Origin of the sequence: Caryophanon latum (assembly GCF_001700325.1) — a bacterium.
In the GTDB taxonomy this organism is placed as follows: Bacteria; Bacillota; Bacilli; order Bacillales_A; family Planococcaceae; genus Caryophanon; species Caryophanon latum.
In genome coordinates this window covers 1-57,671 of record NZ_MATO01000030.1, presented here as the reverse complement: position 1 = coordinate 57,671, position 57,671 = coordinate 1, and the positions used below count along the sequence as shown (strand labels likewise).

At 43.6% G+C, this 57,671-nt stretch carries 54 protein-coding genes (1 of these 54 running past the window's edge); 18 read left to right on the top strand and 36 right to left on the bottom strand.

What is annotated here, in order from left to right:
• On the bottom strand, window positions 1–430 hold the beginning of the coding sequence (locus tag A6K76_RS07420) for a nitric oxide synthase oxygenase (RefSeq protein ID WP_066463627.1). 641 nt of this gene lie to the left of the window's left edge; only the first 430 of its 1,071 coding nucleotides appear in the window; it begins with the start codon at window positions 428–430; the stop codon falls past the left edge of the window.
• Between the two features lie 405 nt (window positions 431–835).
• Here A6K76_RS07420 and A6K76_RS07415 point away from each other — a divergent pair, with 405 nt between their 5' ends.
• From A6K76_RS07415 to A6K76_RS07400, 4 genes are all read left to right on the top strand, one after another.
• On the top strand, window positions 836–2,314 hold the full coding sequence (locus A6K76_RS07415) for a catalase (RefSeq protein WP_139108662.1): 1,479 nt from the start codon (window positions 836–838) through the stop codon (window positions 2,312–2,314).
• A 692-nt stretch (window positions 2,315–3,006) separates the two neighbouring features.
• A complete protein-coding gene (locus A6K76_RS07410) occupies window positions 3,007–3,225 on the top strand; it encodes a hypothetical protein (RefSeq protein WP_066463623.1) in 219 nt (72 codons plus the stop codon).
• Window positions 3,226–3,229: 4 nt separating this feature from the next.
• Window positions 3,230–3,649: a hotdog fold thioesterase gene (locus A6K76_RS07405; RefSeq protein WP_281181430.1), complete on the top strand. Its 420-nt coding sequence runs from the start codon at window positions 3,230–3,232 to the stop codon at window positions 3,647–3,649.
• 80 nt (window positions 3,650–3,729) lie between these two features.
• A complete protein-coding gene (locus tag A6K76_RS07400) occupies window positions 3,730–4,053 on the top strand; it encodes a hypothetical protein (RefSeq protein WP_066463621.1) in 324 nt (107 codons plus the stop codon).
• 49 nt (window positions 4,054–4,102) lie between these two features.
• Here A6K76_RS07400 and A6K76_RS07395 read toward each other — a convergent pair whose 3' ends face one another.
• Together A6K76_RS07395 and A6K76_RS07390 are read right to left on the bottom strand one after the other, a co-directional pair.
• Window positions 4,103–5,035: an AEC family transporter gene (locus tag A6K76_RS07395; protein ID WP_066463620.1), complete on the bottom strand. Its 933-nt coding sequence runs from the start codon at window positions 5,033–5,035 to the stop codon at window positions 4,103–4,105.
• Between the two features lie 87 nt (window positions 5,036–5,122).
• Window positions 5,123–9,247, bottom strand: a complete 4,125-nt coding sequence (locus A6K76_RS07390; protein WP_066463619.1) for an S-layer homology domain-containing protein — start codon at window positions 9,245–9,247, stop codon at window positions 5,123–5,125.
• Window positions 9,248–9,698: 451 nt separating this feature from the next.
• On the opposite strand from A6K76_RS07390, the gene A6K76_RS07385 reads away from it, so the two are divergent.
• A complete protein-coding gene (locus A6K76_RS07385; protein WP_066463618.1) occupies window positions 9,699–10,277 on the top strand; it encodes a hypothetical protein in 579 nt (192 codons plus the stop codon).
• Between the two features lie 48 nt (window positions 10,278–10,325).
• Here A6K76_RS07385 and A6K76_RS07380 read toward each other — a convergent pair whose 3' ends face one another.
• Together A6K76_RS07380 and A6K76_RS07375 are read right to left on the bottom strand one after the other, a co-directional pair.
• On the bottom strand, window positions 10,326–10,862 hold the full coding sequence (locus tag A6K76_RS07380) for an SEC-C metal-binding domain-containing protein (protein ID WP_066463611.1): 537 nt from the start codon (window positions 10,860–10,862) through the stop codon (window positions 10,326–10,328).
• Window positions 10,863–11,067: 205 nt separating this feature from the next.
• The gene (locus A6K76_RS07375; protein WP_066463610.1) at window positions 11,068–11,958 is read right to left on the bottom strand and encodes a LysR family transcriptional regulator; all 891 of its coding nucleotides are present in this window, start codon (window positions 11,956–11,958) and stop codon (window positions 11,068–11,070) included.
• A gap of 137 nt (window positions 11,959–12,095) precedes the next feature.
• Here A6K76_RS07375 and A6K76_RS07370 point away from each other — a divergent pair, with 137 nt between their 5' ends.
• A complete protein-coding gene (locus A6K76_RS07370; protein WP_066463608.1) occupies window positions 12,096–13,286 on the top strand; it encodes a coenzyme F420-0:L-glutamate ligase in 1,191 nt (396 codons plus the stop codon).
• A 48-nt stretch (window positions 13,287–13,334) separates the two neighbouring features.
• Here A6K76_RS07370 and A6K76_RS07365 read toward each other — a convergent pair whose 3' ends face one another.
• From A6K76_RS07365 to A6K76_RS07350, 4 genes are all read right to left on the bottom strand, one after another.
• Complete coding sequence (locus tag A6K76_RS07365; protein WP_066463606.1) at window positions 13,335–14,456, bottom strand: S-layer homology domain-containing protein; 1,122 nt, start codon at window positions 14,454–14,456, stop codon at window positions 13,335–13,337.
• A gap of 306 nt (window positions 14,457–14,762) precedes the next feature.
• Entirely contained in the window at window positions 14,763–15,845 is a 1,083-nt protein-coding gene (locus A6K76_RS07360) for an S-layer homology domain-containing protein (RefSeq protein ID WP_066463600.1), read from the bottom strand.
• 579 nt (window positions 15,846–16,424) lie between these two features.
• Window positions 16,425–17,852 (bottom strand): DEAD/DEAH box helicase, encoded by a 1,428-nt coding sequence (locus tag A6K76_RS07355; protein ID WP_211271748.1) that lies wholly within the window; start codon window positions 17,850–17,852, stop codon window positions 16,425–16,427.
• A 30-nt stretch (window positions 17,853–17,882) separates the two neighbouring features.
• The gene (locus A6K76_RS07350) at window positions 17,883–18,425 is read right to left on the bottom strand and encodes a sigma-70 family RNA polymerase sigma factor (protein WP_066463598.1); all 543 of its coding nucleotides are present in this window, start codon (window positions 18,423–18,425) and stop codon (window positions 17,883–17,885) included.
• 311 nt (window positions 18,426–18,736) lie between these two features.
• Between A6K76_RS07350 and A6K76_RS07345 the strand changes: the two genes are divergently transcribed.
• Together A6K76_RS07345 and A6K76_RS07340 are read left to right on the top strand one after the other, a co-directional pair.
• Window positions 18,737–19,228: a hypothetical protein gene (locus A6K76_RS07345; RefSeq protein ID WP_139108660.1), complete on the top strand. Its 492-nt coding sequence runs from the start codon at window positions 18,737–18,739 to the stop codon at window positions 19,226–19,228.
• Window positions 19,229–19,309: 81 nt separating this feature from the next.
• Entirely contained in the window at window positions 19,310–19,897 is a 588-nt protein-coding gene (locus tag A6K76_RS07340) for a TetR/AcrR family transcriptional regulator (RefSeq protein WP_066463596.1), read from the top strand.
• Window positions 19,898–19,938: 41 nt separating this feature from the next.
• On the opposite strand, the gene A6K76_RS07335 is transcribed toward A6K76_RS07340, so the two are convergent.
• On the bottom strand, window positions 19,939–20,553 hold the full coding sequence (locus tag A6K76_RS07335; protein WP_066463595.1) for a PH domain-containing protein: 615 nt from the start codon (window positions 20,551–20,553) through the stop codon (window positions 19,939–19,941).
• 74 nt (window positions 20,554–20,627) lie between these two features.
• Between A6K76_RS07335 and A6K76_RS07330 the strand changes: the two genes are divergently transcribed.
• Window positions 20,628–21,332: a response regulator transcription factor gene (locus A6K76_RS07330; RefSeq protein ID WP_066463593.1), complete on the top strand. Its 705-nt coding sequence runs from the start codon at window positions 20,628–20,630 to the stop codon at window positions 21,330–21,332.
• Between the two features lie 9 nt (window positions 21,333–21,341).
• The gene (locus A6K76_RS07325) at window positions 21,342–22,715 is read left to right on the top strand and encodes a sensor histidine kinase (RefSeq protein ID WP_066463591.1); all 1,374 of its coding nucleotides are present in this window, start codon (window positions 21,342–21,344) and stop codon (window positions 22,713–22,715) included.
• Between the two features lie 45 nt (window positions 22,716–22,760).
• Here A6K76_RS07325 and A6K76_RS07320 read toward each other — a convergent pair whose 3' ends face one another.
• The 8 genes from A6K76_RS07320 to A6K76_RS07285 all read right to left on the bottom strand — a co-directional run bounded on the left by A6K76_RS07320 (window position 22,761) and on the right by A6K76_RS07285 (window position 30,199).
• Window positions 22,761–23,123: a YxeA family protein gene (locus A6K76_RS07320; protein WP_066463590.1), complete on the bottom strand. Its 363-nt coding sequence runs from the start codon at window positions 23,121–23,123 to the stop codon at window positions 22,761–22,763.
• The gene (locus tag A6K76_RS07315) at window positions 23,120–24,970 is read right to left on the bottom strand and encodes an FtsX-like permease family protein (protein WP_066463589.1); all 1,851 of its coding nucleotides are present in this window, start codon (window positions 24,968–24,970) and stop codon (window positions 23,120–23,122) included. The genes A6K76_RS07320 and A6K76_RS07315 overlap by 4 nt, the downstream gene beginning before the upstream one ends.
• On the bottom strand, window positions 24,957–25,724 hold the full coding sequence (locus A6K76_RS07310; RefSeq protein ID WP_066463587.1) for an ABC transporter ATP-binding protein: 768 nt from the start codon (window positions 25,722–25,724) through the stop codon (window positions 24,957–24,959). The genes A6K76_RS07315 and A6K76_RS07310 overlap by 14 nt, the downstream gene beginning before the upstream one ends.
• Before the next feature lie 519 nt (window positions 25,725–26,243).
• The gene (locus A6K76_RS07305) at window positions 26,244–27,572 is read right to left on the bottom strand and encodes an FAD-dependent oxidoreductase (RefSeq protein ID WP_066463586.1); all 1,329 of its coding nucleotides are present in this window, start codon (window positions 27,570–27,572) and stop codon (window positions 26,244–26,246) included.
• 97 nt (window positions 27,573–27,669) lie between these two features.
• Window positions 27,670–28,821 (bottom strand): VanZ family protein, encoded by a 1,152-nt coding sequence (locus tag A6K76_RS07300; RefSeq protein ID WP_066463585.1) that lies wholly within the window; start codon window positions 28,819–28,821, stop codon window positions 27,670–27,672.
• 124 nt (window positions 28,822–28,945) lie between these two features.
• Window positions 28,946–29,233: a hypothetical protein gene (locus tag A6K76_RS07295; RefSeq protein ID WP_066463584.1), complete on the bottom strand. Its 288-nt coding sequence runs from the start codon at window positions 29,231–29,233 to the stop codon at window positions 28,946–28,948.
• Window positions 29,233–29,532 carry a DUF2089 family protein gene (locus A6K76_RS07290; protein WP_066463583.1) on the bottom strand — a complete coding sequence of 100 codons (300 nt, stop codon included), beginning with the start codon at window positions 29,530–29,532 and terminating at the stop codon, window positions 29,233–29,235. The genes A6K76_RS07295 and A6K76_RS07290 overlap by 1 nt, the downstream gene beginning before the upstream one ends.
• A 361-nt stretch (window positions 29,533–29,893) precedes the next feature.
• Window positions 29,894–30,199: a DUF6509 family protein gene (locus A6K76_RS07285; RefSeq protein WP_066463582.1), complete on the bottom strand. Its 306-nt coding sequence runs from the start codon at window positions 30,197–30,199 to the stop codon at window positions 29,894–29,896.
• Window positions 30,200–30,577: 378 nt separating this feature from the next.
• On the opposite strand from A6K76_RS07285, the gene A6K76_RS07280 reads away from it, so the two are divergent.
• The gene (locus tag A6K76_RS07280; protein WP_066463580.1) at window positions 30,578–31,738 is read left to right on the top strand and encodes an alanyl-tRNA editing protein; all 1,161 of its coding nucleotides are present in this window, start codon (window positions 30,578–30,580) and stop codon (window positions 31,736–31,738) included.
• A gap of 73 nt (window positions 31,739–31,811) precedes the next feature.
• Here A6K76_RS07280 and A6K76_RS07275 read toward each other — a convergent pair whose 3' ends face one another.
• From A6K76_RS07275 to A6K76_RS07235, 8 genes are all read right to left on the bottom strand, one after another.
• A complete protein-coding gene (locus A6K76_RS07275; RefSeq protein ID WP_342669492.1) occupies window positions 31,812–32,492 on the bottom strand; it encodes a metallophosphoesterase in 681 nt (226 codons plus the stop codon).
• Window positions 32,493–32,896: 404 nt separating this feature from the next.
• Entirely contained in the window at window positions 32,897–33,256 is a 360-nt protein-coding gene (locus A6K76_RS07265) for a Na+/H+ antiporter subunit G (RefSeq protein ID WP_066463575.1), read from the bottom strand.
• Complete coding sequence (locus tag A6K76_RS07260; RefSeq protein WP_066463574.1) at window positions 33,234–33,518, bottom strand: Na(+)/H(+) antiporter subunit F1; 285 nt, start codon at window positions 33,516–33,518, stop codon at window positions 33,234–33,236. Before A6K76_RS07260 ends, A6K76_RS07265 begins: the two co-directional genes overlap by 23 nt.
• Complete coding sequence (locus A6K76_RS07255) at window positions 33,518–33,997, bottom strand: Na+/H+ antiporter subunit E (protein WP_066463573.1); 480 nt, start codon at window positions 33,995–33,997, stop codon at window positions 33,518–33,520. Before A6K76_RS07255 ends, A6K76_RS07260 begins: the two co-directional genes overlap by 1 nt.
• Before the next feature lie 12 nt (window positions 33,998–34,009).
• The gene (locus A6K76_RS07250; RefSeq protein ID WP_066463571.1) at window positions 34,010–35,494 is read right to left on the bottom strand and encodes a Na+/H+ antiporter subunit D; all 1,485 of its coding nucleotides are present in this window, start codon (window positions 35,492–35,494) and stop codon (window positions 34,010–34,012) included.
• Window positions 35,487–35,825, bottom strand: a complete 339-nt coding sequence (locus A6K76_RS07245) for a Na(+)/H(+) antiporter subunit C (protein WP_066463570.1) — start codon at window positions 35,823–35,825, stop codon at window positions 35,487–35,489. Before A6K76_RS07245 ends, A6K76_RS07250 begins: the two co-directional genes overlap by 8 nt.
• On the bottom strand, window positions 35,825–36,256 hold the full coding sequence (locus A6K76_RS07240) for a Na(+)/H(+) antiporter subunit B (RefSeq protein ID WP_066463568.1): 432 nt from the start codon (window positions 36,254–36,256) through the stop codon (window positions 35,825–35,827). The genes A6K76_RS07245 and A6K76_RS07240 overlap by 1 nt, the downstream gene beginning before the upstream one ends.
• Complete coding sequence (locus tag A6K76_RS07235) at window positions 36,243–38,651, bottom strand: Na+/H+ antiporter subunit A (RefSeq protein ID WP_066463566.1); 2,409 nt, start codon at window positions 38,649–38,651, stop codon at window positions 36,243–36,245. The genes A6K76_RS07240 and A6K76_RS07235 overlap by 14 nt, the downstream gene beginning before the upstream one ends.
• A gap of 730 nt (window positions 38,652–39,381) precedes the next feature.
• Between A6K76_RS07235 and A6K76_RS07230 the strand changes: the two genes are divergently transcribed.
• Window positions 39,382–40,068: a universal stress protein gene (locus A6K76_RS07230; RefSeq protein WP_066463564.1), complete on the top strand. Its 687-nt coding sequence runs from the start codon at window positions 39,382–39,384 to the stop codon at window positions 40,066–40,068.
• Between the two features lie 42 nt (window positions 40,069–40,110).
• Here A6K76_RS07230 and A6K76_RS07225 read toward each other — a convergent pair whose 3' ends face one another.
• The 4 genes from A6K76_RS07225 to A6K76_RS07210 form a co-directional block, all read right to left on the bottom strand.
• On the bottom strand, window positions 40,111–40,893 hold the full coding sequence (locus A6K76_RS07225; RefSeq protein WP_066463562.1) for an ABC transporter permease subunit: 783 nt from the start codon (window positions 40,891–40,893) through the stop codon (window positions 40,111–40,113).
• Complete coding sequence (locus A6K76_RS07220) at window positions 40,886–41,776, bottom strand: ABC transporter ATP-binding protein (protein ID WP_066463559.1); 891 nt, start codon at window positions 41,774–41,776, stop codon at window positions 40,886–40,888. The genes A6K76_RS07225 and A6K76_RS07220 overlap by 8 nt, the downstream gene beginning before the upstream one ends.
• A complete protein-coding gene (locus A6K76_RS07215; protein ID WP_066463557.1) occupies window positions 41,776–41,973 on the bottom strand; it encodes a PLD nuclease N-terminal domain-containing protein in 198 nt (65 codons plus the stop codon). The genes A6K76_RS07220 and A6K76_RS07215 overlap by 1 nt, the downstream gene beginning before the upstream one ends.
• 621 nt (window positions 41,974–42,594) lie before the next feature.
• A complete protein-coding gene (locus tag A6K76_RS07210; RefSeq protein WP_066463556.1) occupies window positions 42,595–43,539 on the bottom strand; it encodes a carbohydrate kinase family protein in 945 nt (314 codons plus the stop codon).
• A 212-nt stretch (window positions 43,540–43,751) separates the two neighbouring features.
• Between A6K76_RS07210 and A6K76_RS07205 the strand changes: the two genes are divergently transcribed.
• From A6K76_RS07205 to A6K76_RS07195, 3 genes are all read left to right on the top strand, one after another.
• Window positions 43,752–44,309 (top strand): GNAT family N-acetyltransferase, encoded by a 558-nt coding sequence (locus A6K76_RS07205; RefSeq protein ID WP_066463554.1) that lies wholly within the window; start codon window positions 43,752–43,754, stop codon window positions 44,307–44,309.
• A 16-nt stretch (window positions 44,310–44,325) separates the two neighbouring features.
• A complete protein-coding gene (locus A6K76_RS07200; RefSeq protein ID WP_066463553.1) occupies window positions 44,326–45,222 on the top strand; it encodes an EamA family transporter in 897 nt (298 codons plus the stop codon).
• Between the two features lie 96 nt (window positions 45,223–45,318).
• Window positions 45,319–46,158, top strand: coding sequence for a SinI family restriction endonuclease (locus A6K76_RS07195; protein WP_066463551.1), 840 nt, complete (start codon window positions 45,319–45,321; stop codon window positions 46,156–46,158).
• Between the two features lie 44 nt (window positions 46,159–46,202).
• Here the strand turns inward: A6K76_RS07195 and A6K76_RS07190 are convergent, their stop codons facing one another.
• The 5 genes from A6K76_RS07190 to ade form a co-directional block, all read right to left on the bottom strand.
• A complete protein-coding gene (locus A6K76_RS07190; protein WP_066463549.1) occupies window positions 46,203–47,366 on the bottom strand; it encodes a DNA cytosine methyltransferase in 1,164 nt (387 codons plus the stop codon).
• A gap of 150 nt (window positions 47,367–47,516) precedes the next feature.
• A complete protein-coding gene (locus A6K76_RS07185) occupies window positions 47,517–48,410 on the bottom strand; it encodes a transglutaminase domain-containing protein (RefSeq protein WP_066463547.1) in 894 nt (297 codons plus the stop codon).
• A 13-nt stretch (window positions 48,411–48,423) separates the two neighbouring features.
• Entirely contained in the window at window positions 48,424–48,852 is a 429-nt protein-coding gene (locus A6K76_RS07180; protein WP_066463540.1) for a YkvA family protein, read from the bottom strand.
• 325 nt (window positions 48,853–49,177) lie between these two features.
• Window positions 49,178–49,876, bottom strand: a complete 699-nt coding sequence (locus tag A6K76_RS07175; protein ID WP_066463538.1) for a glycosyltransferase — start codon at window positions 49,874–49,876, stop codon at window positions 49,178–49,180.
• Window positions 49,877–49,927: 51 nt separating this feature from the next.
• The gene (gene ade / locus A6K76_RS07170) at window positions 49,928–51,670 is read right to left on the bottom strand and encodes an adenine deaminase (RefSeq protein ID WP_066463536.1); all 1,743 of its coding nucleotides are present in this window, start codon (window positions 51,668–51,670) and stop codon (window positions 49,928–49,930) included.
• 170 nt (window positions 51,671–51,840) lie between these two features.
• On the opposite strand from ade, the gene A6K76_RS07165 reads away from it, so the two are divergent.
• Complete coding sequence (locus A6K76_RS07165; RefSeq protein WP_066463534.1) at window positions 51,841–53,748, top strand: SEL1-like repeat protein; 1,908 nt, start codon at window positions 51,841–51,843, stop codon at window positions 53,746–53,748.
• A gap of 297 nt (window positions 53,749–54,045) precedes the next feature.
• On the opposite strand, the gene aceA is transcribed toward A6K76_RS07165, so the two are convergent.
• Window positions 54,046–55,326: an isocitrate lyase gene (aceA, locus tag A6K76_RS07160; RefSeq protein ID WP_066463533.1), complete on the bottom strand. Its 1,281-nt coding sequence runs from the start codon at window positions 55,324–55,326 to the stop codon at window positions 54,046–54,048.
• 220 nt (window positions 55,327–55,546) lie between these two features.
• Here aceA and A6K76_RS07155 point away from each other — a divergent pair, with 220 nt between their 5' ends.
• Together A6K76_RS07155 and A6K76_RS07150 are read left to right on the top strand one after the other, a co-directional pair.
• Window positions 55,547–56,218: a LytTR family DNA-binding domain-containing protein gene (locus A6K76_RS07155; protein ID WP_066463531.1), complete on the top strand. Its 672-nt coding sequence runs from the start codon at window positions 55,547–55,549 to the stop codon at window positions 56,216–56,218.
• A gap of 311 nt (window positions 56,219–56,529) precedes the next feature.
• On the top strand, window positions 56,530–57,600 hold the full coding sequence (locus A6K76_RS07150) for a CapA family protein (RefSeq protein ID WP_066463529.1): 1,071 nt from the start codon (window positions 56,530–56,532) through the stop codon (window positions 57,598–57,600).
• The last annotated feature ends 71 nt before the right edge of the window (window positions 57,601–57,671 follow it).

The following is a 57,671-nucleotide window of genomic DNA, read 5'->3' as shown; positions in this document are numbered from 1 at the left end:
AACCGAGCGCGATACATTGCTTCGTAAACTGCACCGAGCTCGGATCACCGATTATTCCGCCGTCCTGCTCATACCCTGCATAACGAATAAGCTGATGATTCCAAATACGCACACGCTTATCATTAAATACGGTGACGGTCGGGCGAATTTTGCCATCGTTCGTCGCGTACGCAATATGGTGCAGCAGCTGCTCAAATATAGTATGCTCATCGACACAATGCCGTGCATCGACGACGTGGAGCGATTGCCAAAACAACCTGCCGATACATTTATTACTATTGCGCCATGCAACTTTTGCGGCGAACGTTAACTCCTCCGTCGTCGCTACAAAGCCGTGCTGTGCTATTTGTTGTTTTCGCTGCTCGAACCATTGCGGTGATTTTGCCGTCTCCTTTACGAACAGCTGCAAAAAATCGATCGTTTTATTCATCGCCGTTCCTCCTTACATATGTTCATCGTAGCGCTTTTTTTACGCATTCTCGAACATCACCTCTTTTAACAAACATGTATTTTACATACATTGACACAACTTTGACGAAAAATTAATTATTCTCATTTAATGTTAACATTCTCAATTAAACTGTCATATTTCACCTAGTTATTACTATAAGGATAGTGGAAAACATGTATAAAAAGTTAGCGTACATACGTTTCAACATATTACTGAACGGGTAAATGTTATAATTGAGCTAGTGAAAAACTTCTCTTTATTCTTATTTTGCTATAATACGAATTCCTTAAAAAGAATTATTATAATCTGCTAGCAATTCTTATTTGGATTTGTTATAGTAGTTGGTGAAGAGAATTTTAATTATGGGGGGCAATAACTATGGCAATGGATAAAAGTCGTAAACTAACAACTACTGCTGGTGCTCCAGTAGTGTCACACGATGACGTATTAACAGCTGGTCGTCGTGGTCCAATTTTATTACAAGACGTTTTCTTAATTGAAAAATTAGCAAACTTTAACCGTGAAGTTATTCCTGAGCGTCGCATGCACGCAAAAGGTTCTGGTGCATTCGGTAAATTTACTGTAACGCACGATATTACAAAATATACAAAAGCAAAAATCTTCTCTGAAATCGGTAAAGAAACTGAATTATTTTTACGTTTCTCTACAGTAGCAGGTGAGCGTGGTGCGGCTGACGCAGAACGTGACATCCGCGGTTTCGCTGTGAAGTTTTACACTGAAGAAGGTAACTGGGATATGGTTGGTAACAACACGCCTGTATTCTTCTTCCGTGACCCATTACACTTCCCAGACTTAAACCACGTTGTTAAGCGTGATCCAAAAACGAACATGCATAACGGCAACTCAAACTGGGATTTCTGGACTTCATTACCTGAAGCATTACACCAAGTAACAATCGTAATGTCTGACCGTGGTATTCCAGCAAACTACCGTCAAATGCACGGTTTCGGTTCACATACTTACTCAATGATTAACGAAGCTGGCGAGCGCGTATATGTGAAGTTCCACTTCCGTACACAACAAGGCATTAAAAACTTCACTGGCGCAGAAGCTGCTGAAGTAATCGGGAAAGACCGTGAATCTTCACAACGCGACTTATTCGAATCAATCGAAAAAGGCGATTTCCCAAAATGGACTATGTACATTCAAGTAATGACAGAAGAGCAAGCGCGTAACTCTAAAGACAACCCATTCGACTTAACAAAAGTTTGGTACAAATCAGAGTACCCATTAATCGAAGTTGGTGAGTTAGAGTTAAACCGCAACCCAGAAAACTACTTTGCAGACGTTGAGCAAGCAGCATTCGCTCCATCAAACATCGTACCTGGTATCGGCTTCTCTCCTGACCGTATGTTACAAGCTCGTTTATTCGCATACCAAGATGCAACTCGTTACCGTTTAGGCGTAAACTTACACCAAATTCCGGTAAACAAACCACGTTGCCCATTCATGGTATACCACCGCGATGGCGCAATGCGTGCTGACGGCAACAACGGTTCAGACTTAACGTACTACCCAAATAGCTACAATGCATTACAAGCTCAACCAGAATACAAAGAGCCTGCATTAGCATTAGACGGAGCAGCTGACATCTACGACTTCCGCGAAGATGACAACAACTACTTCGAGCAACCAGGTAAATTATTCCGTCTTCAAACACCAGAACAGCAACAACGTTTATTCGAAACGACTGCTGCTGAAATGAACGGTGTAGAAGAGTTCATTAAGCGTCGCCACATTTTACACTGCTACTTAGCTGATCCAGCGTACGGTGAAGGTGTTGCAAAAGCAATGGGTCTTTCATTAGACGGTATGGATTTATCAAACCCGTACACGAAATAATCCGTAACACTTATTTTGATATCCAATCCATTAGAGCCTGCCTCGCGATTTGCGAAGCAGGCTCTTTTTTTATGCAGCGTATCGCTTATCATTGTAAAATATGGGAATATGGAAAGGACAAGTATGTGTTGACTAGCCTCTTGACTGTCGGCTTCTCGCCGCGGCGCTTCCAGCCAGCTGTTGCGTTCAGATGAAATAAAAACTCGCACTCTACAAAGCTATATATAATGAACTTAATCTATTAACCCAAACGTGTTGATTAGCCATTCAACTGGCATTTCGCGTATTGCGGCTCGCTTTGTCTCTGCGATTACTCGAGGCAGAAAAGATTTTGCTCCTGCGATTACTCGTCGCAAAAGAACTTTTGCTTGTCCTGCAGAAGTCGCCGCCTACACGTCAGAACGATTCTTTCCTGATGTTCTATTCAAACGTTCAATCTATATACAAGGTGATTGAAATTTAGAATGTGAACGAGGCTCGAAACAAGAGGCGGACTCCTGCGGGAAAAGCGTGAGCGAGAGACTACAGGCTCGAGCCACGCCCGCGGAAAGCCTGCCTCGATGTGGAGAGCCGACGAACAAAATGCTAAAATACATTCACCGTCTATATATATAGCTAATCTACTCATTGAGCGGTCACATCGTTTGCTGCTCTAGAATACATGCTAAACAAATGAAAGGAGCTACTACCCAATGACCGACCAACTACCGCACGAACATTTCGAGAAACAACAAAAGAAAGCGAAAAAAATTCAAAAAGCACTCGAGGACGCCGCACGCACGTTAATGGCGTCAAAGGAAAGCATTGTGACGACGCTACTAAATGAAAACGTCGATATCGACATTATTATGCATGCGACGAAGCTAACAGAGGCGCAAATACTTGAAATTAAACAAAAATATGGAGGTTGATGATATGATGACGAACGAACAGCTATTACAATATTTACCCGTACCACTAGAGGAAACGTTAATTGGCACGCTCGGCATGGAGTTTATCGAAATTACGAAAGAGCGCGTCGTTTGTACAATGCCGGTGGACGGTCGCACGCGTCAGCCGTTCGGGTTATTGCACGGCGGGGCTTCAGTCGCACTAGCCGAAACAGCAGCGAGCATCGGTTCGTTTTTACATATCGATCCGAACACACAATTCGCTGCAGGACTTGAAATTAACGCTAATCACGTACGTGGGAAAAAAGACGGTATTGTTACAGCGACGGCAATCCCGCTTCATATCGGCCGTACAACGATTATATGGGACATTCAACTTACGGATGAAACAGGCAAGCTTCTATGCGTATCGCGTTGTACTGTCGCGATTGGCAATCAACGCTAAAATTTGTTACACGAATGTAATATAGTTGCAATGTGCCACTAACATAGATGTTTTATTATATGCAGTAGGAGGGATGGTCAATGCAAGCATTATTTCATAAATTACGGTCCACATTTCATAAGCAAAAACAGCCAACAGCACGTCATACAACTACGCTATGCGCATCACGTCGCACTAGCACTTTGAATACACAACTGACCTCCTACTATGAGCGTTTAGACGCAAATGATTTATCAGGAGTGGAATTATATACACTCGGTGAATTAGTCGAACGCTACATGCATGAACGTGCGGCACTGGAATCTCGTGAAATCATTACATATTTCAAAAAGAAACTGTACATGACGACGGGACCTACAATTTTACAAACAAAACTACAAGCGGTTCGTCCGTATATTCAATAGAAAAAAGGCGATGCTTCTGTCGAGTTGACAGGTGCATCGCCTTTTGTCGTTAAATTGGGAATAACATCGTCGCCGCGTAAATGACGAACGTTACCGTAATACAGCTCACGACCGTCGAGAATAATACGGTTTGTGCCGCTGTGTCCGATTCAATATCGTACTCTAGCGCTAAGCTTGAGCTATTGCGCGACGTCGGGAACGCACTTGCAATGAGTAGCGACTGTGCGACAACGCCATCAAGCCCAAGCATATAAATAATGCCAAGCGCTACAGCTGGTCCTAGCACAAGACGCGTAAAGCAGCTGACGATAATTAAACGGTTGAACATTGTGCGCACTTGAATTTGCGACAGCTGCATCCCTAAAATGAGCAGCGCCACCGCAACGAAGCCACCTGCAATGTAATCAAGTGGTATGCGAATCATTTGTGGAATCGGCACATTGAGCATATTCAACATCGCACCTAAAATAAGCGCATGTACAATCGGCATCTTGAGGAAATCTCGCACAATTGCCATGCCAGACTTCGTTGACGAAATTAAATTGTATAGCCCGTACGTATACGTCGTCATGTTTTGGAAAATGACGAGAATGACTTGAATCGCAACCCCGATCGGCTGCGTGACGAAAATCATTTGCGCAACCGGAATACCGTAGTTGCCTGAGTTAATGAGGACGACACTATTTTTAAATACCGCTCCCTCTAATCGATTCAGCCCCATTACTTTCGCAAGCAGCGAGCTAAGCAGCATTTGACTGCCGATAAACAGCACGATAAATATCGTAATTTGTCCGAGCACCTCTTTGTTGACGGACGTTTCGTAAATGCTAACGAACACCGCAGCAGGCATGAAGCAATACGTAATGAGCTGCGACATCGTTTTTAAATTAAATGTAAACTTTCGCTGTAAAAACACACCGACTGCCATTAAGACGAGAATCGGCGCGACGATTTGAAAGAATATCATCGATAAGTACATCATGTTGCGTAACCTTCTTTTTTTGTTTTACATTATACCACCGAAAAAAAAGCACGATGCAAAAAGTTGCACCGCGCTTTTTTATTCATATTATTGTCTACCTACATTACGTGGGTCGATACCTAAAATGCGGTTTACAATAACGTTCGACGTGTTACCGTATTGGTCTTGTAATACTAAGTATATAGTACCTTCGTTCATGAATACGGCTGTCGGATCTTGGCTCTTAACCGGCATGTTAATCGAGCTACTTGTACTTGGTGAATCGCCTGAACCGTAAACTGTGTAGTTCGGGTTCGTTTCACCTAACATTACGTCAAGCTTCGTCGGTGGTGTAATGTTACCTTCTTGACCACGCGCAATACCAACGAAGTAGTACTTCACGTTGTAAGCGTTGTAGTTCGCTGTGTAGTTAACTTTAATCGTTTTACTTTGTTCTAAGTACAGACCATTTGCATCTGGGTTAGACGATACTTCGTAATGCGTATCGCGAACAAGCTCGACAAGTTCGATATTCGGGCGGAAGTCTTGGAATTTGTAATCCCCTTTTTGTACCGCTTCTTCGAATACATGATTTACTTTCACGGAATCGACTACTGATTCGTTCATCGTTACTGTGAAGTCTTGTGAGAACTGCTCAGCGAACGTTAACTTTACTTCGTACGGATTGTATGTCGGCGTCGTCGGTGAAGTTTGTGTTTCGACCGTCGTCGGCACAACGATACGTCCGTCGTTTAATCGTACGATGAAATCATCCGTCGTTAACGGAATAATGTCGTCCGCTGTGTCACGCTTAATCGCCTCGTTAAACGTTAATACGTAGCTAATATCATCGAGCTGACGTACTAAAATTGGATTTAATTCTGGCTTAATACCATCCGTGTATAGCTCTGCTTTGTGTAAGTTCGGCGTCGTATTTTGTGACGTATCACGCGCGATGAAATACACTGTGTAATCTGTATGCGGCTGTAACCCTTCAATCAGTATGCGGTTATCCGTACGAATCATACCGGCTGAACCTGTTACCATGCCTGAAATATTTGTCATCGCTTTCACTGCCTCAAATTGCTCGCGCGTTGTTAGCACACCGCTGTTCGGTAAACCTGTTGCGTTTGTCGGGAAGGCGATATACTCGATAACCCCTAGCTCGTCTGATGCGAAGTTCAGTCGTCCGGCTGTGTTACTTCCTGGTTCCGCATTTGCATTCACAGCTGTAATGCTCGGTGGTAGCTTATCCATAATCATCGGAATTTCAATGACGTTTGCTGATAAATTACCAGAACGGTCTACCATGAACGCGTACATCGACCAGCTAATTAACTCTGATAATGTTGTCGGAATGGCAATATCTAATTGTTGCTCACCTAAATCAAGTGGTGGATTGTCCCCTGGATAAATTGGTGTACGCGTAATATCTTGCGCATCCTTCACTTCAAACGGCACACGGTCCATAATGTCGCGCTTATGGTCGTTTAACATTTGCACGTCCAGTCCTTCAGGTAAAATAACGTAGTAGAACGTTCCGGCTTCTGTCGTATTTAACATAAGCTTCGCATGCGTTTCAGATTCTAGCTTTTCGAAACTTGTCACCGTTAATGACGGAATGACAACATCTTCGTGACGGTACGATGCGTAGTTACGAGGGTTGTCCTCATCCTTATCCGTTACGACTGGGTTGTCGGCTAAATCGGTTACGCCTGGCAATGCACGCGCGATAATTGTATCGTTTTGTACTAAGCCGGTTAATGCCGGTAACGTAATTAATACGCGTGATGTTCCGCTTGAGTGACGTGAATATTCCGCTTTAATCGGATTAATTTTTTCTTGCCCTGTAATGTTAATAATCCCCGAACCTGTTAACTCGTAGTTCAGTACATTTTCAGCTGTTTCTTGGTTAAGCTCCTCGCTGAAATATAAGTAAAACTGCGTGCGCGCTGAGTTCGTGAACACAATTTTGCTATCCATTACGTATGGCTTCACATCATCTAGCGCTAATGTCGTAAACGGTGTTTCTGTTACAGATGAACGGTTTTCTGCTGTATCGACACCGACAAGCGCTACGGAATAATCCGTTAATGGGTCTAAGCCTTCCATTTCAATTGTATTTTCGCCTTCTACCATTTCTTTATATTTCGTCGTATCGTTCATCGAAATGTTAATGATCGTCTGTGCTTCGTAGCCTTTATTCCCATGCCCCTCCGTCACGACGATGTAGAACATACCCGCTTCCGTTGCAGTAAACGTTAATCGCGCCTTTTGACCGCTTTGGTGCGGCACAACTTGGACGTTCGATATACGCGGCGGAATTGTATCTGGTGCATCTTTCATGTCAAATGTGAACGATTCAACACGCGTTGACGTATTCCCCGCATTATCCTCAATGACCATGTAAATTGTATATTCTTTCGCTGAGTGTAAACCCGTCATATTAAACGAGTTCGCACCTTCCATCATACCGCCCGTACCTTGGAAATCCCCGACACTTTGCGATAAAATTTGGCGCTTCGTCGGTGGTGATTGCGACGATTCTAACAATACGTAGTAATACTTCCCTGCCTCATTTGAGTTGAAGTCTACTTTCGCTGAGTGGCTATCTGTCGGAATAACGCGTAAGCCTGTTAATAACGGTGCGATACGGTCTGGTACTAACGTATTTTCATCAACCGTCTTATCGATTTCATTGCCATCTTTATCGACAATTAATGAAATGTTCGCACTGTCGTTACGATAATCGTTAAAGATGATGTTTGGATTTTCGTTATTCGTTAACACCGCTGTATCAATCCATAAATCAAAGCCTTGTGCTGCTTTACCGTTTGAATCCACCATCGTCGCTAAGTTCGTGCCACCTTCGTCTTTGTTGACGATGTAGCGATTGACAATGCCTGTAAAGTAAAGCATTAAGTTACCGAAGTTTTCCTTCGTTAACGTACGTACTTGGCTTTTACCGTAAATTGCTGTTGAGCCATTCGTATATACATAAACGTCACGTACGTTTGCGTGAATTTCGATTTGCTCTACATCGTCAATAAGCTCTAGTCGACGAATTTCACTATCCGATTCAAACTTTAAGCGATTTTGTGCAACGACCATTTTGTTGCTCGTCACGTTTTCAAACTTAATGTTGCGTGATACGTTCGTTAAAATTGTCGACGTCGTACGAATACCGTAATCGTTTGCGACACTCGCACTTGTATAACGTGTTAATTGATTTTCGACGATGCTTGACGTTAAACGACGCAAATCTGTAGATGGAACTGAAATCGTGCCGTTTACATGCAAATTGCGCACAATAATATGATTGCTTTGAATTTCTAAATCCGCATCAAGCGTTAACGACTTTGCATCTAATACGACGTTTGTGCGCGCATTGCCACTCGCTTTTAACACAAGCTTCGTAATGTCTTGCACTTTGCCATTTGATACGCGCCCTTCAATTACTGCACCTTTTAATGCTGCGGCATTCGCCGTTGAAAACAGCATATTAAATTTCGGATCTACTGTATATGAATTGCCGTTAATAATGACTGTACCTGTTGATGGCACGCTCGTAATTGTATGTTGCACCGAAATCGTCTTTGCAACTTCCTCTGTGCGCACAATAAATGTCGCCATTTGTCCGCGCGTTAAGTTTTTCGTCGGACCAAATGTCGTCGGTGAATTTCCTTTTGTAATGTCATAATCCCAAAGTGTTTGAATGTAATATGACGATTCTGTATTGTTTGATACGTCCGTAAAATGGTGGTTTAGCTTCGTTGACTTATCTAAGCCGTAACCGAGCGTTAAAATTTTCGCCATTTGCTGACGTAAAATTTGAGCGCCTGGGCGGAATGTGCCGTCTTGATAACCGCTAATGACACCTGCATTCGCTAATGCCGCAATGTACGGATAATACACATGCGTTGTTGGTACGTCTGAAAATCCTGGGTTGCGTAAATTTTCCGGCTGCGTATTTAAGCCGATTGCGTTTGCGAGCATTTTTGCCGCATGTGCACGCGTTAACGAATCATTCGGTTTAAATTGCTTCGTGCCGTTTTGCTGCGGATAGCCTGAAATAACCCCGCGTTCATATAATTCAATAATGCTTTTATAATGTGAATTTGTTTCACTCACATCCGTAAAAACAGAGGCGTACGTAGCAGGTGCTACCATCGCTACACTACCGACTGCCAATGTAGATGCAGCGAAAGCTTTCGTAATTTTTTGTCGATCCATAGTTGTGCTTCCTTTCTCCGTAAAAGTTCCATGTATACAAGTATATTGCACGCTGCAACACACAATCATCGCTTCATAAAAAAACGATACAATGATCGCTTTCGTACGTTTTATATCGGTCATTTCACATAGAATCGTAGAACAAAGGACAACAAAAAAACCAAGTGACGAAAAATAGTCACTTGGTTGTACAATACCTATACTTCCTAAACGATGAGAGCGTCGGAAGAAAAGGGGGAAACTTCGCGCCCATTGCATCGTCTACTTTCTGAAGTATAGAAGTACATATGTTGTGCTTACATTTATATTACCCTGAAGTATTTTTTATAATCTTCTTTTTGTATCTTTTTTTAAAAAGCGATAATTATCGTGACATATACTGTCTTAATGACGATATCGCTACATTTTCACAAATAAACGCTTTATACTATTTGTTAAAGGGGGTCATTTTATGAAAAAAGTATTCATAATCGCATGCTTCATTAGTTTATTTTCGATTACGCCTGCTACATTCGCGATGAACAGCGAATTTCAAAAGCCTGACGATGCACTGGAGGAGGATGTATACGCAACGCCTGCTCAAGAAGATACAGGCGAAATAATTGAATCAGATCCAGCTGCACCACCGGAAATTTTGCCGCCGCTTGTCACAACAGAAGAGCAGCCTGCTGCACAGATCGAAACACCAGCAGCACAAGCTGAACAAGAAAATGCGAATGCGTCGACAACGAACAACGAAAATGTAACGACACCGCAAGTGCAGCCTGAACTAACAGAGCAAGTAGATCAAGTAGAGGAAGCACCTCAAGTAGATGCTACAGAAGATGTACAATCAATTGTGGAAGAAACACCGCAAACAGATGCTACAAGCAACGACACGACAACGTCTGCTGACGGCGACGAGCAAGACATCGTTATCGAGCAATCGAACAATTTTTGGCTGTTTGTCATTGCCGGTGGTACAATTTTATTCATTATCTTGCTGCTTTTATTCCAGCGTCTACGCAACAACAATCCATATGACCGATAAATAAAAAAATCATTCGAGAAAATAGTCTCGAATGATTTTTTCTTTTCATTAGCTAAATACGTATAACTTTTCATCGTACGGCGCGCCGCAGCACTTTTTGAACTTTTTGCCGCTGCCGCAAATGCATTTTTCATTGCGTCCTGGCTTTAAGCGCAAAATAAGCTCTTGTCGTGCATTTTCACGCTCAATCGCCGCTGCATCTTCCTGCTCCTCAAACTGATCGCGCCACTCTTCTAGCTTCGGATGCTTCACATCGTAGTAACGGTAAGCATTGTAGTAATAGCACGTCATATCTAAAAACACTGGGTCATGCCCTGATTGTTCATATTGTTGTAATAATGGCACTGCTTCTTCGGCAAGCATGAACGTCAATGCTTCTAATGCCATCGCCTGCTCGTCTTTTGAAAGCTCGTCATACGCTTCAACGATCGCCTCAATCGCCTTATCTGTTGCGATGCCTTGTAGCACTTTAAGCGCGAATGCAAACGACTCCTCTTCAAGTAAATACGGCTTTACTTCTTTCACCGCTTTTTTCGAACCAATTGCAATATAATAATTGCTCTCTTGATGTAATCGGTGTCGCATAAAGAAATGATTCCGCATAAATGGGCTTCGCAACTTTTAAATTTGCAATCATATTTAATGATATTTCATTCATTTTCACCGCTTCACACCTCATCTACACTTTCTTTCATTATGCCATGTATTCATAGACATTATACGTCCTTTTATACACTGTATTATGGACTTCCAACCGTTCGTTCCCTTATTATAAATGATGCGCATACATTTAAGCAAAACGCGCATCAATAATTTTAATAAACTTCTTTGTGGCGCGTGACATCGGAATGTTTTTAAACGTGCAAATTCCTAAGCTGCGCGGTGGGATTGGCTCTTCTAACGGTATTTCGTGCAAAATGCCGCGCGACAAATAATCTTTTGCAAATTCCTTCGTCACACATGCAATACCTAAATTAATGCGCGCAAACTCTAACAATAAATCGTGTGAACCTAAATCAAATTCCGGTGCTAGTTCGTATCCTTGCTGCTGCAAATATTCCTCGACGTATTGACGAGAATTCGAGCCCTTCTCTAAAAAAATGAGCGGCATGCGTAGCAACGTCCGCAGTGCAATTGGCTGAATCGTCAAGTTTTTATATTTATCGCCACAAACGAATATATCTTGAATTTCTCCACATGGCAGCAAATGTAGCTGTGGGTCTTCAATCGGTAAATTGCAAATGCCAACGTCTACCTCACCTGCCTTTAACGCTGTCACGATTTCGTGCGTCGTCCCATTTTTAATTGTCAGCTTAATGCCTGGATAACGCATATGGAACTTTTCTAAATACGTTAATAAATAATAGCGCGCAATCGTATCTCCTACACCGATGCGCAGCTCCCCCGTCATTAAATTTTGAAACTCGTCCATTTTCAGCTCAGCTGTTTCGAGCAAGCTTAGTGCAGACGTGACGTATTCGTGTAATAACTGCCCTTCATTCGTCAGTTGAACCCCTTTTGACGTGCGCGTAAATAAATACGTTTTTAAATCTTTTTCTAAGTTCGCAATCGACTGACTCACTGCTGGTTGCGTCATGTACAGCTCCTTTGCCGCCTTTGAAAAGCTTTCGTGCCTACTTACTGTATGAAAAATACGATACAAATCTAATTTACTAACCATATAAGCCCACCTTATATCCATTATCAATTTTATTAATTTCACTTATAACATATTTTTTAGTATAGTAAAACTATATTGAGTAAATGAACGAAATTAACATGAATATGTCGATTTTACATACAGAGGAGAGAATCATTTTGACACGTGTAGTAGGTACAGTAGTTCGCGGTCTTCGCGGTCCAATCATTAACGAAGGTGACGACATCGAGCAAATCGTTGTTGAAACAGTTTTAAACGCTGCAAAAGTAGAAGGCTATGAAATTCAAGATAAAGATATCATTACAATTACAGAGTCAGTTGTAGCTCGTGCACAAGGTAACTACGCATCAATCGATCACATCGCACAAGACGTAGCGGCAAAATTCGGTGATGAGCCAATCGGTGTCATTTTCCCAATTCTTTCTCGTAACCGCTTCGCAAACGTATTACGCGGTATTGCACGCGGCGCGAAAAAAGTCATTTTAATGTTAAGCTATCCTTCTGATGAAGTTGGGAACCATTTAGTAGATATCGATGAGTTAGACGTAAAAGGTGTAAACCCTTGGACAGATACGTTAACAGAAGCTGAATTCCGTGCACACTTTGGCTACAAAAAACATACGTTCACAGGCGTTGACTACATCGAGTATTACAAAGAATTAATTACTGCTGAAAACGCTGAAGTAGAAGTAATTTTCTCGAACAATGCAAAAACGATCGTTGACTATACAAAATCAGTGTTAGCTTGTGACATTCACTCTCGCTTCCGTACACAGCGTTTAGTAAAAGCTGCTGGTGCGACGACAGTGTATTCATTAGACAACATTTTATCTGAATCAATTAACGGCTCTGGCTTCAACGAGCAATACGGCTTATTAGGCTCTAACAAAGCGACAGAGGAATCAGTAAAACTATTCCCTCATACTTGCCAACCAATCGTTGACGGCATCGCTGAAAAATTAAAAGCAGCTACTGGTAAAGATATCGAAGTGATGATTTACGGTGACGGCGCATTTAAAGATCCAGTGGGCAAAATTTGGGAGCTTGCTGACCCAGTTGTATCTCCAGCGTTCACAGCTGGCTTAGGTGGTACGCCAAACGAAGTGAAATTAAAATATTTAGCAGACAACAACTTCTCTCACTTACGCGGGGAAGATTTAAAATCAGCTATTCAAGACCATATTAAAAACAAAAACGAAGACTTAGTTGGTGCGATGGAAGCACAAGGTACAACACCTCGCCAATTAACAGACTTAATCGGTTCATTATCTGATTTAACGTCTGGTTCTGGTGACAAAGGTACGCCGATGATCTACATCCAAGGGTACTTCGATAACTATACGCATTAATAACGAAAGAGTTAGATAGGTTCGCCCTATCTAACTCTTTTTTTGCGTTTATCGTGCCACGCGCTTTGATAGCCACGTCGTCCAGTAACCGCGCGTATCCTTCACACCAATAACGCCGTAATCTTTTGCGACATATAATGTTGACGTATCGATTTTCACAAATTGTCCGCGGTCGTTATGCACTGGCCACGCCTCCTCGATGACGACAACTTCACTATAGTTCACACCACCTACACGCACTTCCTCGTTCGTATTTAATACACGTGTACGCTGCGCAATGCCTTCTTCATCATTTAATGAATTGTGCTTCGTGCCAACTGTAAATGGATACGGTGAAAATGTCGCAACGTCTGAGCTTTGTACACCTTGCACCCAAGAGCCTGACTCCATAATGTACAAGTCCTTTGATGCAAGCTCGCCTGTATCAGCGTTATACAAATTCCAATAGTCCGTTACACCATTTGCATTAACGTCGCTGTAATCATACGTCATCATATAATTTTCATCATCGACCGTTTTGTAATAATACGAGTAGTTCGTATCGGGCTTATAATTACCGCCTTTTAATGACATCGCACGCGCTAAAAACGCTGAAAAATGCGCGCGTGTTAATAGCGTATTCGGCTTGAAATCTGGGAGTTGCCCTTCTACATCTCGATAGCCTTGTGCGACATTGTTCATCGTCACGAGCTGAATCGGTGTGTAAAATTCGTACGTTTTCGCTACGTCGCGGTACGTCACCGCATTTTGAGCAATCGATTTCAAATTAAAGCTCGTCGATAAAATTTTCGCCATAAACGCGCGTGAAATGCTTGATTCCGGTTTGAAATGTGTCGCCTTACCAAAAATGCCTGCCGTGTACACCGCCGCAATTTCTTTATAATATTGATGCGTCGTCGGTACGTCCGCATAGCCTGGATTTTGCACATTCGTCGTCGGTAACTCAAGCACCTTGACAAGCATCGCGGCAATATGCTTTTTTGCAATCGGTGCGTTCGGCTTAAACGTGCCGTCGCTATAGCCGTTAATAATACCTTCGTTCGCTAAATATTCAATTTCAACTTGTAACGAGTGCTGTTCGCTTACATCTTTAAACTTCGCAGCGCTTGCTGGCATTGTAAGTGAAACGGTCAATGCGAAAGCCAATGCTGTTGTTACGATTTTTTTCATGCAAATCGCTCCTTTTCTACTATTTTAACTAAATATTCAGAACATTTATAGCAAAATAGCGGATTTTCAAGGAAATGCGCTTTTTATACTATATACAAGGTGATTGAAATGTAGAATGTGAACGAGGCTCGAAACAAGAGGCGGACTCCTGCGGGAAAAGCGTGAGCGAGAGACTACAGGCTCGAGCCACGCCCGCGGAAAGCCTGCCTCGATGTGGAGAGCCGACGAACAAAACGCTAAAATACATTCACCGTCTATATAGATAAAAAAACAGAAGTGCGTAATATTTACACACTTCTGTTTCGTTTATTGAGCAGCTACGCGATCTGTTAACCAATATGTGAAGTAGCCGTCTGTATTTTTGTATGCGATAATGCCATGCCCTTTAGCGTAATATGTCGTAATTTTTTCGGTACCGCCACCTCCATTAGGCATCGTTTCTTCAACGATTACAACATCGTCATATGTCTTGCCTGCAATTTCAATCGTCACTTTCGTATTTAACACGTTGCGCGATAAATAGCCCGGTGATTCACCTTTACGACCAATCGTGAACGGAAACTCAATCGTCGTTCCTACGTCCGATTGTGGCACACCTTCGTAATAATGGCTTGGACTTGTAACATACATTAAGTAATCCATTTTCTCATTCGATGCGTTATCAAACAAGTTCCAATATTTATACGTCATGCCACCTGTCGTATTTTGCCCGTCAAGCTCCATGCGATATGCGTACTTCCCTGCATCTTCATAAAAATATTTGTAGCCTACTTCCGGCGTAAAATCACCGCCGCTAAGCGATAACGCGCGGGCTAAAAACGCGGAGAAATGCGCACGTGTAATCACTTTGTCTGGACGGAATGTGCCGTCTTCTGTGTATCCTTTTGCGATATTGTTCATCGTCACTAGCTGAATCGGCGTGTAATATGGCGATGAAGCTGGTACGTCTTTATACGAAACGGAATTTGCGGCAATCGATTTTAAATTAAATGCTTTCGCTAAAATTTGTGCCATAAACGCGCGTGTAATCGTCGCATCTGGTTGGAAGTATGATGCGTCGTCAAACAGTCCTGCTGTGTACGCAGCGGCAATATCCTCGTAGTACAAATGCGTCGTCGGAATATCTTTATAGCTCGGCTTTTTCAAGTTGTCCTTCGGTAAATTCAATGCTTTTACGACCATGCGTGCAATGTGTTTTTTTGCGATCGTGTTGCTCGGGCGAAATGTACCGTCCTCATAACCGCCAATAATGCCTTTTTCCGCTAAGTAATTAATTTCAATAGCGAGCGAATAGCCATCTGATACGTCCTTAAATTTTGCGGCGCTTGCTGGCATTGCTAATGTAAAAGCAAGCGCGAACGCGGTTATTACTGCTATTAGTTGTTTCATGTTGCATCATCCTTTTCCATCATTTTTCACTGCTATACGTGTTAGCAATTATTCGTCATATTCCTCTCCAAATCGACAGCAAAGCTCAGCATTTGTCATGAAGGCGATGCCATTTACGGAAGCTCTCCTATTGTGGTCGTCGTTATTGTTGTCTTCCTGAACTTACATTATACAAAAATACCATTGTAAAACGGTTACTTGTGAATGTCATTTTCATAACAAATTCATTACGTGCGTGGCATTTTTTATTTTATTCCGTTTCGTGCCCATACCCATTTTGAATGTTTTTTAGCATTTATGACGACGATTTTATCTACCTACGCAAAAACTTATAAAAAAAGCATAACGTTTCGTAACAATTGTTACAAAATGTTATGCCAAGCGTGTTGATTAGCTATTCAACTGGCCGTTCGCGTATTGCGGCTCGCTCCATGCCACTACAATGCTGCATTCATGTCAGTTTTGCTGCTGAAAACAACAGATTTAGCTTTATCAAAGTGGCTAATGAACAGACGTGATGTTATGCGGATCATTTGTAATTGGCGCAGCACGTCTCATCGCTCGCTGAAAGTATGAATATTATTTTTTCGCCTTGTGTACTTTTAATGTTTTACCTTTTACAGTCGTATTTTTCATCGCTTTCATGACGCGGTCGCCTTTACCATTTAAAATGTCGATATACGTGCACGTTTCTTGAATCGAAATGATGCCGATATCGCTTGCATCAATACCGTCAATGCGACAAAGCGTGCCGACAAAATCGATAGCGCGCAGCTTTTTCTTTTTACCACCGTTGAAGTACAGCTTTAAAATGCCTTCGTTTACCGCTTCTGTTTTTAGCTTGCGACGTGGTGGCAGCGTGCGCTTTTTCTCCTCAAACGCATCTTCCTCTTCATTCGTATAGCTAGCTGGTGCGTCGTGCTGCGAAATCGTAAAGCCGATAAACTCCTCAATTTGTGCTAAGAAGCGGTTCTCATGTGGCGTCACAAACGTAATCGCCGTTCCTTTATTGCCGGCGCGTCCTGTACGACCGGTTCTGTGGACGTACGCTTCAAGCTCTAGCGGAATATCAAAGTTCACAATGAGCGATACTTCTTCAATATCAAGCCCGCGCGCTGCTACGTCTGTTGCAACTAAGTAACGGAACTCACCGCGCTTAAAGTCACGAATAACGTCAAGACGGTCTTGCTGATTCATACCACCGTGCAGTAGGTCACAGCTATAGCCGTATTCATCTAAATAGTCATATAGTGCGTCGACGCGGTCTTTCGTGCGGCAAAACAGGATACAGCTATCTGGATTTTGCTTTACGAGCACGCGATGCAGCGTACGATTTTTTTCATCCTCTACAACGTTCATCCACATATGCTCGATGTTTTGTGCTGTAAATCCTTGCGACTCAATTTCTATTTGCACAGGTGCGTTTAAAAATTTATTCGCTAGGCGTGTTACTGCGTCTGGGAACGTTGCAGAAAATAGCATCGTCACGCGCTCTTTCGGTAAGTTTGCTAAAATGCCTTGCACTTGGTCGATAAAGCCCATATTCAACATTTCGTCCGCTTCATCTAGCACGACGTAACGAATTTCGTCTAGCTTTAGCGTGCCGCGGTCAATATGGTCTTGTACGCGCCCTGGTGTGCCGACAACAACATGTGTTTTTTGACGTAGCTCGCCAATTTGATAGCGAATCGGTTGTTTGCCGTAAACCGCTGCAGCTTTAATACGCTTGAAACGCCCGATCGCTGTAAAGTCTTCCTGCACTTGTACCGCTAGCTCGCGCGTCGGTGTTAACACGAGCACTTGTGGTTTGTTTTCTTCCCACACGATGCGCTCGCATAACGGAATAACATACGCTGCTGTTTTCCCGCTGCCAGTTTGCGCTCGAGCTCGCACGTCTCGACCGTCTAGCACATGTGGAATAACTTCCTGCTGCACTGGCGTTGGCTCGCTATATTGTAAATCGTGTAATGCACGCATAATTGGTGCGCTTAATTCAAATTGTTTCATGCCGTTCCTCATTTCTATTGTATTTGCTCATTATACACGTCGCGCCGCCCTAAGTCTTGCAACTAAGCGTTGACGACGTTTTTTTAACGTTTCAACAGCGATGCCTGTTTGTTCGCTCAGCTCATCATACGAATAACCGTCAATATACAGTGCGATTAACAACTGTAGCTCAGCTCGTGTCACCTTTTGTACGATATGCTCGTCAAAATAATCACTAACGTCATGCAGTTGTGTGCCACGCTCGCATAAAATCGTCAGCGCCGTGTCATCCACTGGAATTTGTCTTCCTAAAAATTGCTGATCCTTTTTAAGCTCATTCAGCAATGCATATTTCACGTGCGTATAAATGCATGTGACGAGCGTACCCTTTTGTTCGTCGTACGCCTCGAGCGCTTCAAACAATGCGACTTCTGCATATACCATGTACTCATAGCGACGATTTTTCGCAATATATCGGTTGACGAGCGTATATAATAGCGGACGGAATTGCTGAAGTGCTTTGTTAAAGTAATAGCGATCATGCCAGTCGGTGCGCTCTCCCGCTTTAAAATAATGAATGATATGCTGTTCCATAACATTTCCTTACTCGCTACATGTAACGGCTGTATTCCTAGGTACGTTTACTATAACGAGCGAGACGCATTTTCTCACATATGCTATTATTCAAATGCACGGCGCTATTTATAAAATAGCACGGCGTATAACATGTATACGTTCTTCAAAAAAAGTTACATAAAGCTTGTAGTTATTTAACGGTATTTTTTAAACGGGCTAAACTAGGAGTTGTTTTTTTTATATGTCCTTTTATACAATAAATGTAGTGAGATTAAGCTTATTCGTTTATACGCTTATTTATTGCTTACTGTTTAAGGGGGCGTTTTTAATTGTCTGTAAAGATGAGTTATCAACCTAACTTAAACGATGTTATTTTAGTCGTCGCTCCGCATTACAATACCAATACAAAGAGCGTTATTTATACGTACACACAAAATGGTTCTGTAATGGAAAACTTCACTTGCTTAGAGACGACATCATTCGTTGAACAGTTTTTATACTTACAAGGCACCTCGATTATCGGTAGTCGTGAAAGTGCCCGCGTGCTTTATAACTTCAGCAAAAACATTCCACTTTATGCACCAATTACACAACAAGTCATTCATCAATATGTAATGGAAGCCGCACCTGATCCAATTTATTTCTTCACAAGTATGTATGAAGTGACAGAACTAGCAAAAAAACGTTGCCAGCTTACGTTACATTCACTTTCATTCATCGTTAAAGCCTCTAAAAAACAATGCGTTTCACGACGAGATCGCATTTCCCATTATTTAATGCAAAAATTATCTCTTCATTCCCCAATAATATGTAAGCCGTAATATTGCACAAATTATTTAACTATTTGTTAAAATGAATGTATATGCAAAGCGTTGACTACAAAACGATTAAAGGGGACAGTTATGAAACAAGAACGCTCAATCGAAACACGCAACAAATTAATTCGTGCTGGGCGCGTCATTTTCTTAAAAAATGGCTTCGCAAACGCCACGATGACACAAGTGATTAAAGAAGCTGGTGTTGGTTATGGTACCGCTTACGTCTATTTTAAAAATAAAGATGATTTATTTTATGTCATCATAGAAGAAACAATTTTAGGGTTGCAGCAAGTGGGGTCGATGCAGTTCACACCACGTTCAAAAGAAGAAGCAATTGCAATAATTGAAAAGCAAGCCACTTTATTCATTGAGGAAGGGCTACGCCAAAAAGAAATGTTGCGCGTCGTCCATGAGGCGATTGGCTGTTCAACAATTATTGCAAAAAAGTGGCAGCAAGCACGCCATTTCTTTGAAAGCAGCATTGCTCGCGACGTACGTTATGCACAGGAACATAATTTAGCGAGCCGTCTTTTTGATGCACAAGATGTTGCAAAATTGTGGTTTTCATTAAATGAAAAGGCATTGTGGGATTGCATTTCCCAAGACGACTGCGATGCTACAATGTCCGCGAGCTTAATCTCACATTTTTATATCGCAGGATTGTATGCATAAAAAAGTACGAGGAGCCTAAAACGTTCCTCGTACTTTTTTTATTAATTTTGAATATATAGCTCAAACACATGACCGAAATCTTTTTTCACGTGAGCTGTACGTTGCTCCATTAACCAGCGCTGTGTAAAGCTTGTAATTTCTTTAAACGATGCAGCCGGCGAAATGTTGTCATTGCCGATGCGTCCAAGCGCTGTTGCTGCCACTTGAATGCCTTGGTTTGCCGCTTCTAAATTGTACGCGTCTTGCTTTTGCTCTAATGAAATCGCATGCAGCGCCTTGTATAAATCTTTAATTTCCGCCGCAAACTTTTTATGAATGTCGAGTGATAACGGTGTGTTGCCAATTGTTAATTTAATTTCTACGTCCAAATCGATTGTACCGGCTGTTTCTAGCTCTACGTTATCAATTTTGTTGTACTCGTAATCATAACGACGAAGCGCGCGTTTTTTGCTCATCGCATTCGCACCATCTACGTGAATGAGCGCGTAGTTCGTAAAGCAATACTCGTCCGCTTTCGTTTTAATTAAAAAGTAAATTTTCTCATCAATTTCGTTAAACGTAAAATCGTCTGCCTCTGTTTGATCAAACTGGTCACGCGGTACAACAACACCAATATCGGATAAACCTAACGCATCTGAAGCCATTTTTTTGAACATAGAAATCCCCCTTAAAGTGATATAGTTAGTATACGCACAGCATTCCAAAAAGTTTCACGTTAGGAGGAGTTTTTATGCAAGAAAAAATTTTAATTGTCGATGATGAGATCGATATCGCTAAACTGATGAAGGCGACGTTGCAGCGTGAAGGCTATACGCAAATCGAGCTTGCTCATACGCTTGCACAAGGTTGGCATACGTTTGAGCGACAAAATCCCGACATCGTATTGCTCGACGTGATGCTGCCAGACGGTGAAGGGTACGAGCTATGCAAGCAAATTCGCGCCGTCTCGAATGTGCCTGTCTTATTTATGTCCGCAAAAACGGAAGAAATCGATAAAATTTTAGGGCTCGCAATCGGTGGCGACGATTACATTTCAAAGCCGTTTAGCCCAAAGGAAGTCGCCTTTCGCATTAAAGCACAGCTGCGACGCGCCGCCTTTTCAGCTGCTGCTCCAATACCCGCTCCACTTGCTGCGACGACGCGTGTCGGTGCATTCGAAATGAACAGCGACGAAACGGAAATTACGTATGATGGCAAGCTGCTTGAACTAACGGCAAAGGAAGTCGGCCTACTCGCGCTATTTTTGACGAACCCAAACCGTATTTTAAGTAAAGAAACGCTATTTGAACGTGTATGGGGCGAGGCATTTTTTGGCTCGGACAACACGGTCATGGTACACATTCGCCGCCTCCGTGAAAAAATCGAAATCGACCCGTCCAACCCGAAATTCATTACGACCGTTAAAGGGCTCGGCTATAAATTCGTCGTGCAGTAGGAGGTTTGTATGCAGCTTAAATTAACGCGCCGATTTCTATTAATTGTGCTCGCCGTCTTTAGCGTACTTTTATTCATGAACGCGCTCATTTTTTTATATTTACTGTTTCAACAAAATACGCAATCGATCGACACGCTACAATCACCGACGATTGAGCAATTTACGCGCCAACTCGACGAACACGCAATCATAAGCGACGACGGTGTGACGTTTCCAAAAGCGGTGACGGAGCAGCTAACGTCGTTTAACGCATGGCTGCAAGTGCTCGATTTTTCTGGCAACGTCGTGTCGAGCTTTAACGTACCGGACGACATACTAACTACGTATCGCCCTGTCGATATCGTACAATCGTATCGCTATCAAGAACAGTTCGATACGACGACGTTTTTCGGTGACGGTGCGCAATACAACTACATTGTCGGTGTCGTCAATGCCGATTTAGAACGCATCGTTTTGACATATGAAACGACAAACTTGCTTGATGTGATGCGCAAATTATTTATTATCATCGCGATTATAAATGTCGCAATCATTGTCATCGCAGGCTGGGTTTTCAGCCGCCCACTCACGAAGCCAATTGCACGTATTATTGATGCAATTCAACTGCTAGAGACGAAGCAGCCGCTACCTGTACAAAAAAAATCAGGCTTGTATGCGCCCGTGTTTAACAACTTACAAAGCGTGTCGCACAATTTAGCACAAGCAGAGGCAGAGCGACTGAAGCTGGAGCGTATGCGCGAGGAATGGATTAGCAACGTGTCGCACGATTTAAAAACACCGCTCGCCTCGATTCGCGGCTATGCGGAGCTACTTAATACGTATGAGCTAACGGCGGACGAGCGACTTGATTATGCACAAACGATTGAGCGCCAAGCGAATCATATGAAAAATTTGCTCGATGACTTTAATTTAACGATGCGCTTACGCAACCAGCAATTGCCGATGGAGCGTATTCCCGTCAACTTCGTATCATTCGTACGAGAACTCGTCATCGATTTATTAAACGATCCGAACGCCGCTTCATACAACATCGAGTTTGATGCGCCCGATAAAGCAATTGAAAAGCACATTGATGCTCATTACATGCGTCGTGCACTATTAAACTTTTTGTACAACGCCATTACACATAACGACGCGAACGTGACGCTGCGCATTACGATTGATGATGCAGGGCAGCTAACGATTGCGGACGATGGAAAAGGCATTGCCGCACACGATGTCGAGCATATTTTTGAGCGATATTACCGCGGTACGAATACGGCGACAATCGAAGGAACAGGGCTCGGCATGGCGATTGCACGCGATATTATCGAGGCGCACGATGGCTCGGTATTACTGCATAGCGAACAAGGTGTCGGCACAACAGTTACGATTACACTATAACGTCAAAATCCCGAGTGTGCGACATGTCACCTACTCGGGAGTTGTTTATTGCTCGAAATGTTTCTTCACATTTGCTGGCATATCGTCTAACTGCACTTCATCATACGACGTTACAACATCACTATCTTTTACATACAGCATTAAGTAGGCATTCGCACGAAGCTCCTTATGCGCTGAAAAATCTAACAGCTGCATGTTATCTTCCTCATCATATGCTGGCAACGTATACGAGAAATTTTCGTATACCGCTCCTTTCGCATCAATAAACTCATCAATTGCTGGTCGCTCCGTAATTTGTACGTAATAATGCTCTTTATTTAAACGATTCCAATCGATTGAAATAAGCGCAAAACCAACGCCGACTAATACGATGAAAAACGCAAGTATGCTAATTAAAAACTTTTTCATACAATCCCTCTTTTCGTTAATTTATAAAAGTTCCATACAGTGAACACGTAATATAATGCATACACAGCGACATACAATGCCATCCATACGAGCACCGGCTTCATCACGTCCATCATAAACAGCTGACTAAATGCCGATAATGCTGCGGCGCCGTGTGCAAGCGCTGCAATAAGTGGCAACATGAACGTAAAGCCAACTTGCTGTGCAATCGTTTTAAGCATCATGCGCTTACTAACACCAATTTTACGCAATACCGCGTATTTGTCACGGTCTTCCTCTGCCTCTGTTAACACTTTGAAATAAATGATTGAGCCCGTTGCTGTTAAAAAGACGAGCCCTAAAAAACTGCCGACGAATAACAATGAACCTGCACCTGCAATACTTGCTGCGTAATCTCGCGGGAAGCTCGCAAAGTTCGCCTCGTCATCAAGCTGTGTGGCAAGCTGCTCTGAAAGCTCCTGCTGCTCTTTTTCGTTTTCATACGTGTAAACGTACACTATATTCATCACTTCCATATCGGCAAACTGCTCATCTGGTACGACAAGCATCGCCATACCAACGAAGCCGTTTAAAACTTGCTCCGTCGTAATCGCATCAATCGTGATCGTTTCTGATGCGTTCGTAAACGTTACGCCCGCTTTCATGTCCGAAAAATCTTCGCTGTAATACGCGCTCAGTAATACGTATTCCCCGTCTACTGCTTCCTTTTGCTGAAGCGTCGCTAATTGCTCGTATTCACTGCGGCTAATCACCGTGTAGCGGTAAGTTTGACCGTCTTCACCGATTAGCTCTAGCTCGGCATACGGTACGTCCGCCTCATACACTTTTTCTTCATTCGGTACGTCGAGCGGCTCGCCAACAGACATGAACGTATTCGGGTTCGCACTTTTCGTCGTCTCACCCGTCATGTAATAAATGCTGTACACTGCACCACCTGCTGTAATCGTCGTCGCACTTAAAATCGAAATAATTGTGAGCGACTTCGCGTTTGCACGAATGCGATATAGCAGCTGTGAAGTCGTTACGGCGTTTAAACCTTTCCATGACCAGTTGTGCATCTTTTTTAGCAGCAGTAACGCATACACCGTCACACTATTAAAAAGTAAAAACGTGCCAAGTATCGTTAATGCGATGACGACGATTGGCACTGTTAAATAGCCCATCAGTTGCCAAAGCTTCGATGTGAAAATGTTTGTGAGCGATAAGTAATACGCAATCGCTAGTAATACGACGCCGGTAAATGCAGAAAACGCTGATGCACTCGGTAGCGGTTCGCCCTTTTTCGATGCGTGGAATAAGTCGATTAATGAAAATTGATAAATGACGCGGTAGCCTTGTAGCGACGTCACCGTAAATAACAGCATAAAGACGATGACCGTTTGCTTCACCGCTTCAGGTGAAAATACGAAATCTGCAACGACCGAATAGCCCATCAACTGCACTAAAATCGTCAGCAGCCCTTTCGATAATAAAAAGCCAATGAGCATGCCCGCAACGAGCGCAAGCAGCCCTATGATCATATTTTCCAAAAATAGCATCATGCCGATTTTTCGTTTGCGCACACCGAGCAATGAATAGAGCGCGACTTCCTTTTTACGCTTTTTCATAAAGAAGCTGTTCGAATAAAAAATGAAAATAGCTACGAAGCAAATTAAGACGATGGATGATGCGTTCATAATGCCGTCGATGCGCGTATTCGTTTTCGTTAACATGTAAATGTCGTCGCTATATTTAAGTGTGACGAACGTGAAGTAAATGACGATTGCAAACATCATCGAGGCGATGTACAAGCTGTAACTCGATACATTTCGCATGACGTTTTTACGCGCTAAACTAAATAACGTCATGACGGTCACCGCCCATTTGTGCAATCGTTTGTAAAATTTGCTCTAAAAATTGCTGACGTGTTTTCGTCCCTTTAACAATTTCAAGAGCGAGCTTGCCGTCTTGTATGAAAATAATGCGGCGACAAAAACTCGCGGCGTATGCATCGTGCGTTACCATCATAATTGTCGCCTCTTTTTCCTCGTTCAGTCGCAAGAAGCTATGCAGTAGTTCCGTTGCCGATTTCGAATCGAGCGCACCTGTTGGCTCGTCCGCAAAAATTAACTTCGGCTCGGTTACAAGCGCACGGGAAGCGGCAGTTCGTTGCTTTTGCCCACCTGAAATTTCGTACGGGTATTTATGCAGCAGCTGCTCAATGCCAAATAGCTGTGCAATTTCCTCGACTTTTTTAGCGATCACTTTCGCTGGCTTTTTCGCAATCGCAAGCGGCAGTAAAATGTTTTCTTGCACCGTCAATGAATCGAGCAAATTGTAATCTTGGAAAATGAAGCCTAAATGGTCGCGGCGAAAATCGGTTAGTTGATCGGCGTTCATCGTTGACACCGTTTGCCCTGCAATGACGATGTCGCCCGTCGTCGGTGTATCAATCGTTGCGAGCAAATTAAGGAGCGTCGACTTCCCCGCACCTGATGAGCCCATGACACCAACGAACTCACCTTCTTCAATTTTAAATGATATGTCCTGTAGTGCATGAAATTGCTGCGTGCCTTTGCCGTATATTTTATTTAATTGTTTCACGTGTAATAGTGCTTTCATGTATGTGAACCCCTTTCGCACTTGCTATTACACTTACTATACCCCGCGTAGCTTACGTTAAAATTAGCGCAACCTTACAGCAACCTTACGTTTAACGTTTCGCCATTAAATTAGCAGTGCGCGGTTTGCGGCTCGCTTTCCTCGGGCTCGGCGCACGCGCTCTGCTATCATAATGCAGCATTGATTTCGATTTTACGGTTCAAAAAAGCGATTCAGCTGTAGGAAAATGGCGTATCAACAAATCTAATTTACGCAAACGAGCAAAAGATTAATGTCCATGCAATGTACGATATGCAAGTTGAAACGTATATGGCGAAAGTCGACGAGCAAAAGATTAATGTCCATGCAATGTGGGAATAGATGGTTACTTTAACTTTGTAAAGGAGGGCTTTCATCATGAATCGATTCATTCGTGCTTTGCTGTCACTGTCCTTTGCTTTTGGAACGATGTTTAACGTCGGCATCGTCGGCTTTTAACGAATAAAAAGACGACTAGCATAAAACTAGTCGTCCTTTCGTTTACAAACTAAAGCGGTTTGCCATTTGCTGCAGCGGGTCCCACACACCGTTGTATGGTGGCGCATAGCTTAAATCTAAATCCGATAAATCTTTCAAGCTCATGTTCGCAGTCATCGCCGTCGCAAATACATCGATGCGCTTATCGACACCGTCACCACCGACGATTTGTAAGCCGAGCAACTGCTGTGTACGCGCATGCACGAACATACATAAATGCATCGGCTGCACGTTCGGGTAATACGACGCATGATTGTTCGCTGTATAACGAATAACGCGCACGTCCGCATTTACTTCATCGACCGAGCTATTATTCATACCCGTTTGCCCAATCGTTACGTCGAAAAATTTCAGCACCGATGTCCCGAGAATACCTTTAAAGTCGAGCAGTTCCCCGACGATGTTTTTCCCAGCGATGCGCCCTTGCTTATTCGCCGTCGTGCCAAGTGGAATGTACGCATAGCGATTAATGTGGCGTAAATAATGCGCTGCACAATCACCTGCCGCATAAATATTCGACACATTCGTCTCCATTTGCCCGTTAACGATAATCGCCCCGTTCGCGAGCGTATGCATATGCGTATGTTCAATAAACTGCGTATTCGGACGGACACCTGTTGCGACGATTACTACATCTGTTTCGTACGTACCGTTTTCCGTCTCGACTGCTTCGACGTGTGACGTACCGATAAAGCCGAGCGTATTCGTATTCAGTAATACTTCGACACCTTGCTTTTGTGCCTCCGCTAAAATATGCTCGGCAAGCTCCGCATCGATCGTACTCATTAGCTGTGCACCGCGCTGAATGATGCGTACTTGCAAGCCGCGCGACACGAGTGTTTCTGCCGCTTCAAGTGCGATGTAGCCCGCCCCGATAACAGTGACGTGCTCCTTACCTTCTAAATCGTGTAGCAGCGCCTCCATTTGTGGAATCGTTTTAATCGTATGAATGCCGTCGAGCTGTTTGTTGTTCCATCGTGGCATCGTCGGACTCGCCCCGCTTGCGATAATGAGCTTGTCATACGGAATTGAAAACGGCTCACCTGTATGCCCGTCCGTTCCTTCCACAAGCTGTTCATCAATGTCGACGTATGTTACTTCATGTCGCGTGCGTGCATCGATTCCTTTTTCACGAAACGCCTCGACCGATTTTGCGATAAGCTCGTCCGTGTCGGCAATCGTCCCATCAATAACGTACGGCAGCCCGCATTGCCCGTACGAATAAATGTCGCCCTTTTCTAACACGGTAATATTGACGTCCACTTCACTGCGCACCATTTCCATCGCTGCGCTCATACCTGCTGCGTCGCCACCGATAATGACTACTTTCATCTTGTTGCCCCCTTTTTCTTTGTCTCACTCTCTTCATACTATTCCCCTTTTCCACGTAAAAAATGCTAGTGGCGACATGTCCACTAGCACGAAAAATTTATTTTTTCACTTTGCGCGTCGCCACTAATCGTGCAGCGCGGTCAAAGTAAAATCGACGTTTGCCACGACCGAGTAATACGATGATGCCGTGAATGAATAACACAAGTAGCGTCACCATCGCAATTGCCCACGTTCCGACGCTCGCCAAAATCGTAAAGACGTAAAAATCGCTCTCCATCGGTACGTCGAAGCGGCTCATAACGCGTGCGACTTCGAAAATACAGTACGTCACATATAGCGCAATCCATCTGCGCACTGTCGCTGTCACGAAATTCGTCTCGCGTTCAGGTTTCATGCGGAAGCGTAATAGGAGCATCATGACGGTCGCACCATTTGTCGCAATCGGCACAATCGCAAAGACGACTGCATACATCATCGACTTATAAATGAATTCAAATGACGTGCTCGCCTCACCGCTTAATAACACGAGTAAATCCCACGAATAATTAATGATCGCCACATCGAGAAGCACTGCAAACAGCTTCATAAGCGGGCCGACTTCATCGCGCCTTTTCACCTCTTCTGCATGCTCGACAACATCATCGTGCGACGGCAGCAACGCTAACACAACTGGCGCAATGAAGAAACCAATTAGCGCCCCTGTACTATTTAACAATAAATCATCGACGTCAAAAATGCGGTACGGACAATCGTAAATGCCGTAAATGCCCGTCACCTGCGTCACTTCATAAAACAACGTCATGCCAAACCCAATGAAAAATGCGCGCTTCCAATATGTCTTTTCCTCTAAAAAATAGCGCAAATAAACACCAAGCGGCATGAGCAGCAAGAAGTTGAAAAACGCTTGATAAAATGACGGCTGCTTAAACGTTTGTACCCACGTCGCCGGATTGATCGTAATGCCACTTTTGTATAAAATGTCCGATACGAACTGGAACGGACGCAAATTGTAAAATACCGTGTCTGGCTTAATTTGTGCGCAGTAATTTGTCGTCTCCGGCAGCGGCAGCAACACTAAAAACAGCGCTGCGAAAAAGTAAAAAATAAATGAAAACATAATGAGTGATTTCGAAAATGATAAAAAGCCGTATTTGCGAAACGTGTAAATGCACCACGGTACGAACAGTAAAAACGTTAGCACGACAAACACGATGCCTGCCGTTAAAATCGGCTGTACGTATACATCCATCAACAAACTCCTCCCTAAATTAATCTATACTTATAGCTTACACGAATTCGCTGAACGTAAACGTACATGAACCTTACGAAAAGCTTAAAAGCTGCCCGAGTCATTTCTCGGACAGCTTCACTAGTTAAATATCTTGCACTTGCATTTTGCGCAATTCTTTTTGTTGCTTCGCTTTTAATGATTTGCGACCGCTCACCCATTGCCCACAAAGGAATGCTACCCCTAACAGCACGATTGTTCCTTGTCCAACAACATGACCGTTCGTCGTCGCCATCACGTAAGTCCCCCAGCCTGCAAATGCAACCGGTAAAATCGCACCCCAATATACGCTTTTTTGACTTGCTAATACGTACTGCACCCCTAATAAAACTGTGAATAATAACACACTCGAAATATCTCCCAATCCAAACATTACGCTTGCCCCTTTTCATGTTTATATTTTTCAATAATGAGTTTTGCTTCCTCTAATTCAATGCGGTCGTCAATGACGAGCTGCTTCACAAATTGAATGAAGTCGCCATTTTCCGCTTCGACACTTAGCTTGATCTTCTCAATGAGACGGTCGAGCTTTAGCCGAACAGTCGGGTAAGACACATCGTACAACTTAGCAACTTCCTTTAGCGAGCCGGAATTGATGACGAACTTTTTAATAAACTCGATATCTTCCTTTTCTAAAGCTAACACCCAATCTGGAATGTCCTTCATGTCCATCGTATCGTTCCACCTCAACTTTCCTTACATTTATATTAACTTAATTTTAAATATTATTCAATTATTTTTTAACTTTATTTAAAATATAATTTACTTTTATATTAATGATTCGAATTATATCTATGTATATAGACGGTGAATGTATTTTAGCGTTTTGTTCGTCGGCTCTCCACATCGAGGCAGGCTTTCCGCGGGCGTGGCTCGAGCCTGTAGTCTCTCGCTCACGCTTTTCCCGCAGGAGTCCGCCTCTTGTTTCGAGCCTCGTTCACATTCTAAATTTCAATCACCTTGTATATAGTTATCCAGTTCATCATAAAAAAATGTCTTTGCCGATTATACATCAACAAAGACATTTCATTATTTATTCAAAACTTTCCGGTGCTGGCTCTGTTAACTCTTGCTGACAAAATGCTAAAATGTCCGCTTCCTCGTCTTCATCTAATGCGAAGTCTAAGTAGCTTTGATCCGCTTTGTCGATTAAAAAGTAGCTCTTTAAGCTGTACTCGCCGTTTAGCTCGCCGATGATTGCGCGAATTTCGATACCTTGCTCACGGTATAGCTCGTCCTCTTCGTCGATGTCTACGTCGATTAAAAATTCGTAGCGCTTACCTTCAATAATATTTGTCGGGTCTTTAATTTCATCTACTGAGTATTGTGTAATGTCCATGCGTCAAGCTCCTTCGTTGTCTTTCTTTAATCATAACGCAAAACGGCGCGCGGTCAACTATTTGCGTTATACTGGATATGCATATGTTCATTGACAATTTGGACGCGTGCGGCTTCGCTTTCCTGGGGCTCGGCTCACGCGTCCAGTTATGGCGTCGTAACATAGCTAGCCAACACGTATCATATATATTCGGTGATTGAGAATGCTGCTGAAAACCGGCTCGAAACAAGAGGCGGACTCCTGCGGGAAAAGCGTGGGCGTGAGACTACAGGCTCACGCCACGCCCGCGGAAAGCCTGCCTCGATGTGAAGAGCCGAATAACACCACTCTCAAATACATTCATCGTCTCTAATAAAACAATTATTAGGAGGTATCTCTTTGAAACATTTACTTTATTATAACGACGCATACATTCAGCAATTCGAAGCAACGGTCACAAACTTTGGTGAACACGACGGTCGCGCATTCGTCGTGCTATCGAACACAGCTTTTTACCCAACAGGCGGCGGGCAGCCACACGACATCGGTACGTTAAATGGCGTCGCAGTGACGGACGTCGAAAAAGTAGGAGACGACATTCGCCATTACGTTAGCGCCCCAGTCACTGGAGACGTTACCGGACAAATTGATTGGACGCGCCGCTTCGACTTCATGCAGCAACACGCCGGTCAGCACATATTAACTGCCGCGTTTGTTGAGCTTTTCGATATTCAAACGACGAGTTTTCATCTTGGCTCTGAAACGGTGACGATCGATGTAGACGTCGCAGCAGTAACTGACGAACAGCTCGCACAAGCAGAATCGCGCGCAAACGACATCATTTTACAAAACCGCCCGATTGAAACGAAATGGATTACAGCAAATGAGCTTGGCGACTACAGCTTGCGTAAAGATGTCGCGGTCGAAGGGGACATTCGTTTAGTTATCATTCCGGACTTCGACTACAATGGCTGTGGTGGCACGCACCCATCTTCTACAGGGCAAGTACAAATGGTGAAAATTTTACACGTCGAAAAAATGAAAAAGCAAACGCGCATTCATTTCGTATGCGGTCAGCGCGTATTACACGAGCTAGCGATGCGTAAACGCGTGTTAAGTGATGTGGCACGTCAGCTAAGCGTTCCTGAAATTGACGCTGCGACTGCATTGCAAAAAGTGATGAATAGCGCGAAGCAAACAGATAAAAAGCTACAGGCGTTACTTGATGCACAGCTTGATTCAATTGTAGCGCAGCTTGTGACAAATACGATTGCCACTCAAGCGTTTGACGATTTGTCGATGCAGCAGCTTCAAAAGATTGCGCGCGCGGTCGTTACGCAAAATGCCGATACACAAGTATTCCTTGCGTCGCACGTCGATGGCAAAATTCAAATTGTCGCAGCACGTGGCGAAAATGTGACCCGCAGCATGAAGGATATTACCGCACATGTATTACCGCTCATTAACGGAAAAGGCGGCGGCAATGACCAGTTTGTGCAAGGTGGTGGCGAACCGTTACTGACAGCGGCACAAGTTATCGAGGCGATGCAACAAGCTTAGTTTTTCGAGCGTAGCGAGAAAAATTTTAAATAAAAAATGTAAGGCATAGAACGTTTAATACGTCCTATGCCTTTTACTTTGTTTTTTTCAGCTCGACAACGAGTATTTCCGGTAAATTTAACACACGAAACGGCATGCTGCTATTGCCTAAACCTCGACTTAAATACATCGACGTATTTAGCTCATCGTAGCGCCCACTCGTATATTTCGGGAACAAGCCTTGCCCTGGTGCTACAAGCCCACCGACGAACGGAATGCGAATTTGTCCACCGTGTGCATGCCCTGAAAATACGACATCAACTGCGGCGTTTGCATAATGCTCAACCATTTCCGGGCGATGTGCAAGCAACAGCGTAAACTCATCGTCTCGTACATATTGCAGCGCCTCATTTAACATATCCTTCGTCGGTGTATTCATAAGCGGATCTTCAATGCCAGCAATCGTCATCTTCGCATCACCGCGCTCGAATGTGACCGCTTCGTTTTTTAACGTATGAACACCGAGCGCCTCAAGCGATGCATAAATATCGCCGACGTAATTCGTTGCTACCTCGTGATTGCCTAACACGTAATACACTGGTGCGATGTCAATAAAGCCGCGCACTGCCTGTAAACTACGCTCTAAATTGTAGCGATTGCTGTCGATTAAATCGCCTGTTAAAAAAATCGCATCTGGTCTAGCGCTTGCGACGTTTTCAATTAAACGCTCCTGCCCTTCGCCAAATGTCGCATCATGTAAATCTGATATTTGCACGATGCGAAAGCCATCAAAACTTTGTGGTATATTATTTGTTTCATACACGTGCTCGGTTGTGATAAGCCATTCATTGTTGATATATAAAAAAAGATATCCGGCGATGATCAGCAGCACGAGCCTCATTATTTTTTTCACTAAGAACCGCTCTTTTCTGTTCGATATGTTTCGCAATGTACTTAATAATAGGCATTTCATTCGACGCTCGCAAGTACATAAATGCGTCAAGTGCATTACAATTTTGTGACGCGTCAGTTATCCACAATGTTGCACCGAATTTTTTTGCGTGAATTTTCTGTTATCCACAAAGTTATCCCCATTATGCACAGCTTTTTGCATTATCCACAGCAAAAAACGCATTACGAGCAAGCCCGCAATGCGTTTTTCAAAAGTTATCCACAGTTTTAACGTTCATCTTTAAATAATACGCTCTTTAATTCGTCCTCTTCTGACTCCTCAGCAAGTGGCACGCGCGAACGATACGCCGCTCGACATACTAAATGCCCTGCAACTGGCGCCGTCATAAAGACGAAAATAATGCCAAGCAGCAAACGAATACTAATGTAACCGTCCGTTAACCAAAAGTGAATGAACGCCCCGAGCAAGCACATTAATACAGATAGCGTGGCGCTTTTCGTTGCCGCATGCGAGCGTGTGTACACGTCCGGCAAGCGAATCATACCGATTGCACTAAGCACCGCAACGATCGACGCAAGCAAAATCATGCCAACTGCAATCCATTCAATCATTTCGTTTACGCTCAATTAGCACACCCCTTTCGATATATTTCGAGAAGGAAATTGTGCCGATAAACGATAAAATGCCTAAAATTAAAATCGCATCTAAAAACGCTTTCGTGCTGAGTAATACCGATACAATTGCAATAGCCGACAGCAAGTTTACACCGACTGTATCGAGCGCAATCGCACGGTCTGGCTGTGACGGTCCAATGACTAGACGATATAACGACAATGCAATTGCCACAATAAATAATACAAGTGCAAGCAATAATACTTTTTCCATCATTAACGCGTCACCTCCAAAATCGCTCGTTCAAAGCGCGCAATCGAACGCAGCACTTGATCTTTCGTCTCTTCCATATCCATAGCGTGAATGTAAAACACATTGCCCTCCTCTGACACTTCCATCACAACCGATCCCGGCGTAAGCGTCAGCAGCAACGCCAGTGCCGTAATTTCCCAGTCACCTCGCAAACTCGTCTCATACGTGAAAATGCCCGGCTTAATGTTTAAGTTCGGCGTCACGACTTGGCGCATAACCGACACGCTCGATGACAACAACTCCGCAATGAACATCCAAATAAGCGAGATGATGCACCACACGCGGCGTAAATAAAAGCGCGTGCCGTAAAAGCGATGCATAATATATAAAATGACGATGCCGACTAAGTAGCCTGCAATAAACGTCGATACTTTGAAATAATCTTCATCTTTTAGCAACACCCAAAGCAAGGCGATCACTAAATTTAAAATAAATTGTACCATGCGCTCACCTCATCATTCGTTGCCTCGTAATACCGCATCAATATAAATCGATGGGTCTACAAGGACAGCCGCTGCAGCTTCGACAAACGGCATCATATAGTTGGCGCCTAGCCCTAAAAAGATCATGCACGCTGTTAACATTATTAACGAGCCCATCATCCCTTTACGAATTGGCACTTCATCCTCTAGCACGATAATCGTCTCGCCAAAAAATGAAGCTAAGAAAATGCGCAGTAATGAATATAGCACCGCAATGCTTGAAATAAATCCGACCGCTAGCAGCACGTAATCGCCGCTTGTAATCGCCCCTTGACCAATTAAAATTTTACCGACGAAGCCACTAAGCGGCGGAATGCCAACGAGCGCACATAACGCGACAAAATATAGCCAGCCAAATACCGGATAGTTTCGAATTAAGCCGGACATATTTTTCACGACCGTCTCACCTGTTAAATAAATCATCATGCCAACACATAAAAACAGCATCGCCTTTGCGACCATATCATGCATTAAGTAATACACAACGCCCATAAACGCCTGCTCATTCGCAATCGCAAGCCCGAGCATAATGAAGCCAACGCCAATCAACACGTTATATGTCGCAATCGTCTTGACGTCGCGTCCACCCATCGCTCCTGCCATGCCTGCGATAAGCGTTAACACCGCCATGATTGCAATAATCGCATGTGTCACTTCTTGATTATGCGGGAACATAAGCGTAAACGTACGAATAATCGCGTACATGCCGACTTTCGTAAGGAGCGCCGCAAACAGTGCTGCTACTGACGTCGGTGGCACACTGTACGAGCCCGGTAACCAGAAGAAGAGCAGTAACCCCGCCTTTAAGCTAAATACAATTAAAAATACGAGTGAAATCGTCGTCAGCACTGGGTCTTGCCCAACTTCCGCTACACGCGTCGCAATATGTGCCATGTTCAGCGTGCCAATCGCGCCGTATAAATACGCAAGCGCCACTAAAAACATCCAAGACGCCACGACGTTAATGAGCACGTACTTTAACGATTCGCGTAGCTGACGTTTCCCACCGCCAAGCGCCACTAACACGTATGACGCAAGCAGCATCACCTCAAAACAGACGAACAAATTGAAAATATCCCCCGTTAAAAATGAGCCGTTCACTCCTGCGACAAGCATGAGCACAAACGAGTAAAAGAACATGTTTTCATGCGCCTCGCCAATTGTCGAAAACGCATAAATAGAGCACGCAATCGTCACAACTGTTGCAACCGTTACAAGCAGCAATGCAAATGCATCACCGACAAATAAAATTCCGTACGGCGGTAGCCAACCACTAAAATCTAAGCGCATAATGCCGTATGCTTCTACTTCCATTAATAAAAATAAACTAATGATGAGCACGACAATAAGCGTCACGAGCGTCATTAAACGTTGCACGCGTACATTGCCACGCAAAAATACTAAAATAACCGCCGTCATAATCGGCAGGATCATCGGCGCGATTAATAAATTACTCATCTGCATTACCTCGCAGTTCTTGCAAATCGTCCGTCTTATTCGTGCCGTACGTGCGGAAAGCGAGCACGAGCACGAACGCCGTTACAGCAAAGCTAATGACGATTGCAGTTAAAATAAGCGCCTGTGGCAACGCATCAGTGTACGGTCCATCCGAATCACTCAGCAATGGCACGTTCCCTTTTTTCAAGCTACCCATCGTTAAAATGAGCAAGTGCACCGCATGAGATAATAGCGCCGTTCCTAAAATGACGCGAATCATATTACGGGAGAGAATTAAATACGTTGCAACGGCGACAAGTACACCGACTAAAATGACCATAACCGATTCCATTATTGCTCCTCCCCCTCTTCACTAATACTTAAAATAATCGTTACGACGACACCGACAACAGTAAGTGCTACGCCCGCTTCAAAAATGGTTACAGTCGTTAAATGCGTTTTGCCAAGAAGCGGCAAGTTGTAGTACGCATCTGTATGCGATAAAAACGGCACATCAAATAGCACTGAACCAATCGCCGTACCTGTCGCCAGCAGCACCCCAATAGCCGCTATTTTTTTAAAGTCAAACGGCATCGTCTTTTGTACCGTTTCGATGTCGTACGCTAAATACATGAGCACGACTGCCGACGCAAGCACAAGGCCGCCGATAAAGCCGCCCCCTGGAGCATTATGCCCAGCAAAAAATAAATAAATGCCGAGCGTTAATACGATGAAGACGACTGCTTTTACGACTGTACGTAAAATGACATCATTTATTTTCAATGTCCGCCGCCTCCTTTCGTCCGCGCAGCTTAATGAGCGTATACACACCTAAGCCCGCAATAAATAGCACGACGACTTCAAGCATCGTATCGAACGCACGGAAGTCACCTAAAATGGCGTTTACGATATTTTTACCGCCTGCTAGCTCATACGAATTTTCAAAGTACTTCGAAATTGGTTCGAACTTGTCGTAGTTCACGATCGTTAAGCCGATGATTGTTACTAAGCTACCGACCGCCACAGAAATGATTGCATTGCGCCATTTTGTACTCGCCGCTGATGGCTCTGGCTTAATGTTCGGTAAATATTTAAACGATACTAAAAACAGCGCAGTCGTTACCGATTCCACAACGAGTTGTGTTAACGCTAAATCCGGAGCGCGGAAAATAATGAAGAAGAAGCCTACACTATAGCCAATTAAGCCGGTAATCAATACAGATGATAAGCGCGACTTCGCAAATAGTAGCGACACCGCAGCACACGCGACGATACATACAAGCATTAGCTCATACGTTTCAACCTTTGAATCAGTAGACGGATCAAAGTTAAATGCGCCAGACATGACGAAATAGCCGCCAATAACCGCTAAAAAGATGATGTAAATATACGTAAAATAATGCACTAAATAACCGTTCATATATTTGTTCGTCACGCGCTGTGATGTGTTTTCAGTCGTCGTTACAATCCATTCATACAGCGCGTTAAACGAATGTCGCGGCTGCAAAAACGTATATACGTACGACCAGTAACGTTTCGTTTTGTACAGCACAATGCCAAGCACAATGACACCAAGCGTCATAAACAGCTCTAAATTAAAGCCGTGCCACGGAGAAATGTGCGGCGTAATCGCATCTAGTGGCAACGTCGGATACACACTCGCAAGCGCCGGCTGTAACACGTAATGTGCAAGCACGTTCGGGAAGAAGAAAATAAGCACGACAAGCGCACATAAAATAAACGGTGATACAAGCATACCAAACGGGGCTTCGTGCGGCTCTTTATCTAAACGCTCGGGGTGATATTTCCCGAAAAACGTTTTGAAAATAATAATCATCGAATACACAAATGTGAACACACTCGCAAGCCATGCCACAATCGGCATCCAAACGACCGCGCTCTCAAGTGAAAACACGTCAAAATGCTGCAAGCTCGTCACCGCGGTAAAGAACATTTCCTTGCTTAAAAAGCCGTTAAATGGTGGCAAGCCTGCCATCGCAAATGCGCCAATTAATGCAATCGAAAACGTTAATGGCATAAATGGCAACAGCCCACCGAGTCGACGTAAATCACGCGTACCAACTTCATGATCCACAATACCGACCATCATAAATAACGCACCTTTAAACGTCGAGTGATTCATTAAATGAAACAGCGCCGTAAACCCTGCTAGCGCAAAAACCGGTGTGAGCTCTTCCGAAAAGTCAAATGCTAGTGCGAGCGAACCTATGCCAAACAAGCTCATAATTAAGCCGAGCTGACTGACCGTCGAATACGCAAGCAACGCCTTTAAATCGTTTTGACGCACCGCATTGAATGAGCCCCAAATGAGCGTCAATAGCCCGACCGACGTCACGAGCCAAAACCACGTTTCTGCCCCGCCAAAAATCGGCGTCATACGCGCAACTAAATAAATCCCCGCCTTCACCATCGTCGCCGAATGTAAGTACGCACTAACTGGCGTCGGTGCTTCCATTGCATCAGGCAGCCAAATATGGAACGGGAACTGCGCGGATTTCGTAAATGCCCCTAGCAATACGCAAAGCAGTGCCGGAATAAATAGCTCGTGCTGCTGAATGACATCAACCTGTGCGACTAGCTCACGAATGCTAAACGTATTCGTCATCGCATATAACATTAAAAAACCGACAAGCATCGCTACGCCGCCTGAAACGGTAATAACCATCGCCTTACGCGCACCTGCACGAGAAGCTTTACGGTGATGCCAAAACGCAATTAATAAGAAGGATGAAACACTTGTTAGCTCCCAAAACGTATATAGTACGAGCAAGTTGTCAGAGAACACAACTCCGAGCATCGCACCCATAAACAATAGTAAGTAACAATAAAAGTGATGCAATGATTCTTTCGCTGATAAATAGAAATTTGAATACAAAATAACTAAGCTACCAACACCGGTAATGAGTAAACCGAAAATCATGCTTAAACCATCTAAATATGTGGTGAAATTAATGGAGAGACTCGGAATCCACTCCAACGTATGGATGAATGTTTTTCCGTTAGCTGTATGAGGGATGTACGAACTAATCAATGCAAATAATATGATTGGCACAGCTAAAACAAACCAACCAATTTGCTCGCGCTTAATGAATTTATGCACAAGCGGGATCAGTGCTGCTGCAAAAAATGGCAACAGCACTGCCAATTTAATTATCATAATTTTTTTCCTCCTAACATTGAATCGATTGCTAAAGATGAATTTTAGGAGCTTGACTAACGAAACGCTGATTGGCATAATAAGTAGCCATATACCGTTTTGTAATGGGGGTTTGTGAAATACCGACGAAATATTTCACAAACAATTGCGCAAAAAAAATTAACAAAATCAGCGCGGAATTACTCAAAATTGCTATACTAAAATCAAAATTGCTAAGTTCATTCTCTACAAATAGTATAACATGTGATTTTTGCATAATTCATGCAATCCGCATTGAACAGCTGTATTACGTCATAATCCTCTAAAAAACACCATTTTTCCCACGAATCATTTCGAAAAATGCTAAATTTAAGCAGCATTTTTAGCTTACAATTGCTTTAAGTATGAAAAACGACACTTTAAAGGTACACTAACAGTACAACAGTTCATGACGAACGCCGCATGACAAAAGAAGACATATTATCTGTTTTTTCACTCGTGTTTATTAGCTATATACAAGGTGATTGAAATTTAGAATGTGAAAGAGGCTCGAAACAAGAGGCGGACTCCTGCGGGAAAAGCGTGAGCGAGAGACTACAAGCTCGAGCCACGCCCGCGGAAAGCCTGCCTCGATGTGGAGAGCCGACGAACAAAATGCTAAAATACATTCACCGTCTATATATATGAATAATCGCACAGCTAATGAACACGCTTGATATTTTTTAATCAATATAAAAAGAGGTGCAAAGCGATGAAGTTTGCAAAAGGTCGCATTGATGAAGCCATTTTAGTATGTGTGTATTACGGTGCAAATGGTGAACGTTTAATACGCCGTGGTCATAAAATGGCGACGATGGCAGATTGTCCGCTGTATATTTTAACAGTAGACCCAAGCCCGCTAGATAATTTTGATGAGGAAAAGTCACGCTACATTGAACGCTGGAAAGAGCTTTCAGAGGAGTTACAAGTAGAGGAATTTATCATTGTAGATAACGAAAAGCGCCCGACGCCAAAAGTAATCGGTGAGGTCGCAAAAAAGCATAACATTACACAAATTATCGTCGGTCAAAGCGCCCAAACTCGCTGGGAGGAAATTACGAAAGGCTCCTTCATTAACGTATTACTACGTGAAGTGCCGTTCGTCGATTTCCACATCGTCTCGGTGCAGCGCCCTGGCACACACGAACCGTTCGAACGCTACGAAAAAGGCGTGCACGCTTACTTAGTGAAGCAAGCGGACGAGCTGTTTAAAATCGGATTCACTTGTCCGAAGCATACATCAGTCGAAGGGATTTTCTTTAAAGAGATCGGCACCGACTTTGACAACGGTATTTTTAAATTTATGTTTGAAAATAAAACGTATGAGCTCGACATCGCAGAAGGGCTCGTAACAGACCCTGAAAATATTCCAGCTAAAGTGAAAATTTTATTCGTGTAAACGAACGAGGCATGTGCAAAAATCGCACATGCCTCGTTTTATTTACACATTCGTTTGGCGCTTATTCAGTTGCGTCAGCACGATGCCGAGCAATCCGCTTACGACGATGAACGCCCCTGTTACGAGCATCGTCATCATGAGCTGCTCTGGTACGATGCCGCTTTCAACGTACTGCAAGCCATATGCCGATAGCTTAAACGGCGAATACACCCAGTACGTACCAATAATTGAATCGAGCATCATGCCGACAATTATTACAACGATTGAAGTTGCCGCCGCAATCGCAGTCGTCGTCCACGCGCTCAGCATTAACGTAAACGTAATGACTGCAAGTAAAAATACGAAGTAAATACCGACAAATAGCGCCACTCGTACAATCGGCAGCTGCCCGTAAAAAATTTCCGCATAATAGCCGCTTGCTGCGATTGCACAAAACGTCGTCAATGCTCCCATAAACGCCGCCATTACCCACTTGCTCATAAAGATGACGCCGCCGTGAACAGGTCGCACGTATAGTAACGTCGCTGTGCCATTTTTACGCTCACCGCTAATGCTGCCGCAATATAGTGCGATAAAAACAATTGTGCCGATTGATAATAGCTGCCCTGCCGTCGCAACGATCATATCGACCGCGCTCACCTTTGGAATTGTAATTTGCATGCCTTCTGGTAAGTTACCGACCGCCTGTAATAAATCATCCATAAAATAATACGTTAGCGGGTCCATCATGCCGAGCAGTAAAAAAACGAGCGGTAGCCAAAGAATGCGATAATTGCGCACATGCTCGCGCCATTCCTTTTGAAGCAACACGGTAAAATTACGCATCCTCACCGACCACCTTCATAAACATTTGCTCAAGCGTCATTTTCGCATATGCTACTTGCTCCACTTGAAACGGTGACGCAGCTAAGCGCGACATAATGTGCTGCATCGTCGGCTTATTGTTATGTACTTCGACCGTCACAACACGCTCACTTACGCTAACGTGCAGCTCAGACTGGCTCGCAAATTGCAAGGCGTCCGTTTCTTGTACGAACGTAATTGCAATATGTGGCGCGTCGTATTTTTGCTGCACTTCATCAATATGCCCTTGCTCAACTAAGCACCCATCCTTCATAAATAGCACGTATTCTGTCATGCTCTCAGCGTCGTGCAAAATGTGCGTCGAATACAAAATCGTCGTCGTTTCCGCTAGCTCGCGTAATAGCTTCATCATGTCGCTTCGCCCAATCGGATCAAGCGCCGAAACAGGCTCATCAAGAAGAAGCAGCTTCGGTCGATGTAAAATCGCCTGCGCAATGCCAAGACGCTGCTTCATACCACCAGAAAATCCACTAATGCGTTGCGTGCGCTCGTCATATAATCCGACAAAGCGCAGCACGTCGTTCGCACGCTGTAACGCATCGACTGTCGATAAGCCGCTTAGTTTGCCCATCATATTAACGTATTCAAACGCCGTCATCCATTCAAAAAACTTCGGGTATTGTGGCAAAAAGCCGACTTGCTGCTGCACAGGTCGCGGATTGTCTAGCCGAATAATGCCGGACGTTGGTGTTAATAGCCCTGCAAGCATCGATAACGTCGTCGTCTTGCCCGCGCCATTTGGTCCGATAAGCGCCGTAATCGTATTCGGCACGAGCTCAAACGTCACATCGCTCACAACAGCCTTTTTTCCAAATCGTTTCGTTAACTGCTCTACTTGTAGCATTATTGTTTCCTCCCTACGATAAAGTACACGATTGGTCCGACGATATTGACGAATAAAATGATGATGAGCCATAGCCACTTCGGTCCGCGCGTATCCGCAACACGTCGTAAATCGAGTAGCGCCACGACGAGCAAAATAAGCTGCACGACAAATAGCGGCGCGAGCATTAATAGCATGTCGGTTGTAATTGTTTCCATATGTTCACCTCGTTTCGACTTCCTAAATATTAGTATAAAACTTCTTATACGAGTTGTAAGTAATTTTTGGATAGTCGTCTTTCCGCGGAAAAGCGCACGACGAAACAAAAGAACAGTTACATCATTAAGTTCAGTGTATATAGACGGTGAATGTATTTTAGCGTTTTGTTCGTCGGCTCTGCTCACGCTTTTCCCGCAGGAGTCCGCCTCTTGTTTCGAGCCTCGTTTACATTCTAAATTTCAATCACCTTGTATATATATACATTCTTTTTTTAATGCCAAAATAAAAAAAGCGTACTTATAGTTGCCTATAAATACGCCTTACGTTTCTTGCTTTATTCAAAAATCCGTTGTTTCTCCAGATAGCTAGCATGCGCGAGTCTCCACTAGCGTTTCATGAAAATGAATTACTGCAACAGCGGTACGTGTTCTCCTCACGTATCACCTAACAGCAATTACAACTTCCATATCATACATAGCCACTCAACGAATGACCCTCAATTTGTCATTGAACAAAGCTTCTGCTTTATTTAAACATGAGTGTCGACAATATACAATACTTTTGTACGACATCACCTGTTTTTCGTCTTTACTTATTGTGAAATTGCCTGCTCGTAGCGATTACAGTAAATGCTTAATCTCATCGTAATGTGGCAATGCGGTTAACGCACCTGGTTTCGTCGCCGCGCGCGCACCTAGCTCATTGCCAAATGATACACATTTCATCAGTTCTTCTTCCGTCGTCGGCAAGCTGTTGTAATGCACGTAACGCAACACGCCTGACATGAACGCATCACCTGCACCTGTCGTATCTACTGGCTCAACCTTTTCGACTGGCACGTGCATCGTTTCGCCGTTTAGCACCGCGTATGCACCGTCTGCTCCGACTGTAATGAGCACGATTGGCACAAGTAAATCATTTAACGCTGCGATACCATCTTCTAACGTCGTCGTTTCCGTTAAGAAAAATAGCTCCTCGTCCGTCAGCTTTAAAATGTCCGCTTCCTCAAAAAATGACGAAATCGTCTCGCGGCAAACGTCCTCGCTCGGCCAACGTAACGGGCGAATGTTCGCATCGATTGCGACAATGACACCGTTATCTTTCGCAAGCTCTACTGCACGACGCGTCGTCTCAAGCGCTGTTTCGTGGAACATTGTGCCTGAACAAACATTTAATACAGACGCACGCTTAAACGCTTGCTCATCTAATTGATCTGCCGTTACTTGTAAGTCTGGCGTTTCATCAATATAGTCTTTAAAAATGCGCTCGCAGTTTTCCGTTAAATGCACATACACACCGCTCACACGCTTTGCTGGGTCAAAAATCGAATATTGTAAATTAACGCCTTCCTTTGCGATTTCATTACGTACAAACTCCGACGTCTCATCGTCACCTGTAATCGTAATTAATGCAGACGGTGCGCCAATGCGGCTAATGCCTGCTGCAACGTTGATCGTCGCCCCGCCTAAATATGTGACAAACTCCGTGTTCGTGTAATCCTTTGCAATAAAATCAACAAATGCATCTCCGTATACGAGAATGAAATCTCTATCCGACTGAGTCATAACTGGTTGTGTCCCTCCGAAAATATAGTTATTTTCTAGGTTACCATGAAATGACTGCAAATATAAAAATTTAGACTTATTGGAAAAATCAATTTCACGCAAGCTGTTCACAAGTTTGATATACTTGTGAACAGCTTGTTTTTCTACTATCAGTTAAATTTTCACGTTGTACAAAAAACGACTCATTTCACACATATAAGCGAGGGATTCAAATGATTTCAATTACACAAGCAACGAAGGACGATGCGCCGTTCATCGCCCCGCTAATTGTTTCCGCAATTGGTGACATTGCGAACCGCTTAACAGCACAAAACGAGCATGCAGAAGTGATTCAAACGCTTTGTACGCTCATTAGAAACACGAACAACCGCCATTCGTTTGAGCATACATTCGTCGCGCGTAACGGCGAAACAATCGTCGGCATTGCGGTGCTATACGATGGCAAAACAGGGCGACTGCTCGACCGTCAGCTAGAACAATGGCTGCACGCGCAAGGACGCGACGTAACGATCGACGTCGAAGCACATGACGATGAATTTTACATCGATACCGTTAGCGTTGACGAAGCGGCACAAGGGCAAGGTGTCGGCACAAAGCTACTACAGTTTGCCGAACGCGAGGCACAGCGCCGAGGCTTTTCGAAAATTTCGCTCAACGTCGAAGTTGAAAAAGTACGCGCACGTCAGCTGTACGAGCGTCTTGGCTTCGTCGTAACCGAACATTGGCAAATTATTGATGAGCCGTTTCATCATATGGTTAAATCATTATAGAAATTGAGGGATTGTATTGAAAGGTACGTTGTTTTATCCATTATTAATTATTATCGCATCGAGCAGCTACGGTATTTTATCAACGATTGTAAAAGTGGCGATGAACGCAGGCTTCACATCAGCTGAAGCGATTACGAGCCAATACGTCATTGGGTTTCTGCTCGCTGTCGTATTATTCGTTTGCACACAGCGCACATTGCCGAAGCTTAACGCACGTGGCTGGCGCATTTTAGTGCTCGGCGGTATGCTTATTGGCTTCACCGGCATCGTGTATGGACATTCGCTCAACTATTTACCTGCATCGCTTGCAGTCGTTATGCTATTTCAATTTACATGGATTGGCACGCTGCTCGACTGCATATTGAAACGCCGATTCATTACACGCATCGAGGCAATCGCATTGGTCGTGCTATTTGCCGGAACGATTTTAGCAGCAGGCGTCATTGATACCGATTTAAGTCGCATCGCTTGGCAAGGCTGGGTGTTTGGCTTACTGTCTGCCCTGTCATTTGCAGTATTCATTCAAGTAAACTCTCGACAAGTAGACGGGGTAACGACGATTTCACGCATGACGATTATGTCGTTCGTTGCGCTCGTCATGACAAGCTTCTTCCTTGCACCTGAAATTGTATGGAATGGCACGCTATTTAACGAAGGGTTATGGAAGTTCGGGCTCATTTTAGGCATGTTCGGCATTATCGTGCCTATTTTATTATTTGGCATTGCCGCACCAAAAGTTGGCGGTGCACTCACATCGATTTTAAGCGCGATGGAGCTACCTGTTGCCATTTGCGTATCGGTCATCGTGCTACATGAGACGTTAACAGTGTTGCAAATTGCTGGCATTGCGCTCGTCCTTTGTGGCATGGTGCTGCCGACGTATTTGACGTCGAAAAAGCAAAAGTTACTGTAATAAATAGTGCGCTCATCTTTATGGTGAGCGTGCTATTTTTTTGAATTTATATGCGGCATAATAAACATATACTTCAGCACAAAGGAGAAATGTACGATGGATTTAAACGAAGAATTAGCGAAGTTCAATGAGGAAGAATTTGCTCTGCTCATTAACGATGCAATCAACTCTTTAAACAGTACAATTAAAAACTTATACATATGCGAAGGGACACGAGACGACATCGTTTCCATTGCGCATATTTGTATGACATTCGGTATTATTAACAGCTTAAAAAGTTCTAAAACAATTGATCGTGAATTGGATCAAAGAAAACGCGTCATGCTTTATACGGCAAATTGGTTAAAAAAACTAGTTGCTGCGCACATTCAACCTACTCTTTTAAAAGAAGCAACTCCATTACGCGAACGAGATACTATACGCGACCCTGCGCTTGCTCATGTCTTAAATCGTTACTATATCGAAAATGACATGGATGTTAGTACAGATGACATTTCACTCGCTATTGATAGCCACGATTTATTAATGTCGATTGAAAACATTCAAGGTCATTTGCTAGAAGCATACATTGCGAAAAATCTTTGTCAGCCACCATTCAACTTTATTTGGCTCGAAGGTGAAATTGTTCGTGCTGCAGATTTTGCACATTATGACGCTTCTACTAATACGCTAAAGCTGCTACAAATTAAAAATAAATACAACACAGAAAACAGCTCGAGTGTTACAGTACGTGATGGTAAACATGTCGAAATCGAGAAATGGTATCGACTTGGTAAGAAAAAGGTTAACCGTCTAAACGTGCCTGATTACAAATGGCATGAATTAAATGCTAAAGTAGAAATAGTAACAGGGCATTCATCAGAGCTAAGTGAGGAAGACTATTTACAATTTTTAAGTGATACATTACATACAAATCCTAAATTAATTAGCTTATAAAAAAACAAAGGGTGCGCCAACATCATTCGGCACACCCTTTATTGCTATAAAATAGTTTGCAACCCTTCTTTAATCGACTTCGCCACCGCATACGCTAGACCAACTGGAACCGCATTGCCAATTTGTTTATATTGATCCATTAACTTTCCTGCTACTTTATAGTTTTTCGGAAATTGCTGAATCGCTAAATATTCCTCAATCGATAGCGGTCTATCTTCAAATGGATGCCCTAAGTTCGTGCTGTTTTGTGCCGGTGACGTTAAAAGCGTCGGTGCAGGCTCACTTGCTTTAATGCGTCGGAAAAAGCCGACTTTACCACCGCCTGAATTGTATGCCCCGCCCATCGCTTGACGTACAACATCATCACCAAACTTTTCTAAATCTCGCCAATTGCCGCCACCTACTGGAATCATCTTCATATAGTGCATTCGCTTTTCAGAATACGATTGATAATTCATCGTCGTGCCTTTTAAATGTGCCGTCGCCTGCTCAAATGTAATCCACGGTTCGAATCCTTCAGCATCGTCAGCGTAATCAAATAACGTTTCTTTTATTTTCGCCGACTTACTATGCGTTTTTTTAGGAAAGGCATATGGAAATAACGGCTCGTCATCTTCCTTTAAAATACCGATAACAAACACACGCTCACGCTTTTGCGGCACGCCGTAGTCTGCTGAGTTGAGCAGCTTATAATGCACCTCGTAACCTTGAATGCGATTTAAAATAAATGAAAATGCACTGCCTGGTTGCTGTTCTGCACGTAGCACAATGCCCTCATCTTTATTTTTCTTTCGGTCTTCAATGCTCACATGCTCCAGTGCCGCCGATAAAAGCCCTTTTACATTTTCCAACACGAAAAATTTTGGGCGAATTGCATTAATTAAATCAATGTATTTAATCATCGCTTGTCCACGTTCATCTGAAAATGCACCGCGATTGCCTGCTGTTGAAAACGACTGGCACGGACTACCGCCAATCATGCCCGCTACTTCACCTTTACGAAGCTTTGCCTGCTGTAATACTTCTTCAGCCGTTGCGTCTAAAATATTTTTTTCATAAATCGTCAACGTGTCGTTTTTCCGATTTAACTCAAGTGTTTGACACATAATCGGATCAATTTCGACCGCCAGTTTAATGTCAAAGCCTGCTTGTTCAAATCCTAAATCCATACCGCCTGCTCCAGCAAAAAACGAAATAATATTGTTCATATTAACACCTCTTACAAGATACTAACATACTATGAGAAATCGGTCCACCCTCATGCTTGTTACAAACAGAAGTGCATGTTTACGATACATTTTGCTTACTATAATATGCAAAAGAAAAAACATCGAAAATCATTCCGATGCTTTTTTATATTATTTCGCTTGCGGATAGTCCGCACGTAGCCACGTATGAGTTTTGCGCATTTCTTCATCTGTTAAAAGCGCATAGTCACGTGACACTTTATCACCGCGGTCTGGCATTGGATCGTTCCACGTCGTATCTAAATGCCGCCATACACCGTTAACATTTACTAAATTCCACGCATGCCCGACACCGTCTGCTTCGCCGGTTACGTACTCTACGTCGATGCCGAGTAAATCAATCATTTTGTACGCTACGAGCGCATAGCCTTGGCATACAGCTTGCCCTTCCATTAACAACGCAAACGCACTATGCGGGCTTGCCGTCGTATTCGTACCGTACACTGAATTGCGCACGATGTAATCATTCACCGCTAATACTTTTTCCTCGTCGGTCATTGTATCTGTTACGATCGTGCGCAAAATATGACGCACTTGCTTATCGACGAACTCCTCTTGATGCGGATCGGTTAAATATTTTTGTAGTACCGTAATCGTCGCTTTTTTCGTCGTGTACTCATACGTTAAATCCATGCGATCTAAATGCCCGAGCACGTAGCCGTCATGATTTTTCGCAATAGCGTACGCCTCATCTAACATTTCACCTAAATACGTCGTGTCGCCAACGTATTCAATCGTAAATTTCGTTTCCCAGTTGCGCATATGACTGTAAAACGCTTCGGCTAGCTCTTTTACATTCGTCGTTGCGCCTTGTAGTGCCGCTTCTTCCTCAGGTGGCATCACCTCGATTGGATTGCCGCTTAACACCGCGTTTTTTGCTTCATTCATTTCACTTTTTGCACTTTCATATAGCGACAATGCATCTTCTTTATAATCTTCAACTAGCCCGTAAATAACCCAGCTACACATTGCGACGATGACGACAGAAAATAGTGTTCGAATCACGTCTTCATCTCCATTACTTATTCATTTGCTCATCCGATTGCTGCTCAACAATTTGTTGCAAGCTTCCTTCATAATTGTATCGGTCACCAAACCACTTTTTCAATAAATCGTGTGCTTCTTGCTCCATATCCTCATCGACTTGCTTATACACGGACATGACCGCTTTAATAATGACAAATGCGTCGTCTGCTAAACCAACGACCGGTAAAAAATCCGCCACGACGTCAATCGGTAAAATTAAATAGCCGAGCGCTCCGACGATAATGAGCTTTTGTGCATTCGGCATGTTCGGGCTTTTTAATGCGACAAATAACGTCGTCGCTGCGTGCAACGCCTTAAAACCTAAATCGATACCGACGCGCTGAATTTTTGCGACGAATTTTTCATCTGAATAATGCTTTTGTGCTTCGTTGGCGACTTGCTGCGGCTGTTGTTCTGTCATTGAAATCCCTCCGTTTGTGTATCGTCCTTCTCAAAATTATAAATCATTTAAATGAGCAAAGCGCGTATTCCGGCTCGCTACTACGATGCTACATATATTTTATCAGGTCTGTTGATTAGCTATTTTTATACAGCTGAATTGCTTAGCTCGTGCCTCAAGACCCCGTAAGCCTCGACATAGGAGAGGCGCGGAGGCTTGAGCCGAGCCCCAGGAAAGCGAGCCACCATACGCGAAATGCCAGTTTAATGGCTAATCAACACGCTTGATATTTTATAAGTATTTCAGCTCTCTATACACAATACGTGACGCCAAGCAAAAAGTTTCGTCATTGCAAATACTTGTACTGCCATATTTTCATCCCTACGTTGTGGAAACGAAACGTCTCGTCATATTGAATGAACGTATTTTTTTTAATATTTGCCTTCCCGATATACACCTCATATAACGGTACGCGACGCTTCACCGCCTCCATCAACATATACACATCTAAATCAAATTGATCGCCGCTAATGCGCTGCAGCATCGACACGTGCGGCATTGCAATGTAACGAAGCGCCGTCTGAACGTCTACAATGCGTTTTTTACAGCGTAACTCAAAGCAAAGCGTTACGAAAAAATTGCCGATGCGACTAAATGCCGGCAGTTCCCTTGAACGAAAACTGCGCACACCGAGCACGATGCCGTCGTTGTAAATGCGCGACACATGCAGCACTTGCTCAATATCACGCAGTTTGTGCTGACCGTACGCACCGATTAGTAAAATGCCTTTACAGCGCGGCAAATGTCGCTGCACATACGATACTGCCGTTTTCACTGCCGCACTTTTGCCGAGCTTTTCCCTGTGCGTCAATAGCGTAATATTCGGCATTTTTTGCAGTCGCTCAAACAACGGATAGTGCCGCGCATTGCTGCCATCGTTCACAACGACAATTTGTGCAAATTGTAGAGACAGCAGCTGCTCTATATCCGCTTCAAAGTTATCAGTTGGATTGTGCACTGGTAAAATAGCTACTACTTGATGCATGTTCTCACTCCTTACTCACTTCATACGACGCAACAAGCAAAAATTCCTCTATCATTTATCGATTTGAATCGCAATATGCTCAAATAAATCAACGTCAAACAAGCCAATGTCGGTAATTTTCAGCTGTGGAATAACCGGTAGCGCAATAAAAGATAGCGTTAAAAATAAATGAAAATCAATCGGCGGGTGAATGACATGTAGCGCATCATGTAACGCATGTAGTTGCTCGCACGCCTCGTCCGCATCAAGTAGCGTCATTAAGCCACTTACAGGCAATGCCAACTCACCGATTACTTTCCCTTCATTTACGATTACAAATCCACCTTGCATACGCTGCAATGCTTCCAGTGCGACAATCATATCATCATCGTTCGTTCCGAGCACGAGCGCGTTATGCGAATCGTGCGCAACCGTCGTCGCCACCGCCCCACTTTGTAAGCCAAAGCCTTTTACAATTGCTGCTTGAATGTTCCCTAAATTGTGATGACGCTCGACAATCGCAAGCTTCAGTAAATCTTGTTCAACAGACGGCACGAAATAACCGTTTTCGACCGGCACTTCGGTCACAAGCTTTTTCGTCATAATTTGATTCGGAATAATTTCAATAACGTTCGCACGATTGCTTACTGGAAACGCAATTTGTAAATCGGCGTTCGTCACAGTCGGAATACGCACCGATTGTGTAATCGCAACAGACGGCTCAACACGTTCAGTACGCGCTACTAATAGCTCTCCGTTTTGTGCAACGAGCTGTCCGTTTTTAAATACAGCAATCGGAGCAATCGTCGTTAAGCTTGGCAATACGACGATATCGGCATCATACCCTGGTGCAACTGCGCCCTTTTCATATAGACGGTAGCACTGCGCCGCATTAAATGTACCGAGCGTAATGGCAAGCAGTGGATCCATTCCTTCCTCAATCGCAAGCTGCACCGCATAGTTAATACTTCCTTCTTCGATTAATTCATCTAAATGCTTATCGTCCGTACAAAATGCAAAGCGATGAGCGTTTGCATCCGTCACAGCAGCTAGCACGTCGCGTAAATTTTTCGCCGCCGAGCCTTCACGAATAAGCACGTACATTCCTTGCGTTACACGATCGCGCGCCTCGTCTGCTGTAACGCATTCGTGATCTGTATGAATGCCTGCTGTACGATAGCCGCGAATTTGCATATGCTGCAATCCTGCCCCATGTCCATCAATGATTAAGTTATGCGCTCGTGCAAGCAACAATTTTTCTAGCATCGTTTCGTCACCGTTTAATACAGCAGGATAATCCATCACTTCCGCTAAGCCGAGTACCGATTCATGCGTCATAAACGGCGCTAAATCTTTCGCATGTAATACCGCTCCTGCATTTTCAAGCGACGTTCCTGGCACGCTCGACGGCAGCATGACGAAAATGTCCATATCCGCTTTCGCTGCATCGTCTAGCATAAATTGAATGCCTTCTGCGCCGTTCACGTTCGCAATTTCGTGCGGGTCTGTCACGACGCTCGTAATCCCGTGTGGCAATAAAATGCGACTAAACTCAGACGGCGTTAACATCGACGACTCAATATGAATATGCCCATCAATAAAACCAGGCACAACGTACTGTCCCTCTACATCTCGCTCTGTTTTCCCTACTAAACTTCTCGTATAATCAACAGCGACAATTTTCCCCGCTGTAATGCCGACGTCCGCATCGAGCCACGTGCGTGAAAACACGTCTGCTACTTTCGCATTGCGCAGCACAAGCTCGACCTTTCCTGTTTGTGATGCATGTATTTGCTGTTGTAAATTTTTTATCATGTTGTTTCCTCCACTACATCTAAATTCCTCGAATGTTATCAGATTAGCAATCGCTATGACAAGTATTTACCCTTATTCGATAAAATTTTATACTCGTTCCCTTTACAACATATCGAATAATTCGATATATACACTAATACATACAATTTAAATAGAAGGTGGTGGGAGTCATGCATGAGGCAATTTTACGCCAAGCGAACGAACCGCTTCGTCATCAAGGCTATGAACAAATTGCGAACACACTTGAAGCGGCAGTAACATTAACACTTCCAACAGCTACACGCTTACAACGATGTGCAGAAGTGCTAGAGCAAATTGTTCGCTCTGTATACGAAGATGAAATGGGAGCCGTACCGAAACAACGCTCATTGCTGGCGTTCCTCAAAACGACATCATTTACAGATAAAATACAGCCTCGACGCATTTTTTTATTAATGGATTTAGTTCGTAAACAAAGCGTCATTCGCAATGTCGAATTACTCGATCAAAAATCACTTCAGCTGACATTCGACTATTTAACAGACTTAATCGAATGGTTCATCCAGCGCAAAGACCCTGATTTCGAAATCGACCATAATAGCTACAAACAGCAAAACGAAAAGCTATCTATTCCGATGCCAATTTTGCACCCAGAGCAAGAATACTCTGACGAAGATTACAAAGAGGCCGCTAAATGGTTTTTATATGCTGCTCAATCGGGTAACGCAAGCGCTCAGTACAATTTAGGAGCGCTCTATCAGCACGGGCATGGTGTCGAAAAAAGTATGAAGGAAGCAATGTACTGGTACGAGCTTGCTGCAGCACAAAACGACTCTCAAGCATTGACGACACTTGGGCTTCTTTATCATACAGGTCAAGCTGGCGAGCAAAACTACGAGAAAGCTGCATCACTTTACAAAAAAGCTGCTCAAGCTGGCAATGCCGAAGCACAATATCATCTCGGCGTACTTTACACAAATGGCTTCGGTGTCGACAAAGACTACAAAGAAGCGGCCGCTTGGTATCGTCGCTCAGCTGCTCAAGGTAATACGAGCGCTCAAAATAACTTAGGCTTTCTTTATCACGATGGCACAGGCGTTCCACAAAGCTATGAGCAGGCGCTTTATTGGTTTGAAGAAGCTGCCAAAATGGGCGATGCGAGCGCTCAATACAATTTAGGCTACATGTTAAGCAAAGGGCGCGGCACGAAGCCACATATGGAAAAAGCAAATGAATGGTTCCATGCAGCCGCGCTTCAGCACCATACGAATGCACAGTTTCAGCTTGCAATGAACTACTACAGCGGCACGGGCATTACTAAAAATGAAGCAGAAGCATTAAAATGGTTCAAGCTTGCCGCAAATGCAGGGCACACGAATGCTCAGTACTCCCTCGGCTTCTTATACAAAGGGCAAAACCAAATCGAGCTATCGCTACACTGGTTCCAGCTCGCAGCCGCACAAGGGCATTTAAGCGCATCAAATGAACTTGGAAAATATTACAAAGAAAACAACCTATATAAGCAAGCGTTCAAAGCATTTTCACGCGCTGCTAAAAGAGGGCATGCACAAGCACAATATGAAATAGGTTTATTGTATCTACATGGGCTTGGTGTGGAACAAAGCTACACAACGGCTCGTCACTGGCTACGCGCCGCAACGGATCAAACGCACGTTGAAGCAGAATACGAGCTTGGACTTATGTATGAGGGAGGGCTTGGCATGCCAGTCGATTATGAGGAAGCTCGTCGCTGCTATAGACTAGCTGCTACAGCTGGTCACGTCGGCGCGCAATACCAGCTCGGCAACTTATACGACAAAGGGCTTGGCGTGGAGCAAGACTTTACAGAGGCTGCGAAATGGATTGTTCAAGCTGCTGAAAAAGGACATACGAAAGCGCAATATCAGCTCGCGCAAATGCACGCAAAAGGTGAGGGCGTGCCGAAAAACTTCGAAGCAGCAGCTCGCTATTACCGCCGCGCCGCAATTGCAGGGCATAAAAAATCACAGCACCAGCTCGGGATGCTTTACACAAAAGGCAATGGCGTACCGCAAGACTATAAGGAAGCACAGCGCTGGCTCAACTTATCACTGAAATAACGACAAAGTGGCACATATATGTTGTGCCGCTTTTTCTTTTGAACGCAAAAGAAAAAAGCGCTCCGAATCGGCATTTCGGAGCGCCTTTTTTATGGCAAATATTATCAATTTAGCTTTGTTTTCCGCCTATCAACGTTCGTTATTATGGAGGAACAGAACTCTTGTAAGCGATTGACGGAAGCTGAACGTATAGCTACGGCATTCGTATACGCCCTTGTACAACAAAATATATTTATGACGTCTGTGCAAATTCGGCACAAATGCACAGACGCTTATTGAAGAGAGTTCGCGTGTCTCTTATACGAATTGCTCAGTCTCAGTAGAACCAGACATTGCAGTTGTTGAAGATGTACCACCAGATACGATTTGTGATACTTCGTCAAAGTAACCAGTACCTACTTCGCGTTGGTGACGAGTTGCAGTGTAGCCTTTAGACTCTGCACCGAACTCAGCTTGTTGTAACTTAGAGTATGCAGCCATACCGTTATCTTTGTAGTCATGCGCAAGCTCGAACATAGAGTAGTTTAAGCTGTGGAAACCAGCAAGTGTGATGAATTGGAACTTGTAACCAAGCTTACCTAATTCACGTTGGTACTCTGCGATCTCTTCATCAGAAAGTTTAGCTTTCCAATTGAATGAAGGTGAGCAGTTGTACGCTAACATTTTGCCTGGGAACTCTGCATGGATTGCAGCAGCGAATTCACGAGCTTCATCTAATGATGGGTGTGAAGTTTCGCACCAGATTAAGTCTGCGTATGGAGCGTATGCTAAACCACGAGCGATTGCTTGTTTAAGACCTGGATTTGTGCGGTAGAAGCCTTCTGGAGTACGTTCACCAGTTAAGAATTCTGCATCACGTGGGTCGATATCAGAAGTAACCATGTCAGCTGCATCTGCGTCTGTACGAGCGATGATGATTGTGTCAACACCCATTACGTCTGCTGCTAAACGAGCTGCTGTTAAGTTACGTACTGCGTTTTGAGTTGGTAATAATACTTTACCACCTAAGTGACCGCATTTTTTCTCAGAAGCTAATTGGTCTTCTAAGTGGATACCTGCAGTACCAGCTTCGATCATACCTTTTACTAATTCGAATACGTTTAATGGACCACCGAAACCAGCTTCAGCGTCAGCTACGATTGGTGCGAACCAGTCGAATCCTTCGTTACCTTCAGCTTGATCGATTTCATCTGCACGCTTAAACGTTTGGTTAATGCGTTTGATTACTTGTGGTACTGAGTTTGCTGGGTATAAAGATTGGTCTGGGTACATTTGACCTGCTAAGTTAGCGTCAGCCGCTACTTGCCAACCTGATAAGTAAATTGCTTGTAAACCTGCTTTTACTTGTTGCATTGCTTGGTTACCTGTTAAAGCACCTAATGCGTTAATGAATGGCTCTGTGTGTAATGAGTTCCATAAACGTTTAGCTCCGCGCTTTGCTAAAGTTTGCTCGATTACGAATGAACCTTGTAATTTTACAACGTCCTCAGCTGTGTATGAGCGCTCAATACCAGCCCAACGTGGATTTTCTTTCCAATCTTTCTCAATTGCTTCAATGCGTTCTTGACGTGTTACCATGAACAATTCCTCCCAATGTGTGTATGTATTTAAAACAAACTTGAAACTATTCACCCCTAAACTGTTCCATAACAGTTTGTTTTGTTGTAAATTAATATATAACAGGGAAGAAATTTGCGCTATATTTCTCGATAAATACACTTTTAAAGACGACGAGTCGGAAATATGGCGGATAGATGGGGGAACTTCGCTGTTATATAAAACATTAGGGGGATAAAACATGAATACAACAGCTGAAACGGTACTAAAAGCAGAAATTGAGCAATATACGCAAATGCTCGGAGACTGGATGCCGAAAAACGCAACAATCGTAGTCGCACAGGATGGTCAGTACATTTATTGTGCCTCAAACACAATGCCAATTCATTTAGAAGTTGGCGCACTCATTCATCCAAACAGCATTGCAGCACGCGTACTATCTACACATAAGAAAACAGAGGCGTTAATGGATGAAACGATTTTTGGTACGCCTTACTATTGCCTCGGATACCCAATTTGCTTAAACGGACGCGCCGCTGCATTAATGATTGTACTCGACGCATCATTCATTCCAACAACGCAAAAAAGCTTAGCGTTCATTACAGGCAAGCACGACGACGATTGGATCCCAGTACCGATCGAGACAATTTCACATATTGAAAGCTTACAAAAGCATACGTGGTTTTACGTAGCGCGCGAAGCATACAAAACGAACATTACATTGAAGGAACTACAAACGCGACTTCCGCATTCATTCATGCGCATTCATCGCTCATATATCGTCAATATTACGTTCATACAGCGCATTAAACGCGACTTTACATCGAACTTAATTATCGTACTTAAAAATGGCTTAGAGCTACCTGTAAGCCAGTCATACGTACCAAATGTTCGAAAAGTTTTAGAGTTCTAAAATCTCTTGCTATGTCATCCATTATTCGATACGCTAAGTATGGATTCAATTGGTTCATCACTGTAAGCTAGGGATAACGCATAAAAGTTGCTTGAAACAAGAGGCGGACTCCAGCGAGAAAAGCGTGAGCCTTGAGACCTTGCAGACACGACAAAGAAGTCGCGAGGTGGCTCAAGAAAGACAATAGGCGCCACGTCTATGTAGGCACTGAATGTCGTGTTCGCCTCCACTCTCACGAAAAACCTACCTCGACGTGGAAAGCAACCCTACGTTATGGTGAAGAGCCATTCAATTGGAAAAGGAGAATAAATTTGAAACGTTTACTTACATCACTCACATTATCTATGCTACTACTTGCAGGCTGTAGTGACGGAAAAGAACTAAACAATAATGATACAACTACATCTGACACAACCGAGGAAGCGCCACCAACCGTTACAACAGACATCGCAATGATTGGCGACATTTTGCTTCACCGTGGCATCGCGCTTTATGATGACTACACGCCATCATTCGAGCCCGTAAAAGACATGCTCACACAATACGACTATTTAATCGCCAATCAAGAATCAGCTCCCATTGCCAATAAATTCGGAGTCATTGGCTATCCGCGATTCTCTAGTCCGCCACGTATTTTAGATACTTTACATTATGTCGGAGTCGATATCGTCAACTTAGCAAACAATCATACAGTTGACTGGGGCGAAGAAGGCGTTCAAACATTATTTGAAAACTTAGAGAAACACGATATGCCATACTTCGGTGCGTATAAATCTGATGAGGATCGTTACACGCCGCGCATTATTGATTTAAACGGTATTACAGTCGGGCTTCTCGGCTACACATATGACACAAATGGCTTTTATTTACCTAAAAATTCTCCATACAACGTTAACTACATCGTCGAAAATAAAATGCTCACAGATATTAAAAACTTAGAGTCACTTGTCGATGTCGTAGTTGTCAGTATGCATTGGGGACCAGAATATGTTACAACAGAAAATGAAGAGCAACGTCGCCTAGCAAAAGTATTAAATGACGCTGGCGTTGAAATTGTGTTCGGTAGCCATCCGCATATTTTACAACCTTACACATTATTAACGAACGACCAAGGTGAAGAAACACATATCTTTTACTCAATCGGTAACTTTTTCGCTACGATTACATCAGCTCCTGACACATTTATCGGAGGCGCTGCAAGCTTAAAAATCACAAAAACCGGTAATAACATCGACGTCCATTCACCACATTTCAAAGCAACATCTATGATTTTAGAAAATGGACGCTATAACATTTATCCACTAGCAGACGTACAACAATATGCACCTCGCAATTTAGACTGGGTTCGTGGCGTTTTAGGTCCGGATGTCACAGTAGAATAACGACCGCTAGAGCAAAACAAAGGGGGCTGTCCCATAGCCATCAAGTTTACCCATTCGATTCATTTCTTCAA

What these genes read in the sequence shown, in the direction of transcription:
- ade (WP_066463536.1), bottom strand. Translation starts at nt 51,670, where the DNA reads ATGATAAAAAATTTACAACAGCAAATACATGCATCACAAACAGGAAAG.
- A6K76_RS07205 (WP_066463554.1), top strand. Translation starts at nt 43,752, where the DNA reads ATGATTTCAATTACACAAGCAACGAAGGACGATGCGCCGTTCATCGCC.
- A6K76_RS07335 (WP_066463595.1), bottom strand. Translation starts at nt 20,553, where the DNA reads ATGTTCAAAAAAATGGCTTCAGATGCGTTAGGTTTATCCGATATTGGT.
- A6K76_RS07365 (WP_066463606.1), bottom strand. Translation starts at nt 14,456, where the DNA reads ATGAAAAAAATCGTAACAACAGCATTGGCTTTCGCATTGACCGTTTCA.
- A6K76_RS07255 (WP_066463573.1), bottom strand. Translation starts at nt 33,997, where the DNA reads ATGGTACAATTTATTTTAAATTTAGTGATCGCCTTGCTTTGGGTGTTG.
- A6K76_RS07300 (WP_066463585.1), bottom strand. Translation starts at nt 28,821, where the DNA reads ATGGATGTATACGTACAGCCGATTTTAACGGCAGGCATCGTGTTTGTC.
- A6K76_RS07400 (WP_066463621.1), top strand. Translation starts at nt 3,730, where the DNA reads ATGCAAGCATTATTTCATAAATTACGGTCCACATTTCATAAGCAAAAA.
- A6K76_RS07155 (WP_066463531.1), top strand. Translation starts at nt 55,547, where the DNA reads ATGAATACAACAGCTGAAACGGTACTAAAAGCAGAAATTGAGCAATAT.
- A6K76_RS07395 (WP_066463620.1), bottom strand. Translation starts at nt 5,035, where the DNA reads ATGATGTACTTATCGATGATATTCTTTCAAATCGTCGCGCCGATTCTC.
- A6K76_RS07340 (WP_066463596.1), top strand. Translation starts at nt 19,310, where the DNA reads ATGAAACAAGAACGCTCAATCGAAACACGCAACAAATTAATTCGTGCT.
- A6K76_RS07405 (WP_281181430.1), top strand. Translation starts at nt 3,230, where the DNA reads ATGATGACGAACGAACAGCTATTACAATATTTACCCGTACCACTAGAG.
- A6K76_RS07245 (WP_066463570.1), bottom strand. Translation starts at nt 35,825, where the DNA reads ATGGAATCGGTTATGGTCATTTTAGTCGGTGTACTTGTCGCCGTTGCA.
- A6K76_RS07210 (WP_066463556.1), bottom strand. Translation starts at nt 43,539, where the DNA reads ATGACTCAGTCGGATAGAGATTTCATTCTCGTATACGGAGATGCATTT.
- A6K76_RS07230 (WP_066463564.1), top strand. Translation starts at nt 39,382, where the DNA reads ATGAAGTTTGCAAAAGGTCGCATTGATGAAGCCATTTTAGTATGTGTG.
- A6K76_RS07325 (WP_066463591.1), top strand. Translation starts at nt 21,342, where the DNA reads ATGCAGCTTAAATTAACGCGCCGATTTCTATTAATTGTGCTCGCCGTC.
- A6K76_RS07380 (WP_066463611.1), bottom strand. Translation starts at nt 10,862, where the DNA reads ATGCGACACCGATTACATCAAGAGAGCAATTATTATATTGCAATTGGT.
- A6K76_RS07385 (WP_066463618.1), top strand. Translation starts at nt 9,699, where the DNA reads ATGAAAAAAGTATTCATAATCGCATGCTTCATTAGTTTATTTTCGATT.
- A6K76_RS07260 (WP_066463574.1), bottom strand. Translation starts at nt 33,518, where the DNA reads ATGATGGAAAAAGTATTATTGCTTGCACTTGTATTATTTATTGTGGCA.
- A6K76_RS07375 (WP_066463610.1), bottom strand. Translation starts at nt 11,958, where the DNA reads ATGGTTAGTAAATTAGATTTGTATCGTATTTTTCATACAGTAAGTAGG.
- A6K76_RS07215 (WP_066463557.1), bottom strand. Translation starts at nt 41,973, where the DNA reads ATGGAAACAATTACAACCGACATGCTATTAATGCTCGCGCCGCTATTT.
- A6K76_RS07310 (WP_066463587.1), bottom strand. Translation starts at nt 25,724, where the DNA reads ATGAAAGCACTATTACACGTGAAACAATTAAATAAAATATACGGCAAA.
- A6K76_RS07410 (WP_066463623.1), top strand. Translation starts at nt 3,007, where the DNA reads ATGACCGACCAACTACCGCACGAACATTTCGAGAAACAACAAAAGAAA.
- aceA (WP_066463533.1), bottom strand. Translation starts at nt 55,326, where the DNA reads ATGGTAACACGTCAAGAACGCATTGAAGCAATTGAGAAAGATTGGAAA.
- A6K76_RS07360 (WP_066463600.1), bottom strand. Translation starts at nt 15,845, where the DNA reads ATGAAACAACTAATAGCAGTAATAACCGCGTTCGCGCTTGCTTTTACA.
- A6K76_RS07190 (WP_066463549.1), bottom strand. Translation starts at nt 47,366, where the DNA reads ATGAACAATATTATTTCGTTTTTTGCTGGAGCAGGCGGTATGGATTTA.
- A6K76_RS07355 (WP_211271748.1), bottom strand. Translation starts at nt 17,852, where the DNA reads ATGAAACAATTTGAATTAAGCGCACCAATTATGCGTGCATTACACGAT.
- A6K76_RS07290 (WP_066463583.1), bottom strand. Translation starts at nt 29,532, where the DNA reads ATGGACATGAAGGACATTCCAGATTGGGTGTTAGCTTTAGAAAAGGAA.
- A6K76_RS07235 (WP_066463566.1), bottom strand. Translation starts at nt 38,651, where the DNA reads ATGATAATTAAATTGGCAGTGCTGTTGCCATTTTTTGCAGCAGCACTG.
- A6K76_RS07320 (WP_066463590.1), bottom strand. Translation starts at nt 23,123, where the DNA reads ATGAAAAAGTTTTTAATTAGCATACTTGCGTTTTTCATCGTATTAGTC.
- A6K76_RS07305 (WP_066463586.1), bottom strand. Translation starts at nt 27,572, where the DNA reads ATGAAAGTAGTCATTATCGGTGGCGACGCAGCAGGTATGAGCGCAGCG.
- A6K76_RS07250 (WP_066463571.1), bottom strand. Translation starts at nt 35,494, where the DNA reads ATGAGTAATTTATTAATCGCGCCGATGATCCTGCCGATTATGACGGCG.
- A6K76_RS07175 (WP_066463538.1), bottom strand. Translation starts at nt 49,876, where the DNA reads ATGCATCAAGTAGTAGCTATTTTACCAGTGCACAATCCAACTGATAAC.
- A6K76_RS07220 (WP_066463559.1), bottom strand. Translation starts at nt 41,776, where the DNA reads ATGCTACAAGTAGAGCAGTTAACGAAACGATTTGGAAAAAAGGCTGTT.
- A6K76_RS07415 (WP_139108662.1), top strand. Translation starts at nt 836, where the DNA reads ATGGATAAAAGTCGTAAACTAACAACTACTGCTGGTGCTCCAGTAGTG.
- A6K76_RS07295 (WP_066463584.1), bottom strand. Translation starts at nt 29,233, where the DNA reads ATGTTTGGATTGGGAGATATTTCGAGTGTGTTATTATTCACAGTTTTA.
- A6K76_RS07165 (WP_066463534.1), top strand. Translation starts at nt 51,841, where the DNA reads ATGCATGAGGCAATTTTACGCCAAGCGAACGAACCGCTTCGTCATCAA.
- A6K76_RS07330 (WP_066463593.1), top strand. Translation starts at nt 20,628, where the DNA reads ATGCAAGAAAAAATTTTAATTGTCGATGATGAGATCGATATCGCTAAA.
- A6K76_RS07225 (WP_066463562.1), bottom strand. Translation starts at nt 40,893, where the DNA reads ATGCGTAATTTTACCGTGTTGCTTCAAAAGGAATGGCGCGAGCATGTG.
- A6K76_RS07180 (WP_066463540.1), bottom strand. Translation starts at nt 48,852, where the DNA reads ATGACAGAACAACAGCCGCAGCAAGTCGCCAACGAAGCACAAAAGCAT.
- A6K76_RS07195 (WP_066463551.1), top strand. Translation starts at nt 45,319, where the DNA reads ATGGATTTAAACGAAGAATTAGCGAAGTTCAATGAGGAAGAATTTGCT.
- A6K76_RS07315 (WP_066463589.1), bottom strand. Translation starts at nt 24,970, where the DNA reads ATGACGTTATTTAGTTTAGCGCGTAAAAACGTCATGCGAAATGTATCG.
- A6K76_RS07285 (WP_066463582.1), bottom strand. Translation starts at nt 30,199, where the DNA reads ATGGACATTACACAATACTCAGTAGATGAAATTAAAGACCCGACAAAT.
- A6K76_RS07390 (WP_066463619.1), bottom strand. Translation starts at nt 9,247, where the DNA reads ATGGATCGACAAAAAATTACGAAAGCTTTCGCTGCATCTACATTGGCA.
- A6K76_RS07350 (WP_066463598.1), bottom strand. Translation starts at nt 18,425, where the DNA reads ATGGAACAGCATATCATTCATTATTTTAAAGCGGGAGAGCGCACCGAC.